This is a genomic window from Roseobacter sinensis, from assembly GCF_025755255.1.
In the GTDB taxonomy this organism is placed as follows: Bacteria; Pseudomonadota; Alphaproteobacteria; order Rhodobacterales; family Rhodobacteraceae; genus Roseobacter; species Roseobacter sinensis.
Genome location: NZ_JALIEB010000022.1, coordinates 1 through 55,316 on the forward strand (window position 1 = coordinate 1; position 55,316 = coordinate 55,316).

General features: G+C 63.3%; 56 protein-coding genes and 2 pseudogenes. 40 read left to right on the forward strand and 18 right to left on the reverse strand.

Annotated elements, in window-relative coordinates; genetic code table 11:
- Positions 1-73: 73 nt before the first annotated feature.
- Positions 74-202, reverse strand: a pseudogene (locus MUB52_RS20845) (integrase); the annotation flags it as partial.
- 156 nt (positions 203-358) lie between these two features.
- The gene (locus MUB52_RS20850) at positions 359-787 is read right to left on the reverse strand and encodes an Rrf2 family transcriptional regulator (RefSeq protein WP_263846083.1); all 429 of its coding nucleotides are present in this window, start codon (positions 785-787) and stop codon (positions 359-361) included.
- 105 nt (positions 788-892) lie between these two features.
- Here MUB52_RS20850 and MUB52_RS20855 point away from each other — a divergent pair, with 105 nt between their 5' ends.
- From MUB52_RS20855 to MUB52_RS20900, 10 genes are all read left to right on the forward strand, one after another.
- Positions 893-2,104 carry a GTP-binding protein gene (locus MUB52_RS20855; protein WP_263846084.1) on the forward strand — a complete coding sequence of 404 codons (1,212 nt, stop codon included), beginning with the start codon at positions 893-895 and terminating at the stop codon, positions 2,102-2,104.
- Complete coding sequence (locus MUB52_RS20860; RefSeq protein WP_263846085.1) at positions 2,101-2,736, forward strand: DUF1826 domain-containing protein; 636 nt, start codon at positions 2,101-2,103, stop codon at positions 2,734-2,736. The genes MUB52_RS20855 and MUB52_RS20860 overlap by 4 nt, the downstream gene beginning before the upstream one ends.
- Positions 2,733-3,005, forward strand: coding sequence for a DUF6525 family protein (locus tag MUB52_RS20865; protein WP_263846086.1), 273 nt, complete (start codon positions 2,733-2,735; stop codon positions 3,003-3,005). Before MUB52_RS20860 ends, MUB52_RS20865 begins: the two co-directional genes overlap by 4 nt.
- Positions 3,006-3,015: 10 nt before the next feature.
- Positions 3,016-3,228, forward strand: coding sequence for a hypothetical protein (locus MUB52_RS20870; protein WP_263846087.1), 213 nt, complete (start codon positions 3,016-3,018; stop codon positions 3,226-3,228).
- A 6-nt stretch (positions 3,229-3,234) separates the two neighbouring features.
- Entirely contained in the window at positions 3,235-4,539 is a 1,305-nt protein-coding gene (locus tag MUB52_RS20875) for an ABC transporter substrate-binding protein (protein WP_263846088.1), read from the forward strand.
- Positions 4,536-5,219, forward strand: coding sequence for an ATP-binding cassette domain-containing protein (locus MUB52_RS20880; protein ID WP_263846089.1), 684 nt, complete (start codon positions 4,536-4,538; stop codon positions 5,217-5,219). Before MUB52_RS20875 ends, MUB52_RS20880 begins: the two co-directional genes overlap by 4 nt.
- Before the next feature lie 132 nt (positions 5,220-5,351).
- Positions 5,352-5,939, forward strand: a complete 588-nt coding sequence (locus MUB52_RS20885; RefSeq protein WP_263846141.1) for an ABC transporter ATP-binding protein — start codon at positions 5,352-5,354, stop codon at positions 5,937-5,939.
- Complete coding sequence (locus tag MUB52_RS20890; protein ID WP_263846090.1) at positions 5,936-6,874, forward strand: ABC transporter permease; 939 nt, start codon at positions 5,936-5,938, stop codon at positions 6,872-6,874. The genes MUB52_RS20885 and MUB52_RS20890 overlap by 4 nt, the downstream gene beginning before the upstream one ends.
- The gene (locus MUB52_RS20895; protein ID WP_263846091.1) at positions 6,867-7,661 is read left to right on the forward strand and encodes an ABC transporter permease; all 795 of its coding nucleotides are present in this window, start codon (positions 6,867-6,869) and stop codon (positions 7,659-7,661) included. The genes MUB52_RS20890 and MUB52_RS20895 overlap by 8 nt, the downstream gene beginning before the upstream one ends.
- The gene (locus MUB52_RS20900) at positions 7,658-8,551 is read left to right on the forward strand and encodes a DMT family transporter (RefSeq protein WP_263846092.1); all 894 of its coding nucleotides are present in this window, start codon (positions 7,658-7,660) and stop codon (positions 8,549-8,551) included. Before MUB52_RS20895 ends, MUB52_RS20900 begins: the two co-directional genes overlap by 4 nt.
- A gap of 209 nt (positions 8,552-8,760) precedes the next feature.
- Here MUB52_RS20900 and MUB52_RS20905 read toward each other — a convergent pair whose 3' ends face one another.
- Positions 8,761-11,214: an alpha/beta fold hydrolase gene (locus MUB52_RS20905; RefSeq protein WP_263846093.1), complete on the reverse strand. Its 2,454-nt coding sequence runs from the start codon at positions 11,212-11,214 to the stop codon at positions 8,761-8,763.
- Between the two features lie 274 nt (positions 11,215-11,488).
- Here MUB52_RS20905 and MUB52_RS20910 point away from each other — a divergent pair, with 274 nt between their 5' ends.
- From MUB52_RS20910 to murD, 6 genes and pseudogenes are all read left to right on the forward strand, one after another.
- A complete protein-coding gene (locus tag MUB52_RS20910; protein WP_263846094.1) occupies positions 11,489-12,685 on the forward strand; it encodes an ABC transporter substrate-binding protein in 1,197 nt (398 codons plus the stop codon).
- Between the two features lie 58 nt (positions 12,686-12,743).
- Positions 12,744-13,304 carry a GNAT family N-acetyltransferase gene (locus MUB52_RS20915; RefSeq protein WP_263846095.1) on the forward strand — a complete coding sequence of 187 codons (561 nt, stop codon included), beginning with the start codon at positions 12,744-12,746 and terminating at the stop codon, positions 13,302-13,304.
- A gap of 116 nt (positions 13,305-13,420) precedes the next feature.
- Complete coding sequence (locus tag MUB52_RS20920; RefSeq protein WP_263846096.1) at positions 13,421-13,903, forward strand: DUF5946 family protein; 483 nt, start codon at positions 13,421-13,423, stop codon at positions 13,901-13,903.
- Positions 13,904-13,907: 4 nt separating this feature from the next.
- Positions 13,908-14,279 (forward strand): annotated as a pseudogene (locus MUB52_RS24120) (LD-carboxypeptidase); the annotation flags it as partial.
- A gap of 55 nt (positions 14,280-14,334) precedes the next feature.
- Positions 14,335-15,009, forward strand: a complete 675-nt coding sequence (locus tag MUB52_RS20930) for a S66 peptidase family protein (RefSeq protein ID WP_404818256.1) — start codon at positions 14,335-14,337, stop codon at positions 15,007-15,009.
- A gap of 473 nt (positions 15,010-15,482) precedes the next feature.
- Complete coding sequence (murD, locus tag MUB52_RS20935; RefSeq protein WP_263846098.1) at positions 15,483-16,874, forward strand: UDP-N-acetylmuramoyl-L-alanine--D-glutamate ligase; 1,392 nt, start codon at positions 15,483-15,485, stop codon at positions 16,872-16,874.
- A gap of 63 nt (positions 16,875-16,937) precedes the next feature.
- Here the strand turns inward: murD and MUB52_RS20940 are convergent, their stop codons facing one another.
- Positions 16,938-18,113: a BaiN/RdsA family NAD(P)/FAD-dependent oxidoreductase gene (locus MUB52_RS20940; RefSeq protein WP_263846099.1), complete on the reverse strand. Its 1,176-nt coding sequence runs from the start codon at positions 18,111-18,113 to the stop codon at positions 16,938-16,940.
- Between the two features lie 137 nt (positions 18,114-18,250).
- Here MUB52_RS20940 and ftsW point away from each other — a divergent pair, with 137 nt between their 5' ends.
- The 15 genes from ftsW (at position 18,251) to MUB52_RS21015 (ending at position 34,448) form a co-directional block, all read left to right on the forward strand.
- Positions 18,251-19,420 carry a putative lipid II flippase FtsW gene (gene ftsW / locus MUB52_RS20945; protein ID WP_263846100.1) on the forward strand — a complete coding sequence of 390 codons (1,170 nt, stop codon included), beginning with the start codon at positions 18,251-18,253 and terminating at the stop codon, positions 19,418-19,420.
- On the forward strand, positions 19,417-20,520 hold the full coding sequence (locus MUB52_RS20950) for a UDP-N-acetylglucosamine--N-acetylmuramyl-(pentapeptide) pyrophosphoryl-undecaprenol N-acetylglucosamine transferase (RefSeq protein WP_263846101.1): 1,104 nt from the start codon (positions 19,417-19,419) through the stop codon (positions 20,518-20,520). Before ftsW ends, MUB52_RS20950 begins: the two co-directional genes overlap by 4 nt.
- Positions 20,517-21,923 carry a UDP-N-acetylmuramate--L-alanine ligase gene (gene murC, locus MUB52_RS20955; RefSeq protein WP_263846102.1) on the forward strand — a complete coding sequence of 469 codons (1,407 nt, stop codon included), beginning with the start codon at positions 20,517-20,519 and terminating at the stop codon, positions 21,921-21,923. The genes MUB52_RS20950 and murC overlap by 4 nt, the downstream gene beginning before the upstream one ends.
- Positions 21,920-22,207: a hypothetical protein gene (locus tag MUB52_RS20960; RefSeq protein WP_263846103.1), complete on the forward strand. Its 288-nt coding sequence runs from the start codon at positions 21,920-21,922 to the stop codon at positions 22,205-22,207. The genes murC and MUB52_RS20960 overlap by 4 nt, the downstream gene beginning before the upstream one ends.
- Complete coding sequence (locus tag MUB52_RS20965; protein ID WP_263846104.1) at positions 22,204-22,455, forward strand: DUF2484 family protein; 252 nt, start codon at positions 22,204-22,206, stop codon at positions 22,453-22,455. Before MUB52_RS20960 ends, MUB52_RS20965 begins: the two co-directional genes overlap by 4 nt.
- A complete protein-coding gene (locus tag MUB52_RS20970; protein WP_263846105.1) occupies positions 22,452-22,700 on the forward strand; it encodes a DUF2484 family protein in 249 nt (82 codons plus the stop codon). Before MUB52_RS20965 ends, MUB52_RS20970 begins: the two co-directional genes overlap by 4 nt.
- 9 nt (positions 22,701-22,709) lie before the next feature.
- The gene (murB, locus tag MUB52_RS20975) at positions 22,710-23,639 is read left to right on the forward strand and encodes a UDP-N-acetylmuramate dehydrogenase (protein WP_263846106.1); all 930 of its coding nucleotides are present in this window, start codon (positions 22,710-22,712) and stop codon (positions 23,637-23,639) included.
- A gap of 160 nt (positions 23,640-23,799) precedes the next feature.
- Positions 23,800-24,678 carry a D-alanine--D-alanine ligase gene (locus MUB52_RS20980; protein ID WP_404818257.1) on the forward strand — a complete coding sequence of 293 codons (879 nt, stop codon included), beginning with the start codon at positions 23,800-23,802 and terminating at the stop codon, positions 24,676-24,678.
- A complete protein-coding gene (locus MUB52_RS20985) occupies positions 24,666-25,541 on the forward strand; it encodes a cell division protein FtsQ/DivIB (RefSeq protein ID WP_263846108.1) in 876 nt (291 codons plus the stop codon). The genes MUB52_RS20980 and MUB52_RS20985 overlap by 13 nt, the downstream gene beginning before the upstream one ends.
- Before the next feature lie 30 nt (positions 25,542-25,571).
- Complete coding sequence (gene ftsA, locus MUB52_RS20990) at positions 25,572-26,876, forward strand: cell division protein FtsA (RefSeq protein ID WP_263846142.1); 1,305 nt, start codon at positions 25,572-25,574, stop codon at positions 26,874-26,876.
- 353 nt (positions 26,877-27,229) lie between these two features.
- Complete coding sequence (ftsZ, locus tag MUB52_RS20995; protein ID WP_263846109.1) at positions 27,230-28,846, forward strand: cell division protein FtsZ; 1,617 nt, start codon at positions 27,230-27,232, stop codon at positions 28,844-28,846.
- 214 nt (positions 28,847-29,060) lie between these two features.
- On the forward strand, positions 29,061-29,984 hold the full coding sequence (gene lpxC, locus MUB52_RS21000; RefSeq protein ID WP_263846110.1) for a UDP-3-O-acyl-N-acetylglucosamine deacetylase: 924 nt from the start codon (positions 29,061-29,063) through the stop codon (positions 29,982-29,984).
- Between the two features lie 169 nt (positions 29,985-30,153).
- Positions 30,154-31,020 (forward strand): outer membrane protein assembly factor BamD, encoded by an 867-nt coding sequence (locus MUB52_RS21005; RefSeq protein WP_263846111.1) that lies wholly within the window; start codon positions 30,154-30,156, stop codon positions 31,018-31,020.
- Between the two features lie 26 nt (positions 31,021-31,046).
- Positions 31,047-32,696, forward strand: a complete 1,650-nt coding sequence (recN, locus tag MUB52_RS21010; RefSeq protein WP_263846112.1) for a DNA repair protein RecN — start codon at positions 31,047-31,049, stop codon at positions 32,694-32,696.
- Positions 32,697-32,762: 66 nt separating this feature from the next.
- Positions 32,763-34,448, forward strand: a complete 1,686-nt coding sequence (locus MUB52_RS21015; RefSeq protein WP_263846113.1) for a chloride channel protein — start codon at positions 32,763-32,765, stop codon at positions 34,446-34,448.
- Here MUB52_RS21015 and MUB52_RS21020 read toward each other — a convergent pair whose 3' ends face one another.
- From MUB52_RS21020 to MUB52_RS21045, 6 genes are all read right to left on the reverse strand, one after another.
- Positions 34,449-34,793 carry a DUF427 domain-containing protein gene (locus tag MUB52_RS21020; RefSeq protein WP_263846114.1) on the reverse strand — a complete coding sequence of 115 codons (345 nt, stop codon included), beginning with the start codon at positions 34,791-34,793 and terminating at the stop codon, positions 34,449-34,451. It abuts the gene before it with no gap.
- Between the two features lie 66 nt (positions 34,794-34,859).
- Positions 34,860-36,650, reverse strand: coding sequence for an aminopeptidase P family protein (locus MUB52_RS21025; RefSeq protein ID WP_263846115.1), 1,791 nt, complete (start codon positions 36,648-36,650; stop codon positions 34,860-34,862).
- A gap of 45 nt (positions 36,651-36,695) precedes the next feature.
- Complete coding sequence (gene cobT, locus MUB52_RS21030; protein WP_263846116.1) at positions 36,696-38,573, reverse strand: cobaltochelatase subunit CobT; 1,878 nt, start codon at positions 38,571-38,573, stop codon at positions 36,696-36,698.
- Positions 38,570-39,322 carry an aspartate/glutamate racemase family protein gene (locus MUB52_RS21035; protein WP_318527452.1) on the reverse strand — a complete coding sequence of 251 codons (753 nt, stop codon included), beginning with the start codon at positions 39,320-39,322 and terminating at the stop codon, positions 38,570-38,572. Before MUB52_RS21035 ends, cobT begins: the two co-directional genes overlap by 4 nt.
- Positions 39,297-40,283 carry a cobaltochelatase subunit CobS gene (gene cobS / locus MUB52_RS21040; protein WP_263846117.1) on the reverse strand — a complete coding sequence of 329 codons (987 nt, stop codon included), beginning with the start codon at positions 40,281-40,283 and terminating at the stop codon, positions 39,297-39,299. The genes MUB52_RS21035 and cobS overlap by 26 nt, the downstream gene beginning before the upstream one ends.
- A 126-nt stretch (positions 40,284-40,409) precedes the next feature.
- Complete coding sequence (locus tag MUB52_RS21045) at positions 40,410-41,036, reverse strand: J domain-containing protein (RefSeq protein WP_263846118.1); 627 nt, start codon at positions 41,034-41,036, stop codon at positions 40,410-40,412.
- A gap of 74 nt (positions 41,037-41,110) precedes the next feature.
- Between MUB52_RS21045 and MUB52_RS21050 the strand changes: the two genes are divergently transcribed.
- Entirely contained in the window at positions 41,111-41,368 is a 258-nt protein-coding gene (locus MUB52_RS21050) for a BolA family protein (RefSeq protein ID WP_263846119.1), read from the forward strand.
- Positions 41,369-41,385: 17 nt separating this feature from the next.
- On the opposite strand, the gene MUB52_RS21055 is transcribed toward MUB52_RS21050, so the two are convergent.
- The 3 genes from MUB52_RS21055 to MUB52_RS21065 form a co-directional block, all read right to left on the reverse strand.
- A complete protein-coding gene (locus tag MUB52_RS21055; protein WP_263846120.1) occupies positions 41,386-41,841 on the reverse strand; it encodes a DUF4177 domain-containing protein in 456 nt (151 codons plus the stop codon).
- Positions 41,842-41,948: 107 nt separating this feature from the next.
- On the reverse strand, positions 41,949-43,460 hold the full coding sequence (gene gatB / locus MUB52_RS21060) for an Asp-tRNA(Asn)/Glu-tRNA(Gln) amidotransferase subunit GatB (RefSeq protein ID WP_263846121.1): 1,512 nt from the start codon (positions 43,458-43,460) through the stop codon (positions 41,949-41,951).
- Between the two features lie 82 nt (positions 43,461-43,542).
- On the reverse strand, positions 43,543-44,034 hold the full coding sequence (locus MUB52_RS21065) for a hypothetical protein (protein ID WP_263846122.1): 492 nt from the start codon (positions 44,032-44,034) through the stop codon (positions 43,543-43,545).
- Between the two features lie 357 nt (positions 44,035-44,391).
- Between MUB52_RS21065 and MUB52_RS21070 the strand changes: the two genes are divergently transcribed.
- Positions 44,392-45,054, forward strand: coding sequence for a lytic transglycosylase domain-containing protein (locus MUB52_RS21070; RefSeq protein ID WP_263846123.1), 663 nt, complete (start codon positions 44,392-44,394; stop codon positions 45,052-45,054).
- Position 45,055: 1 nt separating this feature from the next.
- Here the strand turns inward: MUB52_RS21070 and MUB52_RS21075 are convergent, their stop codons facing one another.
- From MUB52_RS21075 to pepN, 3 genes are read right to left on the reverse strand one after another with little or no spacing between them, the layout of a single operon-like run.
- Complete coding sequence (locus MUB52_RS21075) at positions 45,056-45,493, reverse strand: hypothetical protein (protein ID WP_263846124.1); 438 nt, start codon at positions 45,491-45,493, stop codon at positions 45,056-45,058.
- Positions 45,483-46,223: an SDR family oxidoreductase gene (locus MUB52_RS21080; protein WP_263846125.1), complete on the reverse strand. Its 741-nt coding sequence runs from the start codon at positions 46,221-46,223 to the stop codon at positions 45,483-45,485. Before MUB52_RS21080 ends, MUB52_RS21075 begins: the two co-directional genes overlap by 11 nt.
- Positions 46,224-46,226: 3 nt before the next feature.
- Entirely contained in the window at positions 46,227-48,776 is a 2,550-nt protein-coding gene (gene pepN / locus MUB52_RS21085; protein ID WP_263846126.1) for an aminopeptidase N, read from the reverse strand.
- Between the two features lie 105 nt (positions 48,777-48,881).
- Here pepN and MUB52_RS21090 point away from each other — a divergent pair, with 105 nt between their 5' ends.
- From MUB52_RS21090 to MUB52_RS21110, 5 genes are all read left to right on the forward strand, one after another.
- Entirely contained in the window at positions 48,882-49,070 is a 189-nt protein-coding gene (locus tag MUB52_RS21090; RefSeq protein ID WP_263846127.1) for a hypothetical protein, read from the forward strand.
- A gap of 4 nt (positions 49,071-49,074) precedes the next feature.
- Positions 49,075-49,224, forward strand: coding sequence for a DUF2256 domain-containing protein (locus MUB52_RS21095; RefSeq protein ID WP_263846128.1), 150 nt, complete (start codon positions 49,075-49,077; stop codon positions 49,222-49,224).
- A gap of 97 nt (positions 49,225-49,321) precedes the next feature.
- Positions 49,322-51,463 carry a malate synthase G gene (locus tag MUB52_RS21100; RefSeq protein WP_263846129.1) on the forward strand — a complete coding sequence of 714 codons (2,142 nt, stop codon included), beginning with the start codon at positions 49,322-49,324 and terminating at the stop codon, positions 51,461-51,463.
- 87 nt (positions 51,464-51,550) lie between these two features.
- Positions 51,551-51,976: a GlcG/HbpS family heme-binding protein gene (locus MUB52_RS21105; RefSeq protein WP_263846130.1), complete on the forward strand. Its 426-nt coding sequence runs from the start codon at positions 51,551-51,553 to the stop codon at positions 51,974-51,976.
- 99 nt (positions 51,977-52,075) lie between these two features.
- Positions 52,076-52,852, forward strand: coding sequence for a gamma-glutamyl-gamma-aminobutyrate hydrolase family protein (locus MUB52_RS21110; protein ID WP_263846131.1), 777 nt, complete (start codon positions 52,076-52,078; stop codon positions 52,850-52,852).
- On the opposite strand, the gene MUB52_RS21115 is transcribed toward MUB52_RS21110, so the two are convergent.
- Together MUB52_RS21115 and MUB52_RS21120 are read right to left on the reverse strand one after the other, a co-directional pair.
- On the reverse strand, positions 52,849-53,397 hold the full coding sequence (locus tag MUB52_RS21115) for an REP-associated tyrosine transposase (RefSeq protein ID WP_263846132.1): 549 nt from the start codon (positions 53,395-53,397) through the stop codon (positions 52,849-52,851). The genes MUB52_RS21110 and MUB52_RS21115 overlap by 4 nt on opposite strands.
- 139 nt (positions 53,398-53,536) lie before the next feature.
- Entirely contained in the window at positions 53,537-54,289 is a 753-nt protein-coding gene (locus MUB52_RS21120) for an SDR family NAD(P)-dependent oxidoreductase (protein ID WP_263846133.1), read from the reverse strand.
- A 119-nt stretch (positions 54,290-54,408) separates the two neighbouring features.
- Here MUB52_RS21120 and MUB52_RS21125 point away from each other — a divergent pair, with 119 nt between their 5' ends.
- On the forward strand, positions 54,409-54,789 hold the full coding sequence (locus MUB52_RS21125; RefSeq protein WP_263846134.1) for a VOC family protein: 381 nt from the start codon (positions 54,409-54,411) through the stop codon (positions 54,787-54,789).
- A complete protein-coding gene (locus tag MUB52_RS21130) occupies positions 54,786-55,235 on the forward strand; it encodes a methyltransferase family protein (RefSeq protein WP_263846135.1) in 450 nt (149 codons plus the stop codon). The genes MUB52_RS21125 and MUB52_RS21130 overlap by 4 nt, the downstream gene beginning before the upstream one ends.
- The last annotated feature ends 81 nt before the right edge of the window (positions 55,236-55,316 follow it).

Genomic DNA, 55,316 nt, shown 5'->3' on the forward strand with positions numbered 1-55,316 from the left:
CGATGTCCGAAGGTCTTCCTCTCCGCAATCGCTCTCGCAGCAACAGTCATCTATTGGTTATGAGTCCTGACCCTAGTTCAAGTCGAACCCGGATTGCCCAGACGTGTTTTGGTTTCAACGGTCGTTTTTGGCCAACGATGCGTCCTTTGTTCCATGCGGGGCGAAGGGCGCGAATGGCTGGCAGGTTTGGTGTAGTTTCCATGACTGATCCTCCAATCGGCCATGCCCGCCCAAAACGACAACCCTGTGTTGTCGCGGCAACCTACCATGCGCTAGGCTAATTTTTGGGCGTGTCGGAATTCATTATGACAATATCGGATTGGCAGGGCGGGCCGTGATGATGCTTGCCTGCGCGTGTTCAGCTTCCGCAATAGCTACAGGAGCTTGGATGCACATCCGTAATTTTCGTCTCGCGCAGTCGCTCCACAAGGCTTTCCTCGATGTCATCAAGGACTTCTGCGACGCGTGATTGCAGGCCGGTTTCGACGCTGCAATGCGACGATTCCGCGTCGCCGCCGCTTCCTGCCACAAGCCTCTCGTCCAAGGCCAGATAGACGTCCGCAAGTGTGATGCTGTCGGCAGCCTTGGCTAGCTGCCAGCCGCCCGCGTGCCCCTTTTCCGACGTCAGAAGACCCGCCTCACGGAGTTTTCCAAGAACACGCCGAACAACGACCGGGTTGGTCCCTGCATGATCGGCAATGTCGGCAGAAGTGCGCACACGGCCCGGCTCACCCGCCATATGGCTGAGAGTGTGCAGGGCGAGGGACAGACGGCTGTTTCGCTTCATGGGCTGCGTTCCTTCAAACTGGCAGCCTATGTAACAATGAATGTTGCATTCGTCTAGTAACTGAGTAGGTTGCATGATTGTTGCCGTCCTTGCAGGAGATCAGACATGTCAGACACGCGCCTCCCCGTCACTGTACTTTCAGGTTTTCTTGGCGCGGGCAAAACGACGCTGTTGAACCGGGTGTTGAACAACCGCGAAGGGCGTCGCGTAGCGGTCATCGTCAACGATATGTCGGAGGTGAACATCGACGCGGATCTGGTGCGCGCGGACACGGAACTCAGCCGGACCGATGAGACACTCGTGGAGATGTCGAACGGCTGCATCTGCTGCACCTTGCGCGACGATTTGTTGGACGAGGTGCGAAGGCTCGCTGCTGAAGGGCGGTTCGATTACCTGCTGATTGAGTCGACCGGGATTTCCGAGCCATTGCCGGTCGCGGCCACATTTGATTTCCGCGATGAGTTTGGTGACAGCCTGTCGGATGTGTCCCGGCTCGACACGATGGTGACAGTGGTCGATGCCGTGAACCTGCTGAACGACTTCTCCAGCCATGATTTCCTAAAGGATCGCGGCGAGACGCTGGGCGAAGAAGATGATCGGACGCTGGTCAATCTGCTCGTTGAGCAGATCGAATTTGCCGATGTGATCATCCTGAACAAGGTTACGGATGCAGGGCCAGAGCGCACGGACGCTGCACGCAAAATCATCCGCAGTTTGAACGCCGATGCCAAGATCATCGAAACGGATCATTCCGATGTCACCGCCGAAGCGATCCTCGATACCGGCATGTTTGACTTCGAGAAGGCGCATGAGCACCCAATGTGGGCCAAGGAGCTTTATGGCTTTGCCGATCACACCCCTGAAACCGAAGAATATGGTGTCGCTTCTTTCGTCTACCGCGCGCGGCTGCCGTTCATTCCAGAGAAGATCCTGAGCGTTCTGAACGGTGATCTGCCTGGCGTGATCCGCGCCAAGGGGCATTTCTGGATTTCAACCCGACCCGGTTGGGTGGCCGAGTTCTCGCTTGCCGGAGCCTTGTCGAGTGTCAAGCCACTCGGAACATGGTGGGCCTCTGTGCCGAAAGAGAGTTGGCCCGATCATGAAAGCGCACGGAACTACATGCAGCAGCACTGGCGAGAGCCATGGGGTGACCGGCGGCAGGAAATTGTCTTTATCGGTGCGGGCATTGACTGGCCGACGCTAAAGGCGCGGCTTGATGGGTGTTTGGTTGCTGCAACCGCGACAAGCGGGCCGGATGATTTGCCGGACTATCCCGATCCATTTCCAGCATGGCGGCGGCAGGAGGAAGCGGCATGACGCTCGCGCGTGCCCTCGTCAGGAACGCTGCGGTCGGCGTTGCCGTCGCTGATAAGCCCGAAGATCTGAAGACATTTCTGCAACCCGGTTGCGCAGCTGCGATCTGGCGCAGGCAACCCGAGCCCACTTTTCAGAAATGGATCGACACTCTCGATCCATCCCTATTGCCAAAGGGACGGATCGTCTTGCGACCGGATGCGGTGCCGTCTGCGGTGACAGCGCTTTGCGATGTGGCAGAAACACCAGATTGCGACGAACGCGATCAACTCGTCGGTGACGTTAGCGCTATAGCTGAGATCTTCACCGGGTTGATGAAGGCACCCTATCTCCGCTTGCGACTTCAGGCCGTCACGACAAACGCGTGCCGCAAGTTCCATATCGACGCGATCACGGCGCGACTTGTGTGCACCTATCGTGGCCAAGGCACCCAATACGGGATTTCAACCGACGGCCAGGACCCTGCGCGTGTCTTCTCGGTTGCAAAGGGTGCACCGATCCTTTTGCGCGGTACGCTTTGGCCCGAAAAACCGGCCTCAGGTCTACTCCATCGCTCGCCACCAATTGAAGGAACGGGAGAGACCCGCCTCGTTCTCGTGTTGGATGCGGTAGACAGTCCGGAGGACGACATTTGACCCGCAACCTTGGATCGACCTCCCTAAATCGTAAGCGTCGCGCGGCCGATCCGATGCGCAGCTACGATGCTTTGCCAGCGCCGCTGCGAAATTGGCTATCACAAGCAACGCTGCCGTGGTCGCCTACGTCAGCGCGACGCCTCTGGAAGCGTGCCTGTGCGAAAGGGCTCAGCCCTGAAGAAGCGCTGGCAGTTTTGTCACAAGCTGAAGCCCGTACCCTCGCGCGCGACGGTTTCTCAATCCCTAACAACCTGTCAACGAATATCTGAAGGGAACTTTATGTCATTTCTCACCCGTATGACCGCTGCCGGTTTGATCGCGCTTGGCACCACCTTGCCTGCCATGGCGCAGGACGACACGCTCACCATTTCGGTCACATTCGGCCCCACGGCCGAGGTGCCTGACCCGCGTGCAGGCTACAACGGCTGGATGTCAAACCAGACCGGCGTCACAGAAACGCTCATGGGCATCGACTACGACCTGAACCTTTAACCACGTTTGGCAGAGAGCATTGAGCAAACCGCTCCGACGACCTGGCGTGTGACCTTGCGCGACGGTTTGACGTTCCATGATGGCTCTCCCGTGACGGCACAGGCGGTCGTTGATGCGATTGCGCCGATCTCGGATGAAGCGGACCCAGCGTTTAACAAACGCATCGCCGGTGTGCTTGATCTGGCGGGCATGTCCGCGGATGGTGAGCGTGTTGTGGTTTTTGAGACCAACAGCCCGAATGCCGCATTCCAGTGCAGCCTGTCCGATCCAGGTGTTGCCATTCTCGGCGCGTCTTCGGAAGCTTTCCCAATTAACGCAACCGGTCCATACATCTTCCGCGAGGCTGTGCCGGAGCAGCTGTATCGCGTTGAGGCAAACGCCGACTATCGATTGGGCGAACCCGGCTTTGACGAAGTGCGGGTTGTCGCCTCACCTGATCCGGCTACAGCCTCTCTCGCCTTTGAGGCAGGTGATGTCGATATGGTGATCAACTACCTCGAGACTGATTTTGCACGCATTCAGGAAACGGGCGCGCAGGGCTTCACGGCTCCAACGGCGCGGCTCTATTTCTATTCGATGAACACCGCATCTGGCCCACTTGCAAACCCGCTCATTCGTCAGGCCGTGTCCTTGGCGATTGATCGCGACGGCATTGTTGAGGCTGTTCTATCCGGCGTTGGCGGTGTGCCTGCGGGAACGATCTATCCGGCGGGCAAAAGCTGGGCCGCAGACATCGCGCCGACCTATGATCCTGCGCGGGCGGAGGAGCTTCTGGCTGAGGCCGGAGCGGTCAAACAAGGCGGTCTCTGGATGCTCGATGGCGAACCGCTTGAGATCGAAATCCTGACCTATTCCTCACGGGCCGCGCTGCCGCCAACAGCAGAGATCACGCTGGCCTTCCTGCGACAGATCGGCATTTCGGCGTCCGTGCGCGTGGGTGAGTACGGCGCAAGCAACGATGCGCTCAAAGCCGGCGACGGCGACATGTTTCTGCAAGCCTGGGTGATGCTGCCACAAGGCGGCCCCGGCTCGATCCTGGGTTTCCTGTTGGCCAGTGACGGTGGTTCCAATGTGGGGAACTACGCCAATCCGGCGTTGGACGCCCTTCTGATCGAAGGCCAGACCACATTCGAGCAGGCCGAGCGTGAGCGCATCTACAATGAGGTGCAGCAGATCATCGCCAACGATGTTCCGCTTATCCCCGTGTTCCACGTGAGCCAAGCCGTTGTGGCGCGTGCCGATCTGACCGGTTGTCAGGTCCACCCGACCGAGACCTATTGGATAACGCACGAGACACGCTTCGCGGAATGACAATACAAGCCTATGGTCTGAGCGCCGAACTCTCAGGCCACACGATCCTCTATCCCACGAATTTGGACTTCAAGCCCGGCGAACGCGTCGGGCTTGTCGGCGCTTCGGGCTCCGGCAAGTCGACCCTTGGGCATGAGCTGGTCGACACTCTGCGCGCGCGAGGGGCCAGCGTGGCCCATGTGCCGCAAAGCCCGGATGAAGCGCTCGACCCGTTGAGATCGATGGCGTTTCATTGGCGTGAGGCAGAGAAGGCTTTGGGTGTCGCCCCGGACCATGCGCGCCGCGAGATGCTGTTCAAGGCCCTTCAGATCGAGCGTGGCGACTTGCGCAAACGCCCGTGGGGCTGGAGCCGGGGGATGCAGCAACGGTTCGTCATTGCGATGGCTTTGATCGGGACACCTGACTTGCTGGTCATGGACGAACCCACCTCCGCGCTAGACCCGGTGGTGGCTGCAGGGACTATGGACTTGCTTGAAGACTATCTGAAAGACCGCCAAACAGCGCTCCTGCTGATTACCCATGATCTGGGCCTCGCCGCGCGCCGCGTATCAAGACTGATGGTGATGGAGGCCGGACGTATTGTGGAGGATGCGCCAACTTCAAAATTCCTCTCTGCACCCGAAACACAGGCGGCAAAGGCCCTTTGCGCGCATCGGAATTGGTTGGAACTGCCATGCTGACAGTCGACAACATCTCGGTCAGACGCGGCGTATCAACAACGCTCCAAGACGTCTCTTTCTCTCTCGCGCAGGGGCGTACTCTGGCCGTGGTGGGGGAAAGCGGCGCAGGGTAAGTCCACCCTCATCAATGCAATCCTTGGGCTAGTCCGGTGTTCCGCGGGTCGCGTGTCTTGGAATAGGATACTGGTCTCTCAGTGCCGCCCCGCGCTGGTCATGCAGGAGCCGCGTGCAGCCTTTAATCCGCGCCTGTCGCTTCGGCGCTCCGTAATGGAACCTGTTGTGGCTGGGAAACTTCCAGTGGACGCAAGCCGGTTGGAAAAGCTTTGCCGAGCCCTTGAAGTGCACCTCGATCTTCTGGACAGGCGCCCCGATCAAGTGTCAATCGGGCAGGCGCAACGCATGGGTATTCTTCGCGCTCTTATCGCGGCCCCGCCATTGGTCCTGTTTGATGAACCACTCTCGGCCCTTGATGCCGTCACGCAAAAACACACCGCTCGTTTGATCGCCGATATGCAGGAACGGGAAGGGTTCGCTGCGCTGATCGTGACCCATGATCTTGGGTATGCAGCCGCCTTCGCCGATGAAATTGCTGTGCTGCGGGCGGGTCGGATCGAAGAATTCGCGTCGGCGCAAGCCTTTGTCAAAGCGCCCCAGACAGAATACGGAAAAACGCTCCGCGATGCCGCCTTTGCCCTTGGCGCATTGGAGCGTGTGGCGTGATTGGCATTTTTGCCGGGCTTTTGCTGCGCGCCTTGGTCGTTCTGACCGGGGCGGCTTTGGCGACCTTCGCTCTATTGTGGCACGCGCCGGGCGATCCTGCTCTGGCGATTGCTGAAGCGCGCTATGGTCAGAACGTGTCCAAAGAAGTCTTGGATTTCATCCGCGCCGAGGCCGGATTTGACGATGGATTCTGGACAGCTTTTTGGGCTTGGCTCGTTCCGCTTTTGAAGGGTGATTTTGGCCAATCCTCGGTCAACGGGCGAGATGTCTGGCCCGATCTTGTGACTGCAATGTCCTACACGTTTCCGCTTGCGCTAGTCAGCTTGGCACTCGGCTTAGCTGTTTCGGTGCCACTTGCCCTGATCGCCACGCGCAAACCGGGCAGTTGGCTGGATCGCGGGACCGTTGCCCTGGCCTCGGTCGGGGTTGCCATCCCGGCGTTCTGGCTGGGGCTGCTGTTGATCCTGCTCTTCGCGGTGCAACTGGGCTGGCTGCCCGCCATGGGGGCCGAGACCGCCACGCACAGCATTCTGCCTGCGCTGACGCTGGGTTTCGGCGTGGCCGCATCCCTCACACGCATTATCCGCTCGGGCATTCTTGAAGCACGCGGTCAGCCGTTCCTTCCAGCCTTCATCAGACGCGGGGTCGCCCGGCGCGATATTGCCCGCGACCATGTCGCCCCCCACGCCGCTGTGCCCGTCGTCACGGTGCTCGGCCTGGAACTCGCCTTCTTGCTGGAAGGCCTTGTCGTGGTCGAGGTGATCTTTGCGCGTCCCGGTCTCGGAAGTTTTCTGGTCAGCGCCATCTTTGCGCGCGATTTCCCGAAGGTGCAGGCAGTCGTCATACTCGCCGCTGTCATCTTCGTGGTGGTGAACCTTGCCATCGACCTGATCTATCGCAGCCTTGATCCCAGAGTGAGTGAGCGCGATGCGTAGCGTCTATGTTCTAGTCACAGTGTGCGCGCTGCTTGCGGTATTCGGCCCGATGCTCGCGCCTCACGACCCAACAGCGATTAATATTCCCAATAGGCTTAGCCCGCCAGGTGGCGAATGGGTGCTCGGGACAGATGCCCTTGGCCGTGACATCCTCTCGCGGCTTCTGCACGGCGCGCGCTGGTCACTTGGGTTGGCCTTTGTGGTGTCTCTGCTGGGGTTGATTATCGGCACCACTATTGGCCTGATTGCGGCCCAGGGTGGGCGGATAGCCGACTGGATTGCCATGCGTACGACGGACACGTTCCTAGCATTTCCAGAGCTTATCGCCGCTGTGGTGATTGCGGGCGTCTTGGGCGCGAGTACCGGCTCGTTGATCTTCGCTCTCACCGTGACAGGTTGGATGCGTTATGCCCGCGTGGCCCGCGGCATTGGTCTGTCGGTTAGCAACAAGGGGTACGTTGTGCAAGCACGGCTTGCGGGACTTTCGCCGCTTACCATTGCGCGCTGGCATTATCTGCCGTCGCTGTTGCCATCGCTGACCGTCGTCTGGACCGGAATGCTTGCCCGCGCAATCCTGGGGATATCCACGCTTGGTTTTCTGGGCTTCGGCGTTCAGCCCCCGATGCCGGAATGGGGGACGATGCTGCTGGATGCCCGGATTCACATGCGCTCCACTCCATTGCAGATGATCTGGCCCGGACTGTGTGTCGTAGTCTCGGTTCTGGCTATCAATCTGGCTGGCGATGCACTGCGCGATGCGCTTGCCGAGCAGGATGCAAAGACGTGACGCTGCCTGACAATCCATCGCTCGGGATCGCACTGCGCATTCTTTCGGGTGTCTTGTTCACCGGCATGGTCGTCTGCGTGAAAGCTCTGAGCGATGCTGCACCGCTTGGTCAGATCGTGTTCTTCCGGTCGTTCTTTGCCCTGATACCATTGGTGATCTTTCTGATGGTGCGGCATGAGTTCCCTTCCGGTCTTCGTACCAAACGCCCCTTCGGCCATCTTGTGCGGTCGTTCTTCGGGGCGGCGGCGATGTTTACGTCGTTCGCCTCGGTGGCACTGCTGCCTTTGGCCGAGGCGGTCCTGCTCGCCCAACTCGTGCCAGTGCTGACATCGATCTCCGCAGTGGTGGTCCTGTCCGAACGGCTCACGAAATGGCGCGTGCTCGGGCTCGCCTTCGGGCTGGCCGGGGTGCTCGTCCTTGTCTGGCCTGACATTGGCGGAGGCACCGTTGATGCGCAACGGTTGCTTGGGATCGGTCTTGGGCTTCTGACGGCGCTGCTTACCGCTTTTGCGCTGATCATGGTCCGCAGCTTGACCCGGACCGAAAGCCCCGGGGCCATCGTGTTTTACTTCGTGGTAGCGTCTATGGCCGGAGGAATCGTGACGCTGCCATGGGGCTGGGCGTTCCCTGATGCGCAAACGCTGATGTTGTTGGTCCTCGCGGGCCTCTTCGGCGGGTTCGCACATATCGCCATGACCCTTTCATTCAGCTACGCCGAGGCGTCCCGGCTTGCACCGTTTGAGTATGTCGCCCTTCTTTGGCCGGTTCTCGCAGATTTGCTGATCTTCAACCTACCGCTTGGCACGAGCTTTCTGCTTGCGCTACCACTGGTTCTGTTAGGGGCCGGCGTGGCAGCTTTCGAAAGGAAGGCGAGACTGAAACCGCCGTAAGCATTCTCTCCTAAGTCGGGACCTTGTTTTCGCTACATGACGACAGAACCTATTGGCTAAGGTCGCTGTCTAGATCTCCGCATGCTCGACTTGAGCAGCCTTACTGCCGGGATCGCCCATACTGAACCAGTATCCAAATCGCGCTCTCGCAGCGAAGGTCCGGTTTGGTGAAGCTGCATTGCTGCAAGGTTGTAAACGATGAATGGCCGTTATCGGTCGCAAAGGAAACACACCGTTTCTTGCAAAGTGGACTCCCAGTCCGGATCGATCTGCGAAAACGCGTTGTTTCGCGATGGAATCTCTCGGAAAATCGCTCCGGGAATTGTCTTGGCAACAGCCTGCCCGTGCTCGATAGGGACGGCGTGATCGTCCCTGGCGTGCAGAACAAGCGCCGGGATGGCCAGTTTGCGAAGGGTGTCCTGGTAGTCAAAGTCTGCGATCGCTTCGATGATCTGAACGGACGTTCGTGCGTTGATGGATTGTCGAAGGTAATCGTCCAGCCAGGCGGAGATCTCGGAGGGTGGGTCTCCGACAACGGCCTGGACCGTCAGGCGTCGAAACGTCGGTTCCTCGGCGTCCCAGCCCAGGCGCGCCACCGCCATGATTGCTTCCGTCTTCCCGGTGATTTCGCCCCACTCCGGGTGACGCCATCCGGTGGTGCAGCCACCAAACAGCGCGAACCGCGACACGCGGTTCGGATTTCGGCGCATGTACTCGAACGCTATCGCTCCACCGTGGGCCATCGTGAACAGCGCAAAACGGTCCAGTCCCGCCGCTTGGACGACGGCCTCGATGTCCACAGCCAAATCCCGCAGGTTCAAGCCGTCGATATCGCGTTGAGATTGTCCCATGCCGCGATGATCGAACTGAACCAGCGTGAAGCGCTCCGCGAGCCGCCGGACGATGTCGCTGGACAGTGGGTTTTCGTGATCGAGGGCGAGGTTTCCGAGCCATCTGACCGACGCCAAGAGCGGCGGACCGGAGCCGATCCGCGACCAGGCGATACGCACGCCGTCTTTGGTCTTCGTGTAATCGATTGGGTAGGCATTGACAGAGGACTTTCGTGCGGAAGCTGACGGCAAGAGCGGCTCTCGATCGCCCGCGCCTTTGAGACCGGCCTTTTTGAGGGCGGCAGCATAGGCTGAGCCCAGTCCGGATTTAAACGGCTGGCGGGAAATTGCCTCATCCACATCATGGTCCGGAAGCAGCTTCAAAAGAGTGTGCGCCGCTCGCCTGGCTTCCACATTTCGGCCAAGGCTGGCCAGAGACGCGCATTTCAGTCTGTGTCCCGAGGGATGATCGGGACTGAGCGCGATGAGGTCGCGCGCCGAGGCGAGGGCTCCTTCGAAATCGCCCAGCCCGAATTGAGCCACACCGCGCCCGGTCAACCAGAGCCCACGGCGACGATCATTCGGGCTGAGATCCATCGCATGATTGAACGCAACCAGCGCGTCCTTGTAGCGACCTGAATAGGCCAGAACCCACGAATGGCAGCCATAGGCCATGGCAGAAGCAGGATCGACTTCGATGGCACGCTCGGAGTCGGCCATTGCGGCATCGAAGCGCCGCAAGGTCAGCTTACATATGGCCAGAATTGACCAAGCCCAACTGTCGTCAGCCGCGAGTGTGAGCGCGCGTTCGGCGTCTCTGGCCGCAGCACCGAGCGACAGTTCCGCACTATCAGACCAATCGTATTTGTAGTCCCACAGATGTGTCATCGCGAGGCCCGCATGGATTCGTCCCGACCCAGGCTCTAGTGCCAATGCACGCTCGAAGTGTTTCCGCGCGTTCTCGTTTGCAGTGCGGTCGGGCGAAGAGATCAGATGTTGCCCAAGGACGAATTCCTGCCACGCACTAAGGTCGCTAAGGTCCCGGCTCTCGGCCTTAGACCTTTCGGCATCCAAAAGCTCGGGCTGGATCGTTGCCGATACGATGGTCGCGATCTCATCGAGGAGCGCGAACAATCCCCGATACGTCAGGTCGTGCCTTGAAACATGGATATGAACCGCCGGTTCCGTGTCGGTCAGTTGAAGATGAAGCCGAATACTGTCTCCATCCCGAAAAACACCGCCTTCGATTAGATATGTGGCCCCGAGACCCCTGAAAGGATGGCGTGCGTCAGCAGGCAGCTCGAGAAACGTCCGCACGCGGTTCCGGGCGATCAAAGGGAACCATCGCGTACGGGCGAGAGCGGCCATGACTTCTTCGGTGACCCCTTCGCCGAGGCCGCTTGCATCAGATATTTCGCCAACGATTTCGAAGGGCAGCACCATGATCGCCGGGGCGCCTTCGACTCTCGGCTTCACCTGACTTGAGGTGCCGCGCATTGCCTCACTAACGATCTCGGGACCGGCGATCTCACGAACATCGGCACGGAAGATGAAGCCGCGACCGTGACGCGTGGCGATGATGCGCTGCGCTTCACCCGAGTCGCTCACAAGTCGTCTTGCAGACCTTACAAGCGTGGAGAGTGCGGCGTCAGATACAACTCGGTCGGGCCAGAAGGTTTCATGCAGCGCGTCCTTCGAGACCAGTTGGCCCCGATTCCGGATCATGTGGATCAAGAACTCCAGTGCTTGCGGCTCCGCGTCAATCAGCCCGTCGGGTCCGGCAAGCTGGAAACGATCAGTATCGATCGTGAAGTCTTCGAAAGCGTAAATCATCGTGCATTACCGACGCCCGAACGGGCCAAAACTCATTTCAATTCCGAAAATATCAGAAACGACAACGCATTGCTCAGGAAACGCTCAGGTGCCTTTCAAGCCTCGCTGTCCGTGTTGGGTATAGACGCTGCTGGTGGCGAGCCGCAAGCGCGACCCATCGAGGAACAAATGCGGGGGCGGTTCGTCGCGAACTGGCACGGGGCAGGCTTTGGCCCGGAATGCGAAATTCGGTCTCAAAATGAGACCCCGATCAATCAAAACCAAAGGAATTGAAATGCTGAAAAACATTCTTGCCACGACAACCGCACTTTCGCTCGCATCTGGCGCTGCATGGGCCGAGGGCCAAGGCGATACTGTGAAGATAGGTATCCTGATGGGCTTCACTGGCCCGGTCGAATCGCTGACGCCCGACATGGCGGCCTCTGCAGAGCTTGCCTTTGCGGAAATCAACGCCTCGGGTCTATTTCTAGGTGGCCGGAACATCGAGGCGATACGGGGCGATAGCACCTGTACCGATGCCACCGCCGCGACCACGGCTGCAGAACGGCTCATCAGCGACGGTGTCGCCGCTGTTCTCGGTGCGGCTTGCTCGGGAGCCACCGCGTCGGTTGTGACCAACGTCGCCGTCCCGAACGGTGTGCTGGCGTTGTCGCCGTCCGCGACGAGTCCTGGTTTGAGCGATATGGATGATCGCGGGCTGTTCTTCCGGACCGCTCCCTCCGACGCGCGCCAAGGCGAAGTGCTCGCGGAACTCACCATTGCAAGGGGGATTGAAGAGGTTGCCGTGACCTATACGAACAACGACTACGGCAAGGGCCTAGCCGATGCCTTTTCGAACGCTTTCGAAGCCCTTGGTGGCGCCGTGAGCGTCATGGTGGCCCACGAAGACGGCAAGGCCGACTACACGGCCGAAGTGTCCACGCTTGCGTCATCGGGCACGTCCGAGCTGCTCGTGATCGGCTACGTTGACCAGGGCGGGCGGCAAATCATCCAGACCGCGCTTGATCTTGGTGCGTTCGAGCGCTTCATCCTGCCGGATGGCATGATTGGGGACACGCTCCTTGCCGATCTTGGTGGTCAACTCGAAGGCTCCTTCGGCTCGGTGCCCGGGTCGGAGAGCGACGCGGCTTCGGTGTTCGACGGATTGGCCGCAGAGGCGGGGATCACCGGCATCGGCCCATTCCGCGGTGAAAGCTACGACGCGGCAGCCCTGATCGCGCTGGCCATGCAATCCGCCGGTTCCGCAGACCGGGGCGACATCGCCGAACACCTGGCACGTGTTGCAAATGCGCCCGGCACGCCAATTGGTGTCGGCGAGCTGGCGGAAGGCCTCCGCATTCTCTCGGAGGGCGGCGAGATTGACTATGTCGGCGTCTCCAACGTCGAATTCGATGCCGGCGGCAACGCCTCCGGGTCCTTCCGTGAAATCGAGATCAGAGACGCAACTTTCAAGACACAGCGTGTCTGGTGACCGCGACCGCGCTCGCCCCGTCGAATCCATCGGCGGGGCAACAACCGGAAACAGAAACATGACTTACCAGAAAGCGATAACCGATACGCCGGTCATCGAAATCCGCCGCGCTACTTTGGCGGATCGTCCGGCACTCGAAGAGATGAAGGAGCAGGCAATGTCGACGCTTCTTGATCCGCTCATGACACCCGAGCAACGCCATGAGATGCGACAGATCACGCCTTATGACCCGGCGTTGATCGAAGACGGAACCTACTACGTGGCGACGGTAAACGGCTGGATTGCGGCAAGCGGTGGGTGGTCGCGTCGTGCAGCCTTGTTCAGCCCTGATGGGCATGACACGGGTGAAGCACCATTCCTGGACCCCAAATGCGACGCCGCCAGCATTCGCGCGATGTATACGCATCCCGATTTCGCCCGGAAAGGACTTGGCTCTCTGGTTCTGTCGACGGCTCTGGCTGCGGCGCGGTTTGCCGGGTTCCGCCAGGCGCGGCTTCTGGCGACGGTCGCAGGTGAGCGGCTTTACCGCGCTGCCGGGTGGCGGACCGAGGAGCGGGTCATGGTCGGCTCGGGCGATAAGGCAATCGTACCTGGCTATCGCATGTCACGGAGCATCTGATGAAGGTTTTCTACACTCCCCGGTTCCTTGAGCGAACGAAACACCAACAGACGGTGCAAGCCGGGTTGGACCCGGAGCCTTGGAACAGGTCTCGCTATCGAAGACGGCGTCGTCAGATGGATGCAGCCACCGTTTGCGAAGGCTGTGCAGGCCGCTTTGCCGCAATCGACGGCCCCCTGCATGACTATCTTACGGTCTCGGCCGGGTGCTGGGCGAGGTTCGGGCAGGCACTTGCGATGCATTACTCGGACCATCGCTATTGGCCCGCCCACCAGCTTCTGACGGATGCCTACGTGCTTCAGCACAGTCGGGGAAATGATCGCCGCAGCATCCAGTCTGTCCATGTGCATCTTGCTGCGCTGTATGCCCAGCTTTGTCTCGGTCATGCCGAACCACGCTCAATCGCCCTTAGGCGTGCCTTAGCGGAATTTGATTTCAAACCGCTGTCAAAGGCGTGGCCGATCCCACGCAGATCCATCGAAACCGTGGAACTTGCGCCGCCCGAACAACATCTGCCGGCGGTCAAGGACTACGCCTGGAGTGTTTTGGAAGACTGGGAACCATTTCACGACCTCGCGGAAAGGATTTGCAGAGTATAGACCCATGACCTGCAATTCATTCAGTTCATGGCAAAGGCCGCTCGCCAAGCCGGGTGTTCTGAGGCCGGGCGACCGGGTCGCCATCGTAACGCCTTCCTGGGGCGGATCCGCCTGTTTTCCGCAGCGGTTCGAAGCAGGCCTGCGATGTCTTGTAGACGAGTTCGGGCTGAAACCGGTCGTCATGCCGCATGCGAAAAAGCCAGCGGATTGGCTAGACCAAAATCCCGAAGCGCGCGCCTCCGATCTGATGCAGACTTTCGCGGATCAAGAAATCGCCGCCATCGTCACATCAATTGGCGGCGACGACGCCATTCGTCTGAGGCCTCATCTCGACATTGGCGTCATAACTGAGAACCCAAAGGTTTTTCTTGGATACTCCGACGCGACGGTTATGCATTTCGCCTGCCTTAAAGCGGGTCTGTCGAGCTTCTATGGCCCGACTGTCATGGCCAGTTTCGCCGAGAACGGCGGCATGCACGATTTCAAAAAACAGGCCATTCGACGGGTGCTTTTCTCGGCAGCGCCTCCAGGTGAGTTGCCACGCAATACCGAAGGTTGGACCGACGAGCTGCTCGACTGGTCGGTTCCAGGCAATCAGGACCAAATGCGACGCTTGCAGCCCCCCACGTTCGCCAAAGCTTTGGCAAGGCTCTGGCGAGATCCAAGGCCATCTGATCGGAGGGTGTGCGGAAGCTCTGGAGATGCTGAAGGGCACCGACCTTTGGCCATCACTCCGATACTGGGACGGCGCCATCCTGTTCTACGAGACATCCGAAGAAGCTCCGTCACTTTTCTTGGTGATGCGGTGGATGCGCAACTTCGGCGCGCAAGGCATCCTCAACAGGATAGCCGGAATGATTGTCGGTCGCCCGGGCGGCGTTCCGGCCGAGCGGCAGGATGATTACGGCGCAGCGATCGCCAATGTATTGGCCGAGTACGGCGCCGACACGATGCCGCTGATCACAGGGATGGATTCCTACCATACCGATCCGATGCTGGTTCTGCCTCACGGCACCATTGCAGAGATCAACTGCGGCGATGTGAGCTTGTTGATTGTCGAGGCATCGGTCGCAGTCAGTCCAGGCATCGAAAGCGAAACAGCATGACACCCGGTGCTGTCAAGAAACCTCCAATCCTGCCTCTGCACGGCCTTGGCGGAACGGGCGAAACGCTTGCTCCGTTGGCACGGGCCTTGGAGGATTTTGCATTCTCGGTTGCCCCACCCACGCTGGCGGAACATGATCGTCGGCGAGCCGCATCTGAGATCACCGTTGAACTTCACACTCCGTGACTTGCTGGATGAGGCGAAAGAGCATGCCAGACAACTTGTCAAAGATCGAGGTAACGCCCCCACCGCGCCCCTGTTAACTCCACCCGAAACCGACTCCCACACCGACGCGATACCGGCAAAATACTGACGTGATAGCGACGTCGCATTTCGCGCCAAATCCCCTGTTCATTATGGCGTCCGTTGCCGAGTCGCCGCAAATGCCGCGCGCATCCCCAGACCGCTGCGTTAACCGCCTTGCCCCTGGAGGCTCCGGGCGGCAGTGTCGCGGGACCAGTCAAGGAGAGCCCCGTGATTCCGGTCAGAGGTTTGCAATCGCACAAGGTCGCCGTTCTGGGCCTCGGCCGCTCCGGTCTCAGCGCCACGCGGGCCCTTGCCGCCGGGGGGGCTGTCCCGATCTGCTGGGATGACAACCCTGACGCCCGAGCCCGCGCCGAGGACGAGGGCTTTGTCTGCCGCCCCTTCAAGACAGCGCGCGATTTCGAGGATATCGCCCGGCTGATCGTGAGCCCCGGTATCCCGCATCTCTACCCCGCGCCGAACCTGGTCGTGGCCGCCGCCCTGGAGGCGGGCGTGCCGGTCGACAACGATATCGGCCTCTTCTTTCAGTCCTTTGCCACGAATGACTGGAACAAGTTCGACGTCGCCCCGCGCGTCGTTGCCGTCACCGGTTCGAACGGCAAGTCGACCACCTCCGCACTGATCCATCACATTCTCACGGAGGTCGGTCGCCCGTGCCAGTTGGCGGGCAACATCGGGCGCGGCGTGCTCGATCTGGACCCGCCGGTGGATGGCGAGGTGGTGGTGCTGGAGCTCTCCAGCTACCAGACCGAACTTGCCCGAAGCCTGACACCGGACGTCGCCGTTTTCACCAATCTTTCGCCGGATCATCTGGATCGCCACGGGGGGATGGGGGGCTATTTCGCGGCCAAGCGGCGCCTCTTTGCTGAAGGCGGGCCCGATCGCGCCATCGTTGGCGTGGACGAGCCCGAGGGGCGCTATCTGGCCGGGCAGCTTTGCGAAGGCCGCGCCGACGAACGGGTGATCCGCATCTCCGTTGCAGAAAAGCTTACCGGGCCCGGCTGGCAGGTCTTTGCGCGCAAGGGGTTCCTGTCCGAATACCGCAAGGGCAAGCAGACGGCCTCGGTCGATTTGCGCGCCGTGCCGGGGTTGCCCGGATCGCATAACCACCAGAACGCCTGCGCGGCCTATGCCACGTGCCGGTCGCTGGGCCTCGCGCCGAAGGTCATCGAGCGGGCGTTCCACAGCTTTGCAGGCCTACCGCATCGCAGCCAGCTGGTGGGCGAGAAGGACGGCGTGCGCTTTGTGAACGACAGCAAGGCCACCAATGTCGATGCGGCGGCCAAGGCGCTCTCGGCTTTCGAGAACATCCGCTGGATCTGCGGCGGATTGGAGAAGGAAGGCGGGCTGGCTGAGCTTGGCGCGGTCGCATCGGTGCGCAAGGCCTACGTGATCGGGCGCGAGGCAGCGGGCTTTGCACTGAAGCTGTCGGTCGAGGCGGAGGTCTGCACGACGATGGCGCAGGCCGTCGCGCAGGCAGTGGCCGAGGCAGAGCCGGGGGACGTGGTGCTGCTGGCGCCCGCAGCAGCGAGCTTCGACCAGTACGACAACTTCGAGCAGCGCGGTGAGGATTTCATGGCCGAGGTTGCGCGCTATGTATGACTTTGCTGCGGCAGGGCCGTTGGGCCAGCCTCCGGCGGGAGTATTTGCCGACGGGTGAAGGGCCTATGTGCTCAAAGATCGGGCCGCGGCCATGGCCGAGGACCAGGCCCATTGGAAGTTGTAGCCGCCGAGCCAGCCGGTCACATCCACCGCTTCGCCGATGAAGAAGAGGCCGGGGATGGTCTTGGTTTCCATCGTCTTGGCCGAGAGCGCGTCGGTCTCAATGCCGCCGAGGGTGACCTCGGCGGTGCGGTAGCCCTCGGTGCCGCTGGGTTTCAGCCGCCAGTTGGCCAGATGCGCGCAGATCTCGCCCAGCCGCCGGTCCGGCTGGTCCGCGAGATTGCCTGAGAGCTCTAGATCGGCGGCCAGATGCTCGACAAGGCGCGCTGGCAGATGCGCGGCCAGTTCGGTCGTGAGATTGCGCTTTCCCGCGGTCGCGCGCCGGGTCTTGAGCAGGCGTAGCAGATCGGCGGTTGGGCTCAGATCGATTGCGATCTCGTCGCCTTCGCGCCAATAGGATGAGGCCTGAAGCACAGCAGGGCCGGAAAGCCCGCGATGCGTGAAGAGGAGGGCTTCTTCGAAGCTCTGCGCGCCGGTGGTGACCCGCGCGGGGGTGGCGACCCCGGCCAGCCCAGCGAAACGCTTCTGCGGGAAGGTGAAAGGCACGAGCGCAGGGCGCGTCTCGGTCACCGTCAGCCCGAATTGGGTGGCGACCTCATAGGCCAGCCCGGTCGCGCCCATCTTCGGAATGGACTTCCCGCCCGTGGCCATGACGAGGGTGCGGGCCAGCACCTCTTGCGTGGCACCGTCTTTTGTCAGCGTGAAGCGGAACCCGTCGGGCGACTTTGCAAAACCATGCGCAGTGGTTTGCAAATGCAGCTCGACTCCGTTCTGCTGCATCAGCGTCCGCAGCATGGCGATGATCTCTTTCGCAGAGCCATCGCAGAACAGCTGGCCGAGTGTCTTTTCGTGCCAGGCGATCCGATGCCGCTCAACGAGCTCGATGAAGTCCCACTGGCTGTAGCGGGCGAGCGCCGATTTGGCGAAATGCGGGTTGCCGGACAGAAACGCGTGGGGCGCGCAGTGCAGGTTGGTGAAATTGCAGCGCCCGCCACCCGAGATGCGGATCTTCTCGCCGGGGGCCTTGGCGTGATCCACGATCAGGATGCGGCCCGCGGCATGGGCGGCGCACATCATGCCCGCCGCACCTGCGCCTATGATTGCCGTGTCCACCTGCATCGCTGCCACCTGGCGTGAAATGCGCGCGATGGCAAGCCAATAGGCTAGCGCTGCGGGCGAAATGGCGTTAGGATGCGCCCAGCAGACCCTGACCAACAGGGCGCATCGAGGCAGTGTAACGGTTCAAGGCAGACCCCATGACGGAAATGGTCTATGGCGCAGTCCCGGTTCGCGATGGCGAGCCGATCCTGCCCAAATGGTGGCGCACCATCGACAAATGGACGATGTCCTGCATTCTCATGCTCTTTGCGGTCGGGCTTCTGCTGGGGCTGGCCGCATCACCGCCGCTGGCGGCCAAGAACGGGTTCGAGCCCTTTCACTACGTGCAGCGACAGGCGGCCTTCGGCGGCATTGCTCTGATTGCGATGATCGTCACCTCAATGATGTCACCTGTGTTGGTCAGGCGGCTCGCTGTGCTGGGCTTTCTGGTGGCTTTCGTTGCACTGGCGTTGCTGCCCTTTTTCGGCACCGATTTCGGCAAGGGGGCGGTGCGCTGGTACGGTCTGGGCTTTGCCGCGATCCAGCCCTCGGAGTTTCTGAAACCCGGCTTCGTCATCGTCGGCGCCTGGATGATGGCGGCCGCGATGGACCTCAATGGGCCGCCGGGGCGCAGCTGGTCCTTCGCGCTCTGTCTGGTCATCGTGGCGCTGCTGATCCTGCAGCCGGACTTCGGGCAGGCCTGTCTTGTGCTCTTCTCCTGGTCGGTCATGTATTTCGTCGCCGGTGCGCCGATGCTGCTGCTGGTCGGCATGGCACTGCTGGCGGTCGTGTGTGGTACCGTCGCCTATTCCAACTCCGAGCATTTCGCCCGGCGGATCGACGGCTTCCTGAGCCCCGATATCGACCCGCGCACCCAGCTTGGCTATGCGACCAATGCGATCCAGGAAGGCGGGTTGTTCGGCGTGGGGGTGGGCGAGGGGCAGGTGAAGTGGTCGCTGCCTGATGCGCACACGGATTTCATCATCGCGGTGGCGGCCGAGGAATACGGGCTGATCCTGGTTCTGGTCATCATCGCGCTCTACGCCACCGTCGTCCTGCGCTCGCTCATGCGGCTTTTGCGCGAGCGTGATCCCTTCATCCGCCTCGCGGGCACGGGGCTGGCCTGTACGCTCGGCGTGCAGGCGATGATCAACATGGGCGTGGCAGTGCGGCTGCTGCCCGCGAAAGGCATGACACTGCCCTTCGTCAGCTACGGCGGGTCTTCCGTGATCGCGAGCGGGCTGGCGGTGGGCATGCTGCTGGCCTTCACGCGGACGCGGCCGCAAGGCGAAATCAGCGATCTGCTCGTGCGGGGCCGCGCCCGATGAACGCTGAGCCGTTGCTGCTGATTGCCGCTGGCGGCACCGGCGGGCATATGTTCCCCGCACAGGCGCTGGCCGAGGCGATGCTGCACCGTGGCTGGCGCGTGAAGCTCAGCACCGATGCGCGCGGCGCCCGCTACACCGGCGGCTTCCCCCACAGCACCGAGATCACCCAGATTAACAGCGGCACTTTCGCGCGCGGCAACCTTTTGGCCAAACTTGCTGTACCCTTCCAAATCGCCGGGGGCGTGATGGGCGCGCTGTGGAACATGCGGCGTGACCGGCCGGATGTTGTTGTGGGCTTCGGCGGCTATCCGACGATCCCGGCGCTGGCTGCGGCCCATCTGATGAAACTGCCGTGCATGATCCACGAGCAAAACGGCATCCTCGGTCGGGTCAATCAGGTCTTTGCGACGCGGGTCGATGCCGTGGCCTGCGGCACCTGGCCCACGGATCTGCCCGAGGGGGTTGAGGGCTATCACACCGGCAACCCCGTGCGCCGCGCCATCCTCGACCGAACCGAAGCCGGCTACATCTCCCCGGGGGATTACCCGATGGAGCTGCTGGTCATCGGTGGTAGCCAGGGCGCGCGCATCCTCAGCGATGTGATCCCGCCGGCCATTGCCGCTTTGCCCATGAACCTGCTCAGGAACATCCGGGTCAGCCATCAGGCGCGCGAGGAGGATGGGGAGCGGGTCGCGGCCTTCTACAAGGACAATGGCATCCAGGCCGAGGTGCAGCCCTTTTTCCATGACATCCCCCGCCGCATGACGGAGGCTCAGTTGGTGATCAGCCGGGCGGGCGCCTCCTCCGTCGCGGATCTTACCGTGATCGGCCGCCCATCGATCTTGATCCCCTTCGCCGGCGCTACAGGCGATCATCAGACCGCCAATGCCCGCGGGCTGGTCGAGGCCGGGGGGGCCATCATGATCCCCGAAAGCCGGTTGGAGGTGACTGCCGTGGCGGAACAGATCCTTTCGGTGCTGGACAATCCCGACGGGGCGATGCAGATGGCGCGTTCAGCCGCGAAATTTGGCAAACCGGATGCGACCGAGGCTCTGGTCGCGATGGTCGAGCACCTGGCAGCGAAAAGGCAGGAGACATGAGCGCAGCAACGAAACTGCCCGGCGACGTCGGGCCCATCCATTTCGTCGGCATCGGCGGCATCGGCATGTCGGGCATTGCCGAGGTGCTGCTCAATCACGGCTACACGGTGCAGGGCTCCGACCTGAAATCCACGCCGATTACACGCCGGCTCGAAGAACTGGGCGCGCATGTCTTCGAAGGCCAGAGCGCCGAGAACATCTCCAACGCCGAGGTTGTGGTCATCTCCTCTGCGATCAAGCGGGGAAATGCCGAGCTCGACGCGGCGCGTGCCCAGGGGCTGCCCATCGTGCGCCGCGCCGAGATGCTGGCCGAGCTGATGCGTCTGAAGTCCAACATCGCGGTGGCCGGCACGCACGGCAAAACGACCACCACCACGATGGTGGCCACGCTGCTGGACGCGGGCGATTTCGACCCGACAGTGGTGAACGGCGGCATCATCCACGCCTACGGCTCCAACGCACGGGCGGGTGAGGGCGAGTGGATGGTGGTGGAAGCCGACGAGAGCGACGGCACCTTCAACCGGCTGCCCGCCACCATTGCAATCGTGACCAACATCGACCCCGAGCATATGGAGCACTGGGGGGATTTCGACACGCTGCGGCAGGGCTTTCTGGATTTCGTCTCCAACATCCCGTTCTACGGCGTGGCCGTCTGCTGCACCGATCACCCGGAGGTGCAAGCGCTGGTCGGCAAGATCACCGACCGCCGCGTGATCACCTATGGGTTCAACGCGCAGGCCGATGTCCGTGCGGTGAACCTGAGGTACGAGGCCGGTGTTGCGCATTTCGACATAGCCCTTCAGGCAGAAGGCATCGTGATCGAGGAGTGCTCGTTGCCGATGCCGGGCGATCACAACGTCTCGAACGCGCTCTCGGCCGTGGCCGTGGCGCGGCATCTGGGCATGAAAGGCGAGCAGATCCGCGCCGCGTTAGCCAAGTTTGGGGGCGTTAACCGTCGGTTTACGCGGGTCGGCGACGTTGATGGCGTGACGATTATTGACGATTATGGCCACCACCCGGTGGAGATTGCGGCCGTGCTGAAAGCTGCGCGGCAGGCCACCGAGGGCCGTGTGATCGCCGTGCACCAGCCCCACCGCTACACGCGCCTCTCCAGCCTCTTCGACGATTTCTGCGCCTGCTTCAACGACGCTGATGTCGTCGGCATCGCCGAGGTTTATGCGGCCGGCGAAGACCCCATCGAGGGGGCAAGCCGTGATGATCTGGTCGCAGGTCTCATCCGCCACGGCCATCGCCACGCCCGTGCTGTGGTGGGCGAGGATGACCTTGAACGCCTCGTGCGCGAACAGGCCAGCCCTGGCGACATGGTCGTCTGCCTCGGGGCAGGGACCATCAGCACCTGGGCCAACGGTCTGCCGGATCGCCTGCGCAAGGGGGCCGCGTGACGCGCTTCATGATCGAACTGGCTATCATCGGCGTGGGCGTGTCCCTCTGTGTCTGGGCGGGCCTCTTGACCAGCCATCATTTCAGCACCTTCGGACTGCTGGCGCTCGTGCTCGGACTGATTGGCGCCGCATACTTGGCGCTTGAAGCACTTGTTGCGTTTCACCGCGATTGGGAAAACGTAACGGCGGCCATTGTCCTCTGGTTCTGTATCCTGCCCGCCATATTGGGATTTGGAGGCGGCGCGGTCTTTGGACGAGGTCGCAACCGGGGAGGACAAGAATGATGCTGCTTTGGGCTTGCATCGCCTGGGTCTTTGCCTCGGCGGTCGTGGCGATGCTGCCGATGCGGCACCAGTATGTGCCAGGGGTCGCCTTGCTGATCGCGGCGCCCGTCTTGATTTTCTGGGTCGGGACCAGCTTCAGCTGGTGGGCCGCTGCCCTGGCGCTCTTCGCTTTTGTATCCATGTACCGTAACCCGTTGCGCTATCTCGCTGCCCGCGCGCGCGGTCAAAGACCGGAGATCCCGAAATGACCCCGTCTCTTACCCTGGCAGCGCTCTGGGCCCTGGTGGCCAATGTGCTTGCGATGACCCCGAGCAAGGACCATCACTGGCGCAGCGCCTATGTCCTGATCGCCGTCGGTATCCCAATCGTTGGTTTCGTCACCTGGCAGCATGGTCCCTGGATCGGCATCCTGGTGATGGCCGCGGGGGTATCGGTGTTGCGCTGGCCGGTGATCTATCTGGGGCGCTGGATCAAACGCCGCACGCTGCGCTAGCCTGCGCGCATGACCGAGATGCCCCACGTTCGCGGCCGCCTGACGCCGAACCGTCCCCTGAGTGAGCTTACGTGGCTGCGCGTGGGTGGCCCGGCGGATTGGCTCTTTCAACCCGCTGATCTGGATGATCTGCGCGCTTTCTTGGCCACTTTGCCGGCGGATGTGGCGGTGTTCCCCATGGGCGTTGGCTCCAACCTGATCGTGCGCGACGGCGGGCTGCGCGCCGTGGTGATCCGGCTGGGGCGCGGCTTCAACAGGATCGAGGTCGAGGGCAATCGCGTGACCGCCGGCGCTGCGGCGCTGGACGCCCATGTGGCGAAGAAGGCGGCGGATGCGGGGCTCGATCTGACTTTCCTGCGCACGATCCCCGGCAGTATCGGTGGCGCTGTGCGCATGAACGCCGGCTGCTATGGCAGCTACACGGCCGATGTCCTGGTCGAGGCGCAGGCTGTGACGCGGGCAGGCGAGAGTGTCACGCTCTCGCCTGACGATCTGCGGTTTGCGTACCGACACAGCGATTTGCCCGAAGGCTGGGTGTTGACCTCCGCGACCTTGGAGGCACCGCAAGGCAATCCGGCTGCGCTGCATACCCGTATGGAAGACCAGCTTGCCAAGCGCGACGCCACCCAGCCCACCGGGGACCGAAGTGCCGGCTCGACCTTCCGCAATCCCGCGGGGTTTTCCTCCACCGGTCGCGCCGACGATGTCCATGACCTCAAGGCCTGGAAGGTGATCGACGACGCGGGCCTGCGCGGCGCGCGGCAGGGCGGCGCGCAGATGAGCGAGAAACATCCCAACTTCCTGATCAACACGGGAGACGCAACGGCGGCAGACCTCGAAGGTCTGGGCGAGGCGGTCCGAAAAAAGGTTTACGCCCAAAGCGGGATCACGCTAGAATGGGAAATCATGCGCGTGGGCGACGTGGGCCGCGTGGATTAACGATGCGTTAACCACGATCCCATCAGACTGCGGGCAAAAGAAAGCGGTGAACCGGCGCAAAAGCCGGACTCATGAGGCAAAATCAAGGGCGCGAAAGGCCCGGCAAAGAGGCACGAGCGTGGGTCAGTCGAGCAGGACACCCCAACGTGTGGCGGTATTGATGGGCGGCCCTTCGGCGGAGCGCGAAGTGTCGCTGTCAAGCGGGACAGCCTGCGCCGCCGCCCTGCGGGGAGAAGGATTTGAGGTGACCGAGGTCGACGCCGGCCGCGACCTCTGCGCTGCGCTGACCGATCTCAAGCCCGATGCCATCCTGAACTGCCTGCACGGCCGCTGGGGCGAGGACGGCTGCGTTCAGGGCCTGCTCGAGTGGATGGGCCTGCCATACTCGCACTCGGGCGTTCTGGCTTCGGCTCTGGCGATGGACAAGCAGCGCAGCAAGGCGGCCTTTGCCTCCGTCGGTCTGCCGACGCTTGACAGCATCATCGCCTCCTCGGCTGACGTGCGCGCGCGCCACGTCATGGCGCCGCCCTATGTGGTCAAGCCCAACAACGAAGGGTCTTCGGTCGGGGTCTACCTCGTGCACGAGGGCGCGAACGGGCCGCCGAAACTCTCCGCCGACATGCCTGAGCAGGTCATGGTCGAAGCCTTCGCGCCCGGGCGTGAGCTGACGACAACCGTGCTCGGCGACCGCGCGCTCACGGTGACGGATATCCTCACCGATAGCTGGTATGATTACGATGCCAAATACAAGCCGGGCGGGTCGCGCCATGTGGTGCCTGCGGAGTTGCCGCCCGAGATCTTCGATCTGTGCATGGACTACGCGCTGCGCGCCCACACCGTGCTCGGCTGCCGCGGGGTGAGCCGCACCGATTTCCGCTGGGACGAGACGCGCGGGGCAGATGGGCTGATCCTGCTGGAGACCAACACCCAGCCCGGCATGACGGAAACCTCGCTGACCCCGGAACAGGCCCAGGCCTGCGGCATGAGCTTCGGGCAACTCTGCGCCTGGATGGTGGAGGACGCGTCATGTCACCGTTGAAGCGGCGCCGGCCGGGGTCGTGCGATCCGGCGCCCTCCCGCTGGGCCTGGCGGATGCAGCGGTTGATGCTGACGCCCGCGTTCCTGCTGTTTCTGCGCGCAGGCGTGCCCCTGGCGCTGATCGTCGGGACGGCGACCTGGTGGCTCTCTGAGGAGGCCAACCGCCAGGCCATCCGCGATGCGGTGGCCGAGGCGCGCGCCAGCTTCGAGACCCGTCCGGAGTTCATGGTTCAGCTGATGGCCATCGACGGCGGTGATGATGCCCTTGCAGCGGCCATCCGGGAGGTTGTGCCGCTGGACTTCCCCGTCAGCTCCTTCGATCTCGACCTCACCACCATCCGCGACACCGTCGCCGCCTTGCCGCCGGTCAAATCCGTTGGCGTGCGCATTCGCCCCGGTGGCGTTCTGCAGGTCGATGTCACGCCGCGCACGCCGGTTGCAATCTGGCGCAGCGCGGCGGGCCTGACCCTGATCGACATCACCGGCACGCATCTGGCGCAATTGGACAAGCGGATGGAGCGGGCTGACTTACCGCTCCTCGCGGGCAAAGGGGCCGAGGCGGAGGTCGAGGAGGCGCTCGCTCTCTACCGCGCCGCCGCCCCGCTCGGCAGCCGTTTGCGCGGCATCGTGCGCATGGGCGAGCGGCGCTGGGATGTGGTGCTCGACCGCAACCAGCGCATCCTGCTGCCCGAAGAGGGCGCCGTCGAGGCGCTGGACCGTGTGATCGCGCTCGATGCGGCGCAGGACATGCTGGCCCGCGATTTGCTGCGGGTCGATCTGCGGCTCGGGGCGCGTCCGACGGTGCAGATGAGCGAACAGGCCGCCGCGCTGTGGTGGGAAATCAAGAATACGTCAGGGCAGTAGACTATGGATTTGTACGAGAGCCAGCGCCAAATGCGGAACATGCGCAAAGCGGCCATGCAGCGCGGGGTGGTGGCTATTCTGGATGTTGGCAGCTCCAAGATCTCCTGTCTTGTGCTGCGGTTTGACGGCCTTGGCGATCTTGGCGAGGAAGGCGAGATCGGCTCGCTTGCGGGCCAGTCGCAGTTCCGGGTTATTGGCGCGGCCACAACGCGCTCCCGCGGAGTGCGCTTCGGCGAGATTTGCGCGATGCAGGAGACCGAACGGGCGATCCGCACCGCGCTTCAGGCGGCGCAGAAGATGGCGGGTATCCGGGTCGACCACGTGATTGCCTGTCTCGCGGGTGCTGATCCGCGCTCCTACGGGCTCGATGCGCAGATCCCGCTGGAGGGAGAGGCGGTGGACGAGCAGGACGTGGCCCGTGTGCTGGCGGCCTGCGACGTGCCGGACTATGGGCCCGGCCGCGAGGTGCTGCATGCGCAACCCGTGAACTTCGCGCTTGATCACCGGTCCGGGCTCAGCGACCCCCGCGGCCAGCTTGGCAATGCGCTGTCCGTCGACATGCACATGCTCACCGTCGATGGCGCGGCGATCCAGCATTTGGCGCATTGCATCAAGCGCTGCGATCTGGAGCTCGCTGGCATCGCCTCCTCGGCTTATGTCAGCGGCATCGCGGCGCTGGTCGAGGACGAACAGGAGCTGGGGGCCGCCTGCATCGACCTCGGCGGCGGCGCCACGGGCGTGTCGATTTTCATCAAGAAACACATGATCTACGCGGATTCAGTCCGCATGGGCGGCGATCATATCACCGGGGATATCTCGATGGGTCTGCAGGTGCCCATGGCCATGGCAGAACGGATCAAGACCATGCACGGCGGCGTCCATGCCACGGGGATGGACGACCGCGAAATGATCGAGATCGGCGGTGATACGGGAGACTTCGAGCACGACCGCCGCACGGCCAGCCGGGCCGAGGTCATCGGCATCATGCGCCCCCGCGTGGAAGAAATCCTCGAGGAGGTGCGCGCCCGTCTCGATGCCGCCGGGTTCGACCATCTGCCGAGCCAGCAGATCGTGCTGACCGGTGGCGGCAGCCAGATCCCCGGGCTCGACGGTCTGGCGAGCAAGATCCTCGGCCAGCAGGTCCGCCTGGGGCGGCCACTCCGGGTGCACGGCCTGCCGCAGGTCGCGACCGGCCCCAGCTTTGCCTCGGTGGTGGGGCTCACGCTCTTCGCCGCCCATCCGCAGGACGAGTGGTGGGACTTCGACATCCCGGCAGATCGCTATCCGACCCGCTCTCTCAAGCGCGCGGTGCGCTGGTTCAGGGACAATTGGTGAGCAGAATTGCAGTGACCGATCCACGCAGATATGGTAGCAACGACATAAGGCCCGAAAGAGGCCCAAGGCGGTCGAGCAGTCGTCCGTGACATTGAAAAACAGCGCGACTCGCGCGGCGTGGGCCAGGCCCGCGGCCGATTCCGTTGCGCGCTTTCTAGTGGTGCCACAGCGCATTTGCGCGACATCTTGCCAATACCCCCCGTCATCAGGGGTATGGAGGCCGTTTTGGTCCATATTTTGTGGCAAATCTGTGTTTTTTGCGTGACGCTACGACGCTCAACAGGTAGGGTTGAGCGGGAATAGGCACCCAAAAACGCCCGCGAATGCGGGGAAGCAGCACAGGCGGATATCTCATGACCCTCACTCTCTCCATGCCCGGACAACACGACCTCAGACCCCGCATCACCGTTTTCGGTGTCGGCGGTGCGGGCGGCAATGCGGTCAACAACATGATCGAGAAGGAACTCGACGGGGTGGAGTTCGTCGTGGCCAACACCGACGCGCAGGCGTTGCAACAGGCCAAGTCGGACAACCGGGTGCAGCTGGGCATCAAGGTGACCGAAGGCCTCGGTGCAGGGGCGCGTGCGAGCGTGGGGGCCGCCGCTGCAGAGGAGAGTATCGAGCAGATCGTTGATCACCTCGCTGGCGCGCATATGTGTTTCATCACCGCCGGGATGGGCGGCGGCACCGGGACGGGCGCGGCGCCGATCATCGCGCAAGCCGCGCGCGAGTTGGGTGTGCTGACCGTCGGTGTGGTGACAAAACCCTTCCAGTTCGAAGGCGCCAAGCGCATGCGCCAGGCCGAAGACGGTGTTGACGCGCTGCAGAAGGTGGTCGACACGCTGATCATCATCCCGAACCAGAACCTCTTCCGCCTCGCGAATGAGAAGACAACCTTCACCGAAGCCTTCTCGATGGCCGATGATGTGCTTTATCAAGGTGTTAAGGGCGTGACCGACCTGATGGTGCGGCCCGGCCTGATCAACCTCGACTTTGCCGATGTGCGCGCTGTCATGGACGAGATGGGCAAGGCGATGATGGGCACCGGCGAATCCGATGGCGAAGACCGCGCGATCCAGGCGGCTGAGAAGGCCATCGCCAACCCGCTGCTCGACGAAATCAGCCTGCGCGGCGCGAAGGGCGTGCTGATCAACATCACCGGCGGGCATGACCTCACGCTCTTCGAGTTGGACGAAGCCGCCAATCGCATCCGCGAAGAGGTTGATCCGGACGCCAACATCATCGTCGGCTCGACGCTGGACACCGATATGGGCGGCATCATGCGGGTGAGCGTTGTCGCAACGGGCATCGACGCGGGTGAGGTGAATACCGAAATTCCCGTTCCACGCCGGTCGCTGTCGCAGCCGCTGAAGCCGGCCGTCTCGGCGGAAGAAGAGGAAGACCAGCCCATCGCCGCGGCCACGGAAGTGCCTGAGCCGCGGGAGAGCGTTGTGGCGGAGGCGGTCGAAGAGCCGTCGCTCTTCGGCGATATGGACGACGACCGCGGCGTCCCGGCGGAGCCCGAGTTCACGCCGACCGCAATTGAGGAAGTCGAGGACGACCTTCCGGCGCCGGCCTACCAGCCTCAAGTCGCCGCATTCGAACCCACGCGTGTCGATGCGCCCGCCGAGCCGGAGAGCTTCGTGGCCCCGCGCGCGCCGACCCCCGGCACGCCCTCGCCGGAGGCCATGGCGCGGTTGCGGGCGGCGGCGCAGAAGGCCGCACCGCAGCCGGCACCCCGTCCGGCAGAGGCGCCGAGTGCGTCGCAGGCGGAGCGGCCGCGCTTCGGAATCAACTCCCTGATCAACCGGATGACCGGCCATGCGGAGCCGGGTGCACCGGCTGCGCCGCGGCAACAACCGCCGGTGCAACAGCGCGCCGCAGCGCCGAGCCAAATGCCGCAGGAGCAGGTCGATCCGGACCAGGAGCGCATCGAGATCCCCGCCTTCCTGCGCCGTCAGGCGAATTGATCCCTTCACGAATTGATGAAAATGGGCTGTATATTTGCAGCCCATTTTCTTTTGAAAACAGGTGTTTAGTGCGCTACAGGCGTGTTTGTGCTCAAATGTAACAGTAGTGTTTCAGTCCGTTGCAAAGATTGAGTTGAGCCACTCGGGGCCAAAACATAGGTACGGTGTCAAGATCAAGAAAGGCCGAATGGCTTAGAGGTAGCGTGGGGCAACTGTGCAGACGACTGTAAAATCTCCGATCAGCTTTGCTGGTTGCGGCCTTCATACGGGCCGCAAGGCGACGGTGACCATCCGTCCGGCAACGGCTGAGCATGGCATATGGTTTTCCCGCACCGACGTGGCTGTTGGCGATCGGCTGATTCCGGCACGCTGGGACGCCGTACTGCGCTCGCCCCTGTGCACCAAGATCGAAAATCAGGCTGGCTTGCAGGTGTCGACCGTTGAGCACATCATGGCGGCGCTCGCGGGCTGCGGCGTGCACAACGCTCTGGTTGAAATCGACGGGCCGGAAGTCCCGATCCTCGATGGCTCGGCCGCGCCGTTTGTGCGTGGTATCATGCAGCGCGGTCTTCGGACGTTGCCAGCGCCCGTGCGCGCGTTCGAGGTCTTGAAAGAAGTGACCGTCAGTGACGGTCAGGCCTCTGCCACCCTGGCACCCGCTGATACGCTGCGGATCGACTTCGAAATCGATTTCGAAGACGAAGCGATCGGCCACCAGAAAAAGTCGCTGATCATGAACAATGGCAGCTTCGCGCGCGAGCTCTGCGATAGCCGCACCTTCTGCCGTCAGGCCGATGTGGATGCGATGCGGGCAAATGGCCTCGCCCTTGGTGGAGCATCGGGTGAAAACGCCGTGGTCTTCGATGGCGACCGTGTGCTGAGCCCGGGCGGCCTGCGCCACGCGGACGAACCGGTGCGGCACAAGATGCTCGACGCTCTGGGCGATCTGGCGCTGGCCGGTGCCCCGCTGATCGGTCACTACACTGGCGTACGTGCGGGCCACTCGCTGACAAACACCTTGCTGCGCAGTCTCTTCGCAACGCCCGGTGCGGTGCGCATGGTGGTCTGCGACAGGAGCACGGCGAGCCGGCTTCCCGGCTATGGTCTCATCTGGGACGAGATTCCGGCGGTCGCGTAAAGCGCTTGGGCCGCATGCGCGTTTCCCCGATCCACCCCCCTCGGCACAGAGTTGGCACTTGCGTTCACAAAGCGCGCAATGGGCGTTTTGCACGCCAAAATTCTGTGCTAGGACCTCACAAGTACGCGCGGCAGAGCCGCGCCGGGGTTTGGGACGAAGGTGACAGGGCATGAGTAGGCTTGGGTCGCGAAAGCGGGTGATGACAGCAGTGCTGGTGGCCGCACTGCTCGCCGGATGCGGCGGCAGAGACGGTGGCGGGGCCCGCAACTTCTTCAACCCCGAGGAAATTCCGCTCGAAAGCTACTCGGCGGAGCAGATCTTCGAACGCGGCGAATTCGAGTTGAACCGCAGCCGCCCCGACGATGCGGCCTTCTTCTTTTCCGAGATCGAACGGCTCTATCCGTATTCCGACTGGGCGCGGCGGGCGCTGATCATGCAGGCCTTCTCGTACCATCGTGATCAGGACTACCCCAACAGCCGCTCTGCGGCGCAACGATTCATAGACTTCTACCCCGAAGACGACGACGCGGCCTATGCGCAGTATCTGCTGGCGTTGAGCTACTACGACCAGATCGACGAGGTGGGCCGCGACCAGGGTCTTACGTTCCAGGCCTTGCAGGCGCTGCGCGAAGTGATCGAACGCTATCCCGAGAGCGACTACGCGCGCTCGGCAATCCTGAAGTTCGACCTCGCCTTCGATCATCTCGCGGGCAAGGAAATGGAGATCGGGCGCTACTACCTGCGCCGCAACCATTACACAGCGGCGATCAACCGCTTCCGCGTCGTGGTGGAGGACTTCCAGACCACCACGCACACACCGGAGGCGCTGCACCGGTTGGTCGAGGCCTATCTGTCGCTTGGTCTCACGCAGGAGGCGCAGACGGCGGGCGCGATCCTGGGTTTCAACTACCGATCGACAGATTGGTACGAAGACAGCTTCGCGCTGCTCACGGGCCAGGGGCTGACGCTGGAGGCGGCGGGCGACAGCTGGCTGCGCCAGGTCTATCGCCAGACGGTGAAGGGCGAATGGCTCTGAGCCCCAACGCATGACGGGCAGGGCATATGCTGCGCGGGCTTGACATCACCGACATGCTGATCATCGACCGGTTGGAGCTGCGCTTCGAGCCGGGTCTCAACGTGCTGACCGGCGAGACAGGCGCGGGCAAGTCCATTCTGCTCGATTCACTGGGGTTCGTGCTCGGCTGGCGCGGGCGGGCCGATCTGGTGCGGCAGGGTGCGGCGCAGGGCGAGGTGACCGCCTGGTTCGATCTGCCCTTGGATCATCCCGCGCGGGCGGTTCTTGAGGAGGCGGGGCTGCCGGCCGATGACGAGCTGATCCTGCGGCGGATCAACACCGCCGATGGGCGCAAGACCGCATGGGTGAATGATCGGCGCTGCTCGGGCGAAGTGCTGCGCCAACTGTCGGAGACCCTGGTGGAACTGCACGGTCAGCACGACGACCGCGGCCTGTTGAACCCGCGTGGGCATCGCGCGATCCTCGATGCATTCGGGGGTCTGGACGCGACCCGCGCCGCATGCCGGGCGGCCTGGTCCGCCAAGGCGCAGGCGGCGACGGCGCTGGAAGCGGCCGAAGCGGCGGTGGCCGCGATCCGCGAGGAAGAAGATTTCCTGCGCCATGCGGTTGCCGAACTGGATGCACTGGCGCCGGAACCGGGTGAGGAGGCCACGCTCGATGCCCGACGGCGTACGATGCAGGGCGCCGAGCGGATCCGCAGCGATGTGGTGCGGGCGCATGACCTCCTGGGGCATCAGGGGGCGGAGGCAGCACTCGGAGAGGCGCTGCGCTGGCTCGACGGCGCAGCCCCGCGCGCCGAAGGGGCTCTGGAGGCACCGATGGCCGCACTTGCCCGCGCCATGGTCGAGCTCGACGAGGCCACGGCTGGGCTGGGCTCTGCCATCGAAGGGCTGTCGTTCGACCCGACCGATCTCGAAACCACCGAAGAGCGGCTCTTTGCGATCCGGGCGCAGGCGCGGAAACACGATGTGCTGCCGGACGATCTGGCGCGTTTTGCCGACACCCTGCGCGACAAGCTCGCAGCACTCGATGCGGGCGATGCGGATGTGGCGGCGTTGCAAAAGGACGTGCGCGCGGCCGAAGAGGCTTATGAGAGTGCAGCCGCGGATTTGAGCGCGGCACGGCAGACCGCCGCCCGAGCGCTCGACACAGCCGTCAGTGCGGAACTCGCCCCGCTCAAGATGGAGCGCGCGGTGTTTGAGACCCAGATCACCCCCGATACGCCCGGGCCTGAAGGTGCAGACAGTGTGGCGTTCACCGTGGCCACGAACCCCGGTGCGCCGGCAGGCCCGCTGAACAAGATCGCATCCGGCGGCGAGCTCAGCCGCTTTCTTCTGGCGCTCAAGGTGTGCCTGACCAAGGGGCAGTCGGGGCTCACGATGATCTTTGACGAGATCGATCGCGGCGTGGGGGGAGCAACGGCCGATGCCGTGGGGCGGCGTCTGGCGGCGTTGGCCGAGGGCGGGCAGGTGCTCGTGGTGACCCATTCGCCGCAGGTCGCCGCCTTGGGCGCGCATCACTGGCGGGTCGAGAAACAGGTGGCCGACGGCATGACGACCTCGACGGTCACGCCCTTGCCCGCACCGGAACGGGTGGACGAAATCGCCCGCATGTTGTCGGGCGATACGATTACGGAAGAGGCGCGAGGCGCGGCCCGGGCGCTGCTGGCCGGGTAGAGAGGGGTAAAAGGCTTTCCCCCGTGTCACGCTTGCCCTAGAGAGGGAGCAGCCAGAGTAACACGCATGTCCAGCCCGCCGCGATCCGTCCTTTCCCAGCAGCTCGATGTCGCGCTGGCCTCCTGCCGGGATGGGCTGCGCCTCTTGCGCCGCCGCGGGCCGAACCAAATCCAGTTCTGGTTTATTGCGCTTCTGGTGGGGATTGCCGCAGGCTTTGCTGCGCTGTTTTTTCGCAAAGGCGTGAATGCCTTGCAAACCTACCTCTACGGGACCGAAGACGTGCGGCTGCTGCACAGTTTCGCCGAATCGCTGCCGTGGTATCTGGTGCTGATCATCCCGATCTGCGGCGGGTTGGTGGTGGGCATCATCCTGCACATCTTCACCAAGGACGCGCGCGCCCGCTCGGTGGCGGATGTGATCCATGGGGCGGCCATGCACGATGGGCGGGTGGAGACGCGGGCCGGGCTCGCCTCGGCGCTCGCCTCGATGATCACGCTGGGCACCGGGGGGTCGACTGGGCGTGAGGGGCCGGTGGTACACTTGGCGGCGGTGATCTCCACCTGGGTCAACCGCCGCATCCATGCCGACGGGATCACCGGCCGCGACCTTCTCGGCTGTGCGGTCGCCGCGGCTGTCTCGGCCAGCTTCAATGCGCCCATTGCCGGTGCGCTCTTTGCGCTGGAAGTGGTGCTGCGCCACTTCGCGGTGCACGCCTTCGCCCCCATCGTGATCGCCAGTGCGGCGGGCACGGTGATCAACCGGCTGGAGTTCGGCGGCGTGACGGAGTTCAGCCTGACCACCGTGAACGAGGTGCAGTTCTATCAGGAGATGCCCGCCTATCTGATCCTCGGCCTCGTCTGCGGTCTGGTCGCCGTCGCCTTCATGAAAGGGATCTTTTGGGCCGATGATGTCGCCAGCAAGGTGCAGGAGAAAACCGGCATTCCCCGCTGGTTGCGCCCGGCCATCGCCGGCGCCATGCTGGGCGGGATCGCGATCTGGTATCCGCATATCATCGGGGTCGGGTACGAGACGACCTTCCTCGCCATGGATGGGCAGCTCTTGCTGCATGAGGCGGTTGTTTTCGCCGTGATCAAGACAATCGCGGTGGCCATCACCATGGCGGGGCGTATGGGCGGCGGTGTGTTCTCGCCCTCGCTCATGGTAGGCGCGCTCACCGGGCTCAGCTTTGGGCTCATCGCGACGAGCATCTTTCCGGAGGTCTCGGGCTCCATCTCGCTCTATGCGCTCGCGGGCACAGGTGCCGTGGCCGCGGCCGTCCTCGGGGCGCCGATCTCGACCACACTCATCGTCTTCGAGCTCACCGGCGACTGGCAGACGGGCCTCGCGGTGATGGTGGCCGTCTCCATGTCCACGGCCTTGTCGTCACGGCTGGTGGACCGCAGCTTCTTCCTCAGCCAGCTGGAGCGCCGCGGCATTCACCTTGCCGCCGGGCCCCAGGCCTATCTGCTGGCGATGTTCCGCGTCGGCCCCGTGATGCGGCCCATGGATCATCCCCGCGCCGCTTCGGAAGAGGCCTGCTGGGAGATGATCGGGGAGGGCGTCTATGTCGACAGCAACGCAACGCTGGAGTCGGCGATGCCGATGTTCGAAACGGGTGTGCGCTTCATTCCGGTGGTGACGCTCAGCGCGGATGCCGCCCCGCCCGAACTGCAGGGCGCACTGTTCCACGTGGACGCGCTGAAGGTCTACAACCGCGCTCTTGCGGCCACGGCCGCGGAAGAGCACTCCTGATCAGATCCGCTCAACCGTCACATCGCCGTCGGTGTAGAATGCCAGATGGTCCTTGATGCGTGCAACGGCCTCCTTGGGGGCCTCGTAGGACCACGCCACATCGCTCAGCGTCGTGCTCTTGGTCACCACCGAGAAATAGCTGGCATCCCCCTTGTGGGGGCAGTGCGTCGATTTCTTTGTGCGGTCGAGGAAGGCCATGGCGATATCCCCGCGCGGGAAGTAGATCACCGCGGGATAGCTGCCCTCCTGCAACTCCAGCGCCTCGGAACTCTCGCCCAACACGGCGCCGCCTGCGCGCACGCTCCATGTGCCTTCCGCTTTCCGGATTTTGATGTGATCGGCCATGACTGCGTCCCCCTCAAGTGCCTCTATCCGCATCGCCCGTGACAGAACGATGACAGCCGCGCCGGATCAGAGTGGCGCGGTCGCGGCATCCAACCATGTTTTCGCGCCGGACGATAGGCGCGGGCCGATCTTTTCCGCAACCTCCGCGTGGTAGCTGTTGAGCCAGTCGCGTTCGACCTTTGTCAGCATGTCGGCCACGATCAATCGCCGGTCTATCGGCACGAAGGTCAGGGTCCGCCAGTCCAGCATCTTGCGGTGCGCGTCCGCGCCGGGCTTGTGCGCGGCCTCTTGGGCGACGATGAGGTTTTCGATGCGGATGCCGAAGGCGCCTTCGCGGTAGTAGCCCGGCTCATTCGACAGGATCATCCCCGGTTCGATCGGCACATGGCTGGTGCGCGCCAGCCGCTGCGGGCCTTCGTGCACGCTGAGATAGGCACCCACACCGTGGCCGAGCCCATGGTCGAAATCCTGCCCTGCGAGCCACAGCGGCACGCGTCCCACGGCTTCGATGTCGCGACCGGCCAGCCCGACGGGCCAGCGCAGGCGGCTCATGGCGATCATCCCTTGCAGAACCCGGGTAAACGCCGCGCAGGCCTCGGCCGGCGGTGCGCCGATGGCAATGGTCCGGGTGATGTCCGTGGTGCCGTCGAGGTACTGCCCGCCACTGTCCAGCACGATCAGCTGGCCGTCTTCCAGCGGGCTGTCTGTCTCCTCGGTGACGCGGTAGTGCATGATCGCGCCGTTCGGACCGGTGCCCGCGATGGTCTCAAAGCTGATATCCTGAAGCGCATTGTCGTTGCGCCGCAGACCCTCAAGCTTGGTCACCACGTCGGTTTCGCACAGGCTGCCGGGGGGCTGCGCATCGAGCCAGGCCAGAAGTTCCACCACCGCGGCGCCGTCGCGCAGATGCACCGCAGCCGTGCCGTCGATCTCGGCGGCGTTCTTGCGCGCCTTCGGCAGGGCGCAAGGGTCGCCGTCGAATGCTGCCTGCTCGCCGAGTAGTTCCGCGAGCACGTAAGGCACGGTGGCGCGATCCACGCGCACCTTGCCGCGCAGCGCGCCCAAGGCCGCGATCAGCGCGTCGGGTGGGTGCACGGTGACGGCTTCGCCCAGATGATCGCGCACCTCGATGAGCTTGTCCTCGGTCATGAAGAGGTCCACCGTGCCGCTGTCGTGCAGAATGCAAAAGCCATGCGCGACCGGATTGCGCGGAATGTCCGAACCGCGGATGTTCAGCAGCCAGCAGAGCGAGTCGGGCAGGGTGATGAGAGCGGCTGCATGGCCGTCCTCCCGCAGGGCCTCTGCAAGCCGCGCGCGCTTGTCGTCATGGGTTTCGCCCGCAAATTCAAGAGCGTGCTCCTTCACCATGCCCAGAGGCGGCTGTGGCTGATCCTCCCAGATGCGGTCGACCAGGTTGTCGTGGACTCGCATCTCGATCCCGCTGCCCTCAAGCGTATCGCGCAGCGCGGCAATCTGCCCCGCGCTGTGCAGCCAGGGATCGAAGCCGACAACGCCGCCGTCTGGCAACTGCTCCTGCAGCCAGGCGCCGAGGGTGACATCCGGCCAGGGCACGGGTGTGTAGACATCGGCCACCTGCGCTTTGACCTGCGTGCGATAGCGGCCGTCGATGAACACCCCTGCGACCTCCGTCAAGACGGCGCAGAAGCCCGCAGAGCCGGTGAAGCCGGTCAGCCACGCGAGCCGCTCGTCCCGAGGCGCCACGTATTCGCCCTGATGCGCATCGGCACGCGGCACGAGAAACCCGTCCAGCCCCTCCGCCTGCATCACCCCGCGCAAAGCCTTCAGCCGGGGCGGCCCCTGCTCCGGCCGCGCCGTCACCTCAAAGGATTGAAACATGCGCGCTCCTTCACCCGTCCAAAAATACTCTCGCCGAAGGCGGTCTCAGCTGGCCCGCTTCATGCCCATGACGCGCGCCCGGGCCCGCGGGTCGCTGTCGAAGAGGGCCGCAAGCTGTTCGGTCATTGCCCCTGCGAGCTGATCCACATCCGTGATCGTGACCGCGCGATCATAGTACCGCGTGACATCATGGCCGATGCCGATGGCCAGCAACTCCACGGCGCGGCGCTTCTCGACCATCGCGATCACGTCACGCAGGTGCTTCTCGAGATAGTTCGCCGGGTTCACCGACAACGTGCTGTCGTCGACCGGGGCGCCGTCCGAAATCACCATCAGGATCTTGCGCGCCTCACCGCGCATCAGCATGCGCCGGTGCGCCCATTCCAGCGCCTCGCCGTCGATGTTCTCTTTCAGCAGGCCTTCCTTCATCATCAGCCCCAGATTGGGCCGGGTCCGCCGCCAGGGGGCATCGGCGGATTTATAAATGATGTGCCGCAGATCGTTGAGCCGCCCGGGCTGCTGCGGGCGCCCATCGTTCAGCCAGGCCTCCCGCGCCTGCCCGCCCTTCCACGCGCGGGTGGTGAAGCCGAGGATCTCGACCTTTACGTTGCAGCGCTCGAGCGTGCGCGCCAGCACATCGGCACAGATCGCCGCAATGGAAATCGGCCGCCCGCGCATCGAGCCGGAATTGTCGAGCAGCAGGGTCACCACGGTGTCGCGGAACTCGGTGTCTTTCTCGACCTTGAACGACAGCGGCGTTGTGGGATTGGCCACGACCCGTGCCAGGCGGCCCGCGTCCAGCATGCCCTCTTCCAGATCGAACTCCCACGAGCGGTTCTGCTGCGCCTGCAAGCGTCGCTGCAGCTTGTTCGCCAAGCGGCTCACCGCCCCTTTCAGCGGCTCCAGCTGTTGGTCGAGATAGGCCCGCAGGCGTTCGAGTTCGATGGGCTCGGCCAGTTCCTCGGCGCCGATCTCCTCGTCATGGTCGCTCATATAGACGAGGTAATTCGGATCGGCGTCAGAGGCGGGCGGTGGGGGCGGCGGCTCCATCGGCGCATCGCCCTCGGGCATCTCGGCCTCGTCGCCCATCTCCTGATCGGCCATGTCGTCCATGGAAACCTGGGCCTGGCTCGCGTCCTGCTGTTCTTCCTGAGACTGCTCGGGCGAACCTTCGGCTTCTTCCTCGTCCTGATCGTCCTGCCCGGTGCTATCGGGTTCGGCGTCATCCTCCGATCCGTCTTCGGCCTCGTCCTCCTGGTCCTCATCGATCTGGTCGGGGTCGTCGCCCAGCTGATCGCCGTAGCCGAGATCGGAGATCAGCTGGCGTGCGAGCTTGGCAAAGGCCTGCTGATCGGAGAGCACGTCGTCAAGATTGTCCAGCGTGCCGCCGCATTGCTCCTCGATGAAGCCCTGCCACAGCTCCATCACATTCTGCGCCCCGGCGGGCAGATCACGGCCCGTCGCCAGATGACGGATCAGATAGCCCGCCGCTGTCGCAAGCGGCGCATCGGCAGCCTGCGTCACCTGATCATAGCCCTTGCGCATCGCCTCATGAGCGATCTTGGCATCGATGTTGCCCGCAGTGCCCGGCATGTCGCGCGCACCCATGGCTTCGCAGCGGGCCGTCTCCATCGCCTCGTAGAGATCGCGCGCCATATCGCCCTGCGGCTGGTACTTTGCGTGAGTCTGGCCGTTGTGATAGCGGCGGTTCAGCGCCAACGCATCCGCTGTCCCGCGCGCCAGCATCACCTCGTCGCGCGTCATGCGGCGGCTCACCTGTGGCAGGCGCATCGAGTCGCCAGACATGCCCGCCGGGTCTACCGAGTAGGACACCGACAGCTCGGGGTCATTGGCCATGACCTTCGTGGCCTCGCCGAGCGCTTTCTTGAAGGCGTCTGCCGGGTTGTCGGAGGGTTTGCTCATGAGCTGCCTTTCATCGCGGCGTCGAGAGTGATGCGCCCGGCGGCCAGATCAGCCAGCAGCGCGACGTGCACATCCAACGCATCGATCACTTTATACCCCGGGTCGTGCCCGTCAAATGCAAGGTTGAGGTCCGTGCCCGCCAGAATGATCGCCTCGGCCCCCTGATCCGCGACCATGCGGCGTCCCGCTTCGAAGAACAGCGTGCGGTCATCGTCGGTGCAATGGCCGCGCAGGGCCATATCGATGTAGGCGCGCCCAATCTCCTCGCGGTTTTCCTGCGGAGCGACGGCGGTGGTTCGCGTCAGCTGCCCGTAGAGCTGGGTGCGCATCACCACATCTGTCCCCAAAAGCCCAAGGGTGCCAAGCCCTTGCGCCACGAAATAGACATCGAGCGGGGCTACGGCGCTGATCAGAGGCAGGGGAGATATCGCCTCGGTCTCCGCATAACAAAAGTGGCCGCCCAGCGAGGTGATCGCAGCGCAATCCGCGCCGGCGGCCTTGAGCCGGCCGATCAGCTCGGCGTAGATCTCCGCCTGCGCCTGCCGCGCGTCGGTGCGGTTGTTTCGGACCAGTGTGCCGGCATCCGCGTTCACGATGGTCAGATCAAGCGCATGCCCCATCTCGCGCAGGCGTGCCGTGAGCCGCTGGTAGTAGGCAACGGTAGCGGCAGGCCCGATCCCTCCGATCAGCCCCAGATGCATGGCGACATCCTCCGCACGCCGATCAGCCGAGGCTGACGCTGGCAGCACTCTCGGGCAGTTCCTCGTCGAAGAGCCGCTGGTAGAACTCCGCCACGGTCTGCCGTTCCAACTCGTCGCACTTGTTGAGGAAGCTCAGGCGGAAGGCGTAGCCGACATTGCGGAAGATCTCGGCGTTCTGCGCCCAGGCGATGACCGTCCGGGGGGACATCACGGTCGACAGATCGCCGTTCATGAAGGCTGTCCGGGTGAGGTCCGCGACGGTGACCATCTGTTTGACGATCTTGCGGCCGCGCTCCGTGTTGTAATGCGGGTTCTTGGACAGCACGATGGCAGTCTCCGCGTCGATGCTGAGGTAGTTCAGCGTGGCCACGAGCGACCAGCGGTCCATCTGGCCCTGGTTGATCTGCTGCGTGCCGTGATAGAGCCCGGTGGTATCGCCGAGACCGACTGTGTTGGCCGTCGCGAAGATACGGAAGTAGGGGTGCGGCGTGATCACCTCGTTCTGATCGAGCAGGGTGAGCTTGCCGTCGACCTCCAGCACGCGCTGGATCACGAACATCACGTCGGCCCGGCCGGCATCGTACTCGTCAAAGACGATCGCGGTTGGATTGCGCAGCGCCCAGGGCAAGATACCCTCTTGAAAATCAGTGACTTGCTTGCCGTCCTTCAACTTGATCGCATCCTTGCCGATCAGATCGATCCGGCTGATGTGACTGTCCAGGTTCACGCGCACCGCCGGCCAGTTCAATCTCGCCGCCACCTGTTCGATGTGGGTCGATTTGCCGGTGCCGTGATAGCCCTGAATCATCACGCGGCGATTGTGCTGGAACCCGGCGAGGATCGCCAGTGTGGTGTCGGGGTCGAACTTGTAGGTGGTGTCGAGCTCGGGCACACGGTCGCTGCGGTCTGCAAAGCCTTTGACGACCATATCCGTGTCGATGCCGAAGACGTCGCGGACGTGGACCTCTTCGGTAGGCTTCATGTTGATGTCCAATGCGCCGTCGGCCATGAGGTGTCACCCCTCTGCAATAATACGAAAACCGGGCCCACGGTCGGCCCGGCCCCTCTGGTGCAACATATATGGATCAGGTGCAAGGGAAAGGGGCGGTCCAGTTGCACAGAAGCGATAGCGCCATCAGTCCTTGAAATTGCGGCTACCCTTGATCTGGTCCCAGGCCCAGACGACCTCTTGCAGCTGCTCCTCCTGGCTGCGGTCACCGCCGTTCATGTCCGGGTGCAGCACCTTGATCAGCGCCTTGTAGGCCTTGCGCACCTCGGGCTTCGTCCAAGTGTCCTTGGCTTCGAGAATCTCCAGCGCGCGGCGCTCGGTCGGCGGAAGACGGCGCCCCGAGCCTGCGTTACGGCCGGGGTTCTGCGTCGCATTGGCGCCGAGGACCTGATGCGGATCCTCGATGCCAAGCCGGGCCCAGGCGCGCGCCTCCGGGTCGCCGAGGGGTTTGGTCGCGCGCTCCCAGACCTTGTCTTTCGACATCTGCGCGTTCATCTCGGCCTCGGTGGTCCCATCGAAAAAATTCCACTTCAGGTTGTATTCCCGCACATGCGTCTGACAGAACCAATAGTAGTCGTCGAGGACATCCGGCGCTTTCGGCGCGCGATACTTGCCCGGCTCGTCGCATCCGTCCTTGTCGCAGATCCGCGTCGACGTCTCCGACGCCCCCGACATGCCACGCCGTCCGCGCGGGTTCTTCTTCTTCGAGGAAGACACGGACATATCGAAGCCGAAAGGATCAGGTTTGGACATATTGGCACCTATACGAGTCGAGGCGGCTTAGTTTAAACTGCACGTTGAAAGAAGGAAGAGGCATCGGCAAAAAAATGTCTAGACGTCAGCAGATTGAGGACCGGTTGCGGGCGGCGTTTTCGCCACGCGAATTGCAGGTGGTGGATGACAGCGAAAGCCATCGCGGTCATGCGGGATACCAGGAGGGCGGTGAAAGCCACTTTAACGTGGCGATCCGGGCTGAGGAGTTCAAGGATATGAACCGGGTCGCGCGGCATCGTGCCATTCACGCCGCTTTGGGCCCCGAGCTGATCTCGGAAATTCATGCGCTTGCGCTGGATGTGGACGGCTGAGCGCCGCGCCGCTAAGTCTATGATGTCTCGGACTTTCGGCTCGCTGCCAGTTTTTTAAGCGAATCCGTCATGCCGGCCACGTCGCTCGGCTCTTCCACGCCGTTGTCGGTGAGCATCCGGCTCGCGCCGGCGCTCCGCGCGGCGTCCTCGTCGGGTGTCCGCGGTGTCGTGATCTCATCCGCGCTGTGCGGTTCTGCCGCAGCCGGTGTGACGACCAATGCGGGCGCCTGCACCTCTTCCTCCAGTGCCTTGCGGAAGACCAGCACGTTGCGCCAGTTGGTCGTCGTCGAGGCAAGCCCGGACCGCTCGATCGAGGGCAGAGCTTCGGCGCGCTGATACTCCCAGCCGTCAGCGGCCATCCGGTTCATGACCTCTTCCAGTGCGTGGGAAAACCGATCCTCGGGTGTCTTGATCCCCTTGGCCTTCACGCCCCGATTGGGGGCGGGGATCACCCGGTACTGGTACTGTGGCATGCGCCGATCTCCAAACTGATGACGTCCTCTATACCAAGGCCACCGGGGTCGGCAAAGCAGCGTCGGTGGTCGGTTGATATCGCGCCGCGCGGTGCGGCGGTGCGCCTTTACCCCTTCAGCTTCTGCGCGACCAGCTGGTTCACCGCCTTGGGGTTGGCCTTGCCGCCGGTCGCCTTCATCACCTGACCCACGAACCAGCCCGCGAGCTTGGGGTTCTGTTGCGCCTTGGCGACCTGGTCGGGGTTGGCGGCGATGATTTCATCGACAGCGGCTTCGATGGCGCCGGTGTCCGTCACCTGCTTCATGCCGCGCGCCTCGACGATCTCGGCCGGGTCGCCGCCTTCGGTGTAGACGATCTCGAAGAGCTCCTTGGCGATCTTGCCCGAGATCGCGTCAGAGGCGATGAGGTCGATCACGCCGCCGAGTTGCGCGGGGCTCACCGGGCTTTCGGTGATGTCGGTGTCGTCTTTCTTCAGACGCCCGAAGAGCTCGTTGATCACCCAGTTCGCGGCCATCTTGCCGTCACGGCCCTTGGCCACCGCCTCGAAGTAAGCCGCCGAATCCAGATCGGCCGTCAGGACACTTGCGTCATAATCGCTGAGCCCGAAATCGCCGATGAAGCGTGCCTTCTTGGCATCCGGCAGTTCCGGCAGATTGGCCGCGATGTCATCGACCCAAGACTGCTCGATGGTCAGCGGTAAGAGGTCCGGATCGGGGAAATAGCGGTAATCATGCGCCTCTTCCTTGGAGCGCATCGAGCGGGTCTCGTTGCGGTCCGGATCGTAGAGCCGCGTTTCCTGATCGACCGTGCCGCCGCCTTCGACAATCGCGATCTGGCGGCGCGCTTCCACTTCGATGGCTTGTTGGATGAACCGCAGGGAGTTCATGTTCTTGATCTCGCAGCGGGTGCCGAGGTGTCTGAAGTCCTGCGTCGCCTGGTACTTCTCGTAGTCGCCGGGGCGGCAGATCGAGACGTTTACATCCGCGCGCAGGTTGCCGTTCTGCATGTTGCCGTCACAGGTGCCAAGGTACCGCAGGATCTGGCGCAGCTTGGCGACGTAGGCGGCTGCTTCCTCGGGCCCGCGAATGTCGGGGCGGCTGACGATCTCCATCAGCGCCACGCCGGTGCGGTTGAGATCCACGAAGGACATATGCGGGTCCATGTCGTGGATCGACTTGCCGGCGTCCTGTTCGAGGTGGATGCGCTCGACGCGCACCAGGCGGGCCGTCCCGTCACCCATCTCGACCAGCACTTCACCCTCGCCGACGATGGGGTGGTAGAGCTGGGAAATCTGATAGCCCTGCGGCAGGTCGGGGTAGAAGTAATTCTTGCGGTCGAAAGCGGAGGTCAGGTTGATCTCGGCCTTCAGCCCCAGCCCGGTGCGCACTGCCTGCTCGACGCAGAACTCATTGATCGTGGGCAACATGCCCGGCATGGCCGCATCCACGAACGATACGTTGTTGTTAGGCTCGGCCCCGAATTTGGTGGAGGCGGCGGAGAAAAGCTTGGCCTTTGAGGTAACCTGCGCGTGCACCTCCATGCCGATTACCAATTCCCAGTCATGCTTGGCGCCCGCAATCACTTTGGGTGTGGAGGTGTCGTAGGTCAGATCCAGCATCGGGGTCCCTCGTCAGGCAGGTCGGCGTGTGCGAGGGTTTAGGGCAGCGCCGGGCCTGCTGCAAGCCCTGGCGCAAAGGGCGTCAGCGCGCCTTGGGCATATCGCGCCAGCTGATCTCGACCGAGCCTTCCGTCTGATCCGGCAACCGCTTGCGTGGCATCATGCGCGCGTCGCTGGTGAAGTCGGGTTTGATCCGCACGGCGATCACGCAGCAGAAGGGCTGCGACAGATCGACGGTCACGATCTCGTGGCCCGCATAGGGTGGCAGCGCGATGATCTGCGCGGCATCGAGATCGCCCTCGCCAAGAACCGGGTCGGTGGTCGGCAGATCGAAGGCCAGGGCCGCCTCAATGCGCGCGATGCCGTCGTAGATCGGCAGATGCAGACCGGTCATCTCGAAATAGGACCGCGCGCATTGCAGCATCCGGGTGTGCAGCGTGTGCAGTCGCGCGCGCGGGTCAGCGGAGGCCGCGGCGCAAGGGGCCACTTCTCGGACTGGCGCTGCCGCCTTGCGGTGCCAGTCGATCCAGTCGCCACTGTCCCAATGGGTGGCATCGGCGGGAATGTTGCTCATGATGGGTCCTTTCCGTCTTGGATCGTCGGATCGGTCTGGGCAGGACGCGCGGGCGTGGTCCGATGTGGACCGGCCCGACGGCGAGCGGCCAGATGTGGCATGGTGCAAAAAAACGGGAGCGACATAGACGACCCTCAACTGGCGACTGACAGCAAGCTGTCTTTCTTTTACGGCCGAAACGTGGCAGCCGTACGAAGATATCTCGTTGATTCTTGCGTTGTCCTAAGACAATCCGCCGCAGTTGGTGATAAATCTGTTACGATCTGAGCGAAGTTTCCCGCGAGGGTTGAAGTTGCATGCGCCAGGGCCCGCCGAGGCCGCTTGCGCGAGGGGGCTGAGTCGTCGCATAGAGGCGGGATGAGATTGATCCTGACCTTGATCTTGGGTCTCGTGCTCTCTGCCCCGGCACCGCTTGCAGCGGAGTCGGACGCCGATACGGAGCCGCCCAAACAGCTTCCGCTCATGCGCTGGAGCCACATGGAGAATGCGAGGCTCTGGAACGCCGCGGCTTTGCGCGCGCTCAGACAACACGGGCGCGTGCTGGTCGAGACGGTGCCGGCCGATATCGCGAGGTGGTGCCCTTATTACGCGGAGGCGGGCACAGCCGGGCGGGAGGCCTTCTGGGTCGGCTTCATGTCGGCGCTTGCCAAACACGAAAGCACCTACAAGCCCTGGGCCGTCGGCGGTGGGGGGAAGTGGTATGGCCTGTTGCAGATCGCGCCGGCGACGGCGCGCGGCTACGAGTGCCGGGCCGGCAGCGGTGAGGCGCTGAAGGACGGTGGTGACAACCTCAGCTGTGCGATCCGGATCATGGCCGTGACCGTGCCCCGCGACGGCGTGATCGCGGCCCGTGACACGAGATGGCGCGGTGTGGCGGCGGATTGGGGGCCCATGCGGGTGCCCTCGAAACAGCGCGACATCGCCGCGTGGGTCAGCGCGCAGCCCTACTGCGCGGCACCGCAGGAACCGGTGAAACCTGCCCGCACGCGTCTGCCGCGCACTCACGGCGAAGACCGCTAGTTCACCCGACCAGCGAGAAGTGATGCCGTTCGGTCCGGACCCCGAGATCCTGCAGCGCGGCTTCGAACGCCTGATGCGGCGGGGTGGCTTCGTAGGGCAGACGCAGCTTGCGCCCGCCCCGCAATACGGCCGTTGCGCGCACCGAAAAGTCGAGCCGGGTGTCGAGGCGGATATGATCGACCTCGTTCCAGCTCACATCCACCTCACGTTTGCCGCTGAACCAGGTGATCCCGCGCGCATCCATCCGCAAGCCCGCGGCGGGGTTGGTGAGCAGCTCCCAAACGGCGGGCAGGGTGAAAAGCGCGATGATCGCCATGAGCCAGGGCGCGGCATCGACGGCGATGATCGCAAGGAGCAGGGCGGCCCAGACTGCAAGAAGGCTGCAGAGCGTGATGCGGCTGCGACCCTGACGATGATAGGTAAACGGCTCAGCGGCCACCCGTCACGTCCAGCGTCGAGCCGGTTACATAGCTGGCGTCTTCGGAGAGCAGCCAGACGATGGGCCGGGCGACCTCTTCGGCGGAGCCCTTGCGCTTCATCGGCACCATGTGGGCGAGCCGGTCGGCCCGGCCGGGCTCACCGCCCTTGGCGTGCAACTCGGTCTCGATCAGACCGGGGCGGATGGCCATGACGCGGATGTTGTCCCCCGCAACTTCATCCGACAAGCCTTTGGTAAAGCAGTCAATTGCTGCTTTGGAAGCGGCGTAGTCCACATATTGGTTGCCCGAGCCGAGCCGCGCGGCGGCGGAGGAGATATTCACGATCACACCGCCGTCGCCTTGCGCCTGCATGCGGAGCACCGCCTCCTTGGCCACCAGCATCGCACCGATCACGTTGATGTCGAACATCCGCCGCAGGCGCGCGTGATCCATATCCGTCAACTTCGCGGTCTGGTCGACCACGCCCGCGTTGTTGATCAGCGCATCGAGGCGGCCGAAGTCGGCGTCGATCTTGGCAAAGACCTCGGCAATGGCGTCGGGATCGGCCACATCCCCTTGGCAGAGGATCACCTTAGCGCCTGCGGCGTGGCACTCGGCCGCCACTGCTTCGGCGCCCACGGTGTCCGAGCGGTAGTTCAGCGCCAGATCATAGCCTTTCGCGGCGGCGATGCGGGCGCAGGCCGCCCCGATCCCGGCAGAGCCGCCGGTGATGAGCAGAACGGGTTTCATAAGTCAGGTTCCTCGAATACGGGTCAGCATTTCTGTGGTGTCGCGCGACAGCTCCGGCAGTGCGAGGATGCGGTCGAGCTCCGCGGCGATCATGGCTTGACGGCCCTCGTCGTAGCGCTTCCAGGTCTGGAAGACCGCGCACATGCGCGCCGTGGTCTGCGGGTTCACCGGATCGAGCTTGATCAGCCAGTCGGCGAGCAGGGTATAGGCCGCCCCGCTGTCGTGGTGGAACCCGGCGTGATGCGATGCCATCGCGCCCAGAACCGACCGGAAGCGGTTGGGGTTCTTCCAGTTGAAATCAGCGTGTTCCGTGAGCTTCTGCGCCGTGGCCGCCACCGCGTCTGGCGCGGCCTGCATCACCTGAAGCCCGAACCATTTGTCCATGACCAGGCGATCATGCGACCATTGATTTTCAAAGGCATGCAGAGCATTGTCGCCCGCCTTCTCCCGCAGCAGCACGGCAAGGGCAGCGAGCTGCTGGGTCATGTTGTCCGCCGCGTCGTACTGAGCCTGCGCCCGAGCGGGGCCCTCGAGCCGTGCAAGCAGCGAGAGCGTCGCGTTGGCCAAGCTGCGCCGCCCCGACTGCTCGGCGTTGGGTTGGTAGTCTTCGCGGACCTGATGCGCCTCATGCAGTCCGGGCAGGACGTCTGAGAGGCGCTCTGCGAGTGCGTCGCGCAGTGTCTCGCTGGCGGTCCAGATCGCGGCCGGGTCGGGCACTTCGCCCATGTCGTGCAGGGTGCGGGCAAGATCGGACTGTGCGGGCAGGCCCAGCATCAGTGCGCGATAGGCGGGGTCGAGCCCGTCCTCCGCCATGACCGCGTGCATCCCGTCGAGATAGCGTTGGTCAGGCTTTGCGCCGTCGCGTATCATGGCCAGCAGGCTGGCGCGGGCGAGCTCGCGCCCGGCCTCCCAGCGGTTGAACGGGTCGGTGTCATGGGCGAGCAGGAACGCCTGATGCTCCTCGGGCATTTCGCGGTGCAGCACGACCGGTGCGGAGAAGCCGCGCAGCACCGACGGAATGGGCCGCTCGGGCAGACCCTCGAAGGTGAAGGACTGCGAGGTCTCGGTCAGCTCCAACACCTGGCTCGGCACCAGCTCTTCGCCGCTTCGCGACAAGAGGCCGGTGACGATCGGGATGACTTGGGGCTGCGGGTCGGGCGTGGTGGCGGAGGGCTTCAAGTCTTGCGTGAAGGTCAGGATATAAGTGCCTGAATACCAGGCATCTCTCACGGTCACAGTCGGGGTGCCAGCTTGGCTGTACCAGCGCTTGAACTGCGCCAGATCGCGGCCCGTGGCGTCTTCGAAGACCTTGAGCCAGTCCTCGATCGTGCAGGCCTGCCCGTCGTGCCGGTCGAAATAGAGGCTGAGCGCCTTGTCATAGCCTTGCGCACCCACGAGACGGCGTAGCATACCGATGACCTCCGCCCCTTTCTCGTAGACCGTGGCGGTATAGAAGTTGTTGATTTCCTGAAAGCTTTCGGGGCGCACGGGGTGGGCCAGCGGCCCCTGATCCTCCGGGAACTGGCGCGCGCGCAGATCAATCACATCCGAGATGCGTTTCACCGGGGCCGAGCGCATGTCGGAGGTGAACTGACTGTCGCGGAAGACCGTCAGCCCCTCTTTCAGGCAGAGTTGGAACCAGTCGCGGCAGGTGATGCGGTTACCGGTCCAGTTGTGGAAGTACTCATGAGCGATAATCGCCTCGATCCGCTCAAAATTGTTATCCGTGGCGGTTTCAGGGGATGCGAGCACGGCCGAAGAGTTGAAAATGTTCAAGCCCTTGTTTTCCATGGCCCCCATGTTGAAGTCGTCGACGGCCACGATATTGAAGACATCGAGGTCGTATTCGCGGCCATAGACGTCCTCGTCCCACCTCATCGAGTCTTTCAGCGCCTGCATGCCGAAAGCGCATTTGCCCTCGTCGCCCGGGCGGACGTAGAGGTTCAGATCCACCGCGCGGCCCGAGCGGGTGGTGAAGCGGTCGGAATGCGCCACCAGATCACCCGCGACGAGCGCAAAGAGATAAGCCGGTTTGGGCCAGGGGTCGTGCCATTCGGCGTGGCCGTCCGAGGCATCGACCGGGTTGCCGTTTGACAGCAGCACCGGGTGCGGCCCGTTGATGGTGACGGTGAAGACACTCATCACATCGGGGCGGTCGGGATAGTAGGTGATCTTGCGAAAGCCTTCCGCCTCGCATTGGGTGCAATACATGCCGTTCGACATGTAAAGCCCTTCAAGCGCGGTGTTGTTCGCCGGGTCGATCTCGACCTCCGCCTCCCAGACGAAGGGCGCGTCGGGCACGGGGCAGGTCAGACCCTCGGTGGTGATCTCGGGCTGCACTGGTTCGCCGTCGATCCGCGCCGAGACCAGGGTCAGGTTTTCGCCGTGCAGAAAGATCTTTCCGCCCGCGTCGGGTTTGGGCGCAAACGCAATCCGGCTCTTCACCCTTGTCGCGTTCGGATGCAGATCGAAGGTCAGCGCCACGGAGGTGACCTCGAAACCGAAGGGCTTGTAATCTTTCAGATAAATCGTCGTCGGGGCCGCGTCGCGCATCGGGTCACCTGCCTGGGTTATGGAACCGGAGAGATGGTCGGGACGTTAAAGACGCAACTGCCGGGTCGCAACCCGGCTTAATCGCCCTAAATGAAAGGAATGACCATGTCAGCACCTGACACAAACATCGAACGTCAAACCGACCGTCATTGGCCGTCGATCATCGGCATCTGCTTTGCTTTGGCGGTGGGTGTCGCGATTGGACTGGGCATTGCCTATGTCACCGACGTCGATGGCCCGCAGGTCAGTGAGATCGAGTTGCAGAACGGCACGGCCGTGATGTCGGACGGCTAAGACCATGCGGCGCAAGGGTGACCTGCCGCAGAAAACCTGTGTGGTCTGCGGGCGTCCCTTCGCGTGGCGCAAGAAATGGGAAAAGGTCTGGGCAGAGGTGCGCTATTGCTCGGAGCGGTGTCGCCGCCAACGGCGCGGCGGCGACACCGCATGATTGGTAAGATCAAATTACCAACTTTGTTGCCTATCGGAAACTTTCCTCCTACACCTTCGGTCACACGCCTGACCGCAGAGTACGAGGAGCGCTTTTCATGGCCGGTTATCAGCAAAAAAACGACCTGCAAGCCGCGGACACTCTTGCCAGCTTCATAGACAAACAGGCGCTGCCGGGAACCGGTGTGTCGCCCGAGGCGTTCTGGCAGGGATTTTCCGATCTGGTTCACGAGACGGCCCAGGAAAACCGGGATCTGCTGGCGCGCCGCGAGGACTTGCAGGCGCAAATCGATGCCTGGCATCTGGAACGGCGCGGGCAGGCGCATGATCATGACGCCTACTGTGCTTTCCTGCGCGAGATCGGCTATCTGGTCGAGGAAGGCGATGATTTCGAAATCGACACCGCCAATGTGGACCCGGAGATTGCAAGCGTGCCGGGGCCGCAGCTGGTCGTGCCGATCACCAATGCGCGCTACGCGCTGAACGCGGCCAACGCGCGTTGGGGAAGTCTTTATGACGGATTCTACGGTACCGACGCCATGGGCAGCGCACCACCGGGTGGGGGCTATGATCAAGGGCGCGGCGCGCGGGTGGTGGCACGCGCACGGGTGTTTCTCGATGAGGCCTTTCCGATCACGCGCACCTCTCACGCGGATGCGAAGCGATACTATGTGCACAAGGGCGCGCTGCTCGTCGATGACCAGTTCCTCGTCGAGCCGGAGAAGTTCGTCGGCTACACCGGCCATCCGAAGGCGCCCGACAGCGTGATGCTGCGCAACAACGGGCTGCATGTGGAACTGGTCTTTGACCGCACCCATGCGATCGGCAGCCGCGATCAGGCGGGGCTCGCGGATGTCCGGCTTGAGAGCGCAGTCTCGGCGATCATGGATTGCGAGGATTCGGTGGCCTGCGTCGATGCTGAGGACAAGGTCGTGGCCTATGCCAACTGGCTCGGGCTGATGAGGGGGGATCTGCAGGAGACCTTCGAGAAGGGTGGCGCGCAGATCACCCGCGCGCTCAATCCCGACCGGGAGCTGATCGCGCCTGATGGTACCAAGCTCACCCTGAAGGGCCGGGCGCTGATGCTGGTGCGGAATGTGGGGCATCTGATGACCAACCCCGCGATCCTCGACAAGGATGGCAATGAGATTTTCGAAGGGGTGATGGATGCGATGATCACCACGCTCATCGCCATGCATGATCTCCAGCGCGAGGGGGGCAATTCGCTGACCGGCTCGGTCTATGTGGTGAAGCCAAAGATGCACGGGCCCGAGGAAGTGGCCTTTGCCGATCGCACCTTTACCCGTGTGGAAGAGATCCTCGGCCTGCCGCAGGACACCGTGAAACTGGGTATCATGGATGAGGAGCGGCGCACCTCGGTCAACCTGAAGGAATGCATTCGGGCCGCGCAGAGGCGTGTGGCCTTCATCAACACCGGGTTTCTCGACCGGACCGGTGACGAGATTCACACCTCCATGGAGGCGGGACCCTTCAGCCGCAAGGATTTCATCAAGCGCAAGGCCTGGATCGGGGCCTACGAGAACCAGAATGTGGACATCGGGCTGGAGTGCGGCTTGAGCGGGAAGGCGCAGATCGGCAAGGGCATGTGGGCGATGCCCGACATGATGGCGGCGATGCTCGAGCAGAAGATCGAGCATCCCAAGTCGGGTGCAAACTGCGCCTGGGTGCCCAGCCCCACGGCGGCAACGCTCCATGCGCTGCATTATCACAAGGTGGATGTCTTTGCGGTGCAGGAGAAGCTGCGCAAGGGCGGGCGGCGCGCCTATGTCGATACGGTGCTGAACATCCCGCTGGCGGAGTACCGCAAGTGGAGCGAGGATCAGATCATCCGCGAGGTGGAAAACAACGCCCAAGGCATCCTGGGCTACGTCGTGCGCTGGGTCGATCAGGGGGTCGGCTGCTCGAAAGTGCCGGACATCAACAACGTGGGTCTGATGGAAGATCGCGCGACCTGCCGGATTTCCGCCCAGCATATTGCCAATTGGTTGCACCACGGCGTGGTTGATGCGCAGCAGGTCATGGCGGTGATGCGCAAGATGGCCGAGGTGGTGGACGCACAGAACGCGGACGATCCGCTCTACCAGCCGATGGCTCCGGGATTTGACGGCATCGCCTTCCAGGCGGCCTGCGATCTGGTTTTCAAGGGCCGTGTCCAACCTTCGGGATACACCGAGCCGGTGCTGCACGCGCGACGCCTGGAGTTGAAAGCCAGCACGTGAGGCCGCTGTCGCCTGGGGGCTGTCTGCCCCCGCGCCTTGCGGCGCTCCCCCGAGGATATTTATAGCCAGAAGAAGCAAGGAGATGAGATGACCATCAGTTTGAGACGAGCCCGGACGATCATTCGCAAGACCTTCGAGAAGGGGCGCGAGATGGAGCTGAAACCGCTGTCCGTGGTTGTGCTGGATGCGGGCGGCAATGTGCAGGCCTTCGAGCGCGAAGACGGTGCAGCGCCTGGGCGCTTTGCGATTGCCTTTGGCAAGGCCTATGGATCGGTGATGCTGGGCATTCCTGGTTCGGCGCAGATGGCGCGTGCCGAAAGCCAGGGCTATTTCATGACCTGCGTGAACGGAGCCTACGGCGGCAATGTGATTCCCGTGCCCGGGGGCATCTTGCTGCGTGACCGCAAGGGTGCGATCGTCGGTGCCGTCGGCGTGACGGGCGATACCTCGGACAATGACGCAGTTGCGGGCGTTGCCGGGATCGAAGCCGCGGGGCTTGTTGCTGAAAGCTGAGGCACTTTGCAATTGCGCACAGGTCTTTGCGCGGTCATGGACTGTTAACCGGCCGCGTGCAAGGGTATGGTCCCGGGACTGATAACACGAGGGTTTTCCATGGCGCGGCCGGTCATTGGCATCATCTGCAACCACTATTTGATCAATGACGAGTACCCCGTACATGCAGGGGGCACCATGAACTCGGATGCGATCGCGGCGGTTGCCGGCTGCGTCCCGATGATCGTGCCCTCCAATCCGGACTACGTGTCGATCAATGATCTGCTGGAGGCCTGTGATGGCTTTCTGCTGACCGGCGGGCGGCCCAATGTGCACCCTGAGGAGTACGGCGAAGAGGCCACTGAAGCGCATGGCGAGTTCGACCGCGCACGCGATGCGATTGCGCTGCCGCTGGTGCGGGCCTGCGTGGAGCGCGGCCAGCCGTTCCTGGGTATCTGCCGCGGGTTCCAGGAGGTCAATGTGGCGATGGGCGGGTCGCTACATCCGGAAATCCGGGATCTGCCGGGGCGGATGAACCACCGGATGCCGCCTGACGGGACGCTGAAGGAGAAGTTCGAGAACCGCCACACGGTCTCTTTCACGGAAGGCGGCGTGTTTCACCGTCTGATGGGCGCGCAGGAGGTGGTGACCAACACGCTGCATGGTCAGGGGATCAAGGTGCCTGGCCAGCGCGTGGTGATCGATGGTGTGGCATCCGATGGCACGCCAGAGGCAATGTTTATCAAGGACGCGCCTGGTTTCACACTCGCGGTGCAATGGCATCCGGAGTATGAGGCGGCGAAAGATCCGGTGTCTCGCCCGCTGTTCGCAGCTTTCGGCGAGGCTGCACAGGCCTGGGCGGCAGGGCGCCGGCTCACGCCCGCCCAGGTGGCCTAGACCTTTTCGGGTGGAGCGGTTTTCAGACCCATTTCACTGAACTTCGGTGCACGGGCCGGGGAGTGAGCCATATGCGCCGTCGCGAGGTCGCGATGCAGCGATGTCCAACTCCAATCGGTCGGTCGCTCCACCAGCCCCGCTTCCACGGGTGCGGTATGGATCAACCGGCGGTGCAACATCAAATCGTGGGCTGATCGGATGCGATGTTCCCAGAACCGGCGTTGCCAGATGCCTTTCTCCTTGCGCAGGATTTCCGTGGCGGTCCGGCTCTCGGGGGGCGGAAGAGCACGGGAGAAGCGGCTTTTCAGATAGCTCCAGCGCGTGCTGAAGTCGGCGTCGTCCTCCGGCAGGGTCCAGATGGTGTGAATCGCGGCGGGCAGGACGACGATGTCGTCGATGCTGAAGGGGTAGCGGCTGACGGTCTCGCGCATCGCGCGACGCAAAAGGTCGACCTCATCGGTCAGCAGGCTGCTGCGCGGATCGGCGAGGCGGGCGGTGAAGAAAAAGGTGGCGCCAGGCGTTTTGGAGCGGATCTGATTTCCCATAGGCTGAGGCTAGCCACGGCATGGTTAAGGAAAGCTGAATCCGAAACCGCGCCCAAGGGTGGCCTGAAAGCCCACCCGACCTGCCAACACCAACGCCGGAACAGGCAGGTGCGGTGGGCTTTCAGGCCGCCGCTTTGCGCTACATTTGCCCGCCCGCGATTTCGATGGCCTGGCCGTTCACGCTCTCCGAGCCATCGGAGGCCAGCCAAAGCGCGGCTGCGGCGACTTCTTCCGGCGCGATCAACCGGCGGTGCCGATTGGCCGAGACCATCATCGCGCGCGCCTTCTCTGCGCTGACCCCCGCGCGCTCGGAGATCGAAGCGGTGTTCCGCACCACGATGTCCGTATCCACATAAGCCGGGCAGAGGGCGTTGAAGGTGATGGGCTTGCCGAGATAGTCCTCGCTGAGCGCGCGGATCAGCCCGACCAGCCCGTGTTTCGATGCGGTGTAGCAGGCCGCCCCCTGTAACCCGCGTAGCCCCGCAATCGACGAAACGGCGATCACGCGGCCCCAGTCGGTCTGGCGCATGGATGCGAGTGCCTCGCGGATGGTCAGGAAGGCGCCGTCGAGGTTGGTGGCCATCATGTTGCGCCAGAAGTCCAGATCGGTCTTGTGCAGGGCGCGGCCTTCCGCGATGCCGGCGTTGGCCACGCAAATCTGGATCGGGCCGCGCGCCGCGACCGCCTCGGCCGTGCGCTCAACGACATCGTCTTCGTTGCGAACATCCATCACCAGACCGAAGAGACCATCGCCCGCAGCGGCATCGAGCGTCGCCTGCCGCCGGCCCGTAATGGTCACCCGCGCGCCCTGCGCGACCAGTGCGCGCGCAATCGCAAGCCCGATGCCGCTGCCGCCGCCCGTGACCAGCGCGTGCTTGCCGTCAAGGCTCATGTCCTGCCCTCCCTGTTGCCTTGCAGCAAGACTAGCGGTGCGGTGCGCACGCACAAGGGCGGCTTGTCTCGACGCACTGCCCGGCATAGCCTTGTGGACGTCCATCAGGAGGGTGAGCGATGCAACGCGTGCGAGGGTTCGGCGGTTTTTTCTTTCGCGCGACGGATCCGAAGGGCCTGGCGGCCTGGTATGCGCAGCACCTCGGTATCTCGGAAGTGCCGCAGGATTATGAGACGCAGGTCTGGACACAAGATGCGGGTCCCACCGTCTTTGCGCCCTTTGCCGCCGGCACGGCGTATTTCGGCAACGTCGAGAAGCAGTGGATGCTGAACTTCCGGGTGGACGACCTCGATGCAATGGCCGAGCAGCTGCGATCTGCGGGCATCGCAGTGGAGATGGACCCCGAGGAGTTGCCGAACGGACGGTTTGCCCGGCTATACGATCCGGAAGGCAATCCGATCGAGCTCTGGGAGCCCAAGACGGCGGAGCGCACGTCTTGAAATGGCTCGACCTGCCGCCGATCTGGCTGATCGGTTTCGCAGTGCTGGCCTGGCTGCAGGCGCAGACCCTGTCCTTCGGGCTGAGCCTCGCCCATCCTGTCACGTCTTTTCTCGCAGGTATCCTGATCGGGGGTGGGATCATTCTGACCGGGCTCGCGGTCATGGAATTCCGCAAGCATCGAACGACCATCATCCCGCATCAGGAACCCGTCAATCTCATACAATCCGGCATCTTCAAGCGCACGCGCAACCCGATCTATCTGGCCGACGTGCTGATCCTCGCGGGCTTGTGCCTGTGGTGGGACGCGGTGCTCGCGCTCGCCCTTGTGCCCATCCTCGTCTGGGTGCTCGAGCGGCGCTTCATCGTGCCCGAGGAAAACCGGATGCGGCGCATCTTCCGGGCGGACTATGCCAGATATGAGCAAAAAGTGCGCCGCTGGGTCTAGGTTCTTTGCATTTGTTGCGCGACGCTGTGGGGCAGGTGCTTGTACCTTCCGAGCCTGCGGGGTAGTGGACAAGGCGAGTCT

What these genes read in the sequence shown, in the direction of transcription:
- MUB52_RS21105 (WP_263846130.1), top strand. Translation starts at nt 51,551, where the DNA reads ATGACCATCAGTTTGAGACGAGCCCGGACGATCATTCGCAAGACCTTC.
- MUB52_RS21100 (WP_263846129.1), top strand. Translation starts at nt 49,322, where the DNA reads ATGGCCGGTTATCAGCAAAAAAACGACCTGCAAGCCGCGGACACTCTT.
- ftsA (WP_263846142.1), top strand. Translation starts at nt 25,572, where the DNA reads ATGCGGAACATGCGCAAAGCGGCCATGCAGCGCGGGGTGGTGGCTATT.
- MUB52_RS20855 (WP_263846084.1), top strand. Translation starts at nt 893, where the DNA reads ATGTCAGACACGCGCCTCCCCGTCACTGTACTTTCAGGTTTTCTTGGC.
- MUB52_RS20860 (WP_263846085.1), top strand. Translation starts at nt 2,101, where the DNA reads ATGACGCTCGCGCGTGCCCTCGTCAGGAACGCTGCGGTCGGCGTTGCC.
- MUB52_RS21115 (WP_263846132.1), bottom strand. Translation starts at nt 53,397, where the DNA reads ATGGGAAATCAGATCCGCTCCAAAACGCCTGGCGCCACCTTTTTCTTC.
- ftsW (WP_263846100.1), top strand. Translation starts at nt 18,251, where the DNA reads ATGACGGAAATGGTCTATGGCGCAGTCCCGGTTCGCGATGGCGAGCCG.
- MUB52_RS21120 (WP_263846133.1), bottom strand. Translation starts at nt 54,289, where the DNA reads ATGAGCCTTGACGGCAAGCACGCGCTGGTCACGGGCGGCGGCAGCGGC.
- MUB52_RS21020 (WP_263846114.1), bottom strand. Translation starts at nt 34,793, where the DNA reads ATGGCCGATCACATCAAAATCCGGAAAGCGGAAGGCACATGGAGCGTG.
- MUB52_RS20950 (WP_263846101.1), top strand. Translation starts at nt 19,417, where the DNA reads ATGAACGCTGAGCCGTTGCTGCTGATTGCCGCTGGCGGCACCGGCGGG.
- MUB52_RS21045 (WP_263846118.1), bottom strand. Translation starts at nt 41,036, where the DNA reads ATGTCCAAACCTGATCCTTTCGGCTTCGATATGTCCGTGTCTTCCTCG.
- MUB52_RS21015 (WP_263846113.1), top strand. Translation starts at nt 32,763, where the DNA reads ATGTCCAGCCCGCCGCGATCCGTCCTTTCCCAGCAGCTCGATGTCGCG.
- MUB52_RS20850 (WP_263846083.1), bottom strand. Translation starts at nt 787, where the DNA reads ATGAAGCGAAACAGCCGTCTGTCCCTCGCCCTGCACACTCTCAGCCAT.
- MUB52_RS21005 (WP_263846111.1), top strand. Translation starts at nt 30,154, where the DNA reads ATGAGTAGGCTTGGGTCGCGAAAGCGGGTGATGACAGCAGTGCTGGTG.
- MUB52_RS20930 (WP_404818256.1), top strand. Translation starts at nt 14,335, where the DNA reads ATGGCCCGACTGTCATGGCCAGTTTCGCCGAGAACGGCGGCATGCACG.
- MUB52_RS20880 (WP_263846089.1), top strand. Translation starts at nt 4,536, where the DNA reads ATGACAATACAAGCCTATGGTCTGAGCGCCGAACTCTCAGGCCACACG.
- cobS (WP_263846117.1), bottom strand. Translation starts at nt 40,283, where the DNA reads ATGGCCGACGGCGCATTGGACATCAACATGAAGCCTACCGAAGAGGTC.
- MUB52_RS20910 (WP_263846094.1), top strand. Translation starts at nt 11,489, where the DNA reads ATGCTGAAAAACATTCTTGCCACGACAACCGCACTTTCGCTCGCATCT.
- MUB52_RS20905 (WP_263846093.1), bottom strand. Translation starts at nt 11,214, where the DNA reads ATGATTTACGCTTTCGAAGACTTCACGATCGATACTGATCGTTTCCAG.
- MUB52_RS21095 (WP_263846128.1), top strand. Translation starts at nt 49,075, where the DNA reads ATGCGGCGCAAGGGTGACCTGCCGCAGAAAACCTGTGTGGTCTGCGGG.
- MUB52_RS20985 (WP_263846108.1), top strand. Translation starts at nt 24,666, where the DNA reads ATGTCACCGTTGAAGCGGCGCCGGCCGGGGTCGTGCGATCCGGCGCCC.
- MUB52_RS21025 (WP_263846115.1), bottom strand. Translation starts at nt 36,650, where the DNA reads ATGTTTCAATCCTTTGAGGTGACGGCGCGGCCGGAGCAGGGGCCGCCC.
- MUB52_RS21055 (WP_263846120.1), bottom strand. Translation starts at nt 41,841, where the DNA reads ATGCCACAGTACCAGTACCGGGTGATCCCCGCCCCCAATCGGGGCGTG.
- MUB52_RS21070 (WP_263846123.1), top strand. Translation starts at nt 44,392, where the DNA reads ATGAGATTGATCCTGACCTTGATCTTGGGTCTCGTGCTCTCTGCCCCG.
- MUB52_RS21080 (WP_263846125.1), bottom strand. Translation starts at nt 46,223, where the DNA reads ATGAAACCCGTTCTGCTCATCACCGGCGGCTCTGCCGGGATCGGGGCG.
- MUB52_RS20870 (WP_263846087.1), top strand. Translation starts at nt 3,016, where the DNA reads ATGTCATTTCTCACCCGTATGACCGCTGCCGGTTTGATCGCGCTTGGC.
- murC (WP_263846102.1), top strand. Translation starts at nt 20,517, where the DNA reads ATGAGCGCAGCAACGAAACTGCCCGGCGACGTCGGGCCCATCCATTTC.
- MUB52_RS20895 (WP_263846091.1), top strand. Translation starts at nt 6,867, where the DNA reads ATGCGTAGCGTCTATGTTCTAGTCACAGTGTGCGCGCTGCTTGCGGTA.
- MUB52_RS21050 (WP_263846119.1), top strand. Translation starts at nt 41,111, where the DNA reads ATGTCTAGACGTCAGCAGATTGAGGACCGGTTGCGGGCGGCGTTTTCG.
- pepN (WP_263846126.1), bottom strand. Translation starts at nt 48,776, where the DNA reads ATGCGCGACGCGGCCCCGACGACGATTTATCTGAAAGATTACAAGCCC.
- MUB52_RS21110 (WP_263846131.1), top strand. Translation starts at nt 52,076, where the DNA reads ATGGCGCGGCCGGTCATTGGCATCATCTGCAACCACTATTTGATCAAT.
- gatB (WP_263846121.1), bottom strand. Translation starts at nt 43,460, where the DNA reads ATGCTGGATCTGACCTACGACACCTCCACACCCAAAGTGATTGCGGGC.
- MUB52_RS21125 (WP_263846134.1), top strand. Translation starts at nt 54,409, where the DNA reads ATGCAACGCGTGCGAGGGTTCGGCGGTTTTTTCTTTCGCGCGACGGAT.
- MUB52_RS20915 (WP_263846095.1), top strand. Translation starts at nt 12,744, where the DNA reads ATGACTTACCAGAAAGCGATAACCGATACGCCGGTCATCGAAATCCGC.
- MUB52_RS21090 (WP_263846127.1), top strand. Translation starts at nt 48,882, where the DNA reads ATGTCAGCACCTGACACAAACATCGAACGTCAAACCGACCGTCATTGG.
- cobT (WP_263846116.1), bottom strand. Translation starts at nt 38,573, where the DNA reads ATGAGCAAACCCTCCGACAACCCGGCAGACGCCTTCAAGAAAGCGCTC.
- ftsZ (WP_263846109.1), top strand. Translation starts at nt 27,230, where the DNA reads ATGACCCTCACTCTCTCCATGCCCGGACAACACGACCTCAGACCCCGC.
- MUB52_RS20970 (WP_263846105.1), top strand. Translation starts at nt 22,452, where the DNA reads ATGACCCCGTCTCTTACCCTGGCAGCGCTCTGGGCCCTGGTGGCCAAT.
- MUB52_RS20920 (WP_263846096.1), top strand. Translation starts at nt 13,421, where the DNA reads ATGGATGCAGCCACCGTTTGCGAAGGCTGTGCAGGCCGCTTTGCCGCA.
- MUB52_RS21065 (WP_263846122.1), bottom strand. Translation starts at nt 44,034, where the DNA reads ATGAGCAACATTCCCGCCGATGCCACCCATTGGGACAGTGGCGACTGG.
- recN (WP_263846112.1), top strand. Translation starts at nt 31,047, where the DNA reads ATGCTGCGCGGGCTTGACATCACCGACATGCTGATCATCGACCGGTTG.
- MUB52_RS20940 (WP_263846099.1), bottom strand. Translation starts at nt 18,113, where the DNA reads ATGCAGGTGGACACGGCAATCATAGGCGCAGGTGCGGCGGGCATGATG.
- MUB52_RS20965 (WP_263846104.1), top strand. Translation starts at nt 22,204, where the DNA reads ATGATGCTGCTTTGGGCTTGCATCGCCTGGGTCTTTGCCTCGGCGGTC.
- murB (WP_263846106.1), top strand. Translation starts at nt 22,710, where the DNA reads ATGACCGAGATGCCCCACGTTCGCGGCCGCCTGACGCCGAACCGTCCC.
- MUB52_RS20980 (WP_404818257.1), top strand. Translation starts at nt 23,800, where the DNA reads ATGGGCGGCCCTTCGGCGGAGCGCGAAGTGTCGCTGTCAAGCGGGACA.